This window comes from uncultured Alteromonas sp. (genome assembly GCF_963976965.1).
GTDB lineage: Bacteria > Pseudomonadota > Gammaproteobacteria > Enterobacterales > Alteromonadaceae > Alteromonas > Alteromonas naphthalenivorans.
This window is the reverse complement of the sequence record NZ_CAXBMP010000020.1, coordinates 1-57671: the sequence shown is the minus strand read 5'-3', so window position 1 is coordinate 57671 and position 57671 is coordinate 1. Positions and strand designations below refer to the sequence as shown.

Here is a 57671-nt window from a genome sequence, read left to right as displayed (position 1 = left end):
ATACGCCAAGTAAAAACGGAGTTAGCAACCGGTGAAACTAAACGGTTATATGTTTCCGATGCGGCTTTAAAATCGGCTTGCGATACTGCTAATCATTACTTCAAAACCGGTGATAACACCGTAGTCCAAGAGCGAGTTGGTGAGAGACGGAACGCCGAAATAGAGTTTCGTATTCCTGAAGACGCAATGACAGCCAACCTTGTGATCACGTCACCCTACGGTGGAAAATCTCCCACGATAAATACCATTAAGTCTTTAGCCTTAAAAAACAACATTCATCGAGGCCTTGGCACACGCGTTATCGAAGCCATGTTAATGGAAGCACGAAAGTCACCTCCAGGCACCATCATCGAGCGTACAGTAGCAAAAGGCCTACCTGCTAGAAATGGCCGTTCATCGCGATTTATTCCGTTAGTACCCAATGCGCTTGAACGTATATTAAAACCGCAAACCAACGAAGGTGAGCGGGTAGATATGCGCAATCTAGGTGAGGTTATCTGCGTAAAAGTAGACACCCCTGTGCTTCGCAGAACAGAGCCTACCCTAGGCAGAAGTGGTTTTGATGTGCGCGGTAGCAAGCTACCCCCCATTCCTGGTGAGTGGGTAGAATTTCGCAAAGGTACCGGTACCGTTCAGGCTGATAACGATCAAAATTTATTAATGTCATCCATTGCGGGTATGCCGAAATACCAAGACCAAACCATGAATATCGACGATACCTATATTTGTAACGGGGTTAATGTGGGTACGGGTCACGTAAATTATGAAGGTGCAGTGCTGGTTAATGGCGACGTAACAGAAAAAATGCAAATAAAAGCAGAAGGTGACGTTACCATAAATGGTTTCGTCGAGTCTGCTCACATTGAGTCTGGTGGCGATATTATTATCACCGAAGGTGCGATGGGGAAATTAAATGACAGCGCAGGTGAATTCAACTGCCACCTCATAGCGAAAGGCAGTATTCATGTTCAGCATGGTCAAGGTATCGAAATTCACTGTTCAGGCAACATTACCGTTGGCCGTCAATTAGCTTATAGTAAGCTTCACTGTGGTGGCGCCGTTATTGTGGGCCAAATAGACAAACCAATGGGTAACTTGTTTGCTTGCGATATTGTAAGTCAAGATAGAATAGAGGCCGGCACCCTTGGTGCAGTATCTGGTAGCATGCTTAAAGTCGATTTTAGCCCTGGCTTTGCTCAACTACTTGAACGTAAAGATGCGTTAGACGAACTTGTGCGCCAACTACGTGAAAACAATAGCAAGCACAAAGAAAAAATTGATATTTTGAAAAGTAAAAAAGTGCCCAAGGAGCTTAAAACAAAAGTGGCTGAGGCGCTTGAAATGTTCGACAACGAAAACGCGTTGCTTGATTGGATTGAGTCGAAAGTGCTAGAAATTAGCGATGCAAAAGTTCAGTACCAACAAGATATTAAGCTTATTGCCAATAAGAAACTGTACCCTGGTGTAACAGCTAAACTGAACAATCGTAATTGGCGCTCAGAGCGTGAGTATGAGCGCGCCCATATTCATTACGACTCGCACCAATGGCATTACGAACCTATTATTTAAAGCGCTAGCGTTTGCATCGCTAATCTAAACCGCCACGCAGTGTTTAAAAATGTTTACTGCAGCAGGCTAGGCGTCACTTTATCCCACGCTAGTCTGCTATTGATACCTTCGCTATACCCAATCTTTTAGCGTGATACAGCGCCTTCGTTGTGCGCTCAAACCAATCGGTGAAGTTTTCACTCTCTTTTAGTTCAGCTAAGCCCGCACTGACTTGCATTTTAGTATTTTTGGTAAGTACGTCTTCGTCAATACATTCTACAAGTCGATCAGCGAGAACCCGTCCTGCGTCTAAGGTGGTTTGTGGGCACAAAATGATGAACTGTTCGCCTGTGAAGCGTGACACAATATCTACTTCTCTTACGGTCGCAAGACATTGGGACGCAACCTGCTTTAAAATATTTTCTCTATCGAACTCGTTTAATTCACCCCGACAATCGCGCTTAACCTCAATCTCCACAACAATTAACGATGCGGTAGTATGAAAGCGGTGGAAGCGAGAAATTTCTTCTTCTGCTTTTTGAATCATGTGATTGCGGTTATATAACCCAGTCAAAGTATCGTGGGCTGACAAAAATTCTAGGGTACGATTTCTGTCTAACAAGGTCGTTTGCAACGATTCTATTTCATCATTCTTCTGCTTTGTTAAACGTTTAAATTGTGACACTGTTCTATTGCGCCACACTAAGCAAACAATGGCCAACAATACAAAGCACGTGGTTACCACCAGTTTAAAATAATCCCGTTCATAACGAACCTGAACGTTATTCCACTGCTTATAAATATCAACCTTTCGGTTCTCTGGAATAGTGGCAATTGCAGTGTTTAAGATAGGAATAATGTCGCGAGAAGATTTATTCACAGCAAACGCAAGTGAATCGAACGGCTCCGCGTAACCCACAATGCTCACGTTATCTATCTTTTGATTATTGATATGCGTGTTTACGCTTAATAACGAGCCCACCATAACGTCGATGTCTCCTCTTGCTAATTCAGCAAGCCCTTCACTTTCGGTTTGTACTAATTTAAGCCTTAACTCAGGATAATGCCTGGAAATGTACTCTACCTGCCTGTAGCCCTTCACTACCCCAACAGTCCTGTGACCAATGCCTGCGTAACCTTGTAAAATAGGTGTGCCTGAACGGGCAACTAAAATATTGGGTGCTTCAAAATAAGGCGCGGAAAAATAAAGAAACTGTTTTCTAAAGTCAGAAACGTTCAGCATGGAGATGACTTGGCAGGTACCTTCCTGTACGAATGCCAAACTTTGTTCCCATGATTCAGTTGGCACAAGCTTGAAGGTTAAGCCAGAGAGCTCCGAAATAGTATTAATATAATCAGCAGAAATACCAACATGGTTATTATTTCGTATGGCTTCGTAAGGTGCCCAATCGGGATCGACACAATACGTCACCTCACGAGGAGCCGTGTTGTTTGCCGATTGCGGTTGAGAAACGTTCTGTTGAAGCGCTTGTGCTGCTATTTCCACTGAGTAAGAAAGCGTAAGCACAATTACGGAGAAGACAAGGCGTAAACACCTGAAAGAAATCAAAAAGACCACCTAAATACAAATACGTAAAATGCGAAAAATCGCATACCAGAGTATCTAACTTAGCGCCTGCAAATGCAACATCGGTCTAAACTAAAAAATCACGATACCAACACATTCAGCCAAAATTTAGGCAATTTACCCGCCATTTCGTTTCATAGTTGCTACATACTGAAAAACTCGTTTAATTATTCGACACTCGTCAATAATAAATCGAATCTATGCAGCGACGGATAATGAACGCTTTATTAGGATAATTAAAACACAAATGGCACCGGATTGTGGTGCCATTTACTTCAAAGTCATGCTTTTTTGACATCAATCAAGCATGCTGCTTATAGCATTTCAACCGCTAGTGCTACGCCTTCCCCACCCCCAATACATAAAGAGGCAATGCCTTTTGTCGCTTTCTTTTGATTAAGCGCGTGCAGCAAGGTGACCAAGATTCGTGCACCCGATGCGCCAATCGGATGACCAAGCGCACACGCGCCGCCTTTTATATTCACTTTTCGCTCGTCTAATCCCAGCTTTTGAACTGCCAACATAGTAACCATGGCAAAGGCTTCATTAATTTCGAACAAGTCGACTTCATCTTTAGACCAGCCTGATTTAGAAAGCACATTTTCCATTGCTCCAACAGGTGCTACTGTGAAATTCTCTGGCTCTATAGAATGTGTAGCATGGGCTACCACTTTAGCAAGTGGGGCTAATCCCAGCGCGTGCGCTTTGGATTCACTCATAACGAGTAACGCCGCCGCACCATCTGAAATAGAGCTGGAATTTGCTGCGGTTACCGTGCCGTCTTTTTTAAATGCAGGGCGAAGGGATGGGATCTTTTCTGGTCGCGCAGAACCTGGGCCTTCGTCAGTATCAACGACTACATCGCCTTTGCGGCCTGAGATAGTCACATTTACGATTTCATCTTTAAAACTACCACTGTTAATCGCTTCATGGGCTTTTGAAAGCGAACTAAGCGCGAATTCATCCATTTGAGTTCGCGTAATGTTTTCAGCATCCGCTGTATCTTGCGCAAAACATCCCATCGCCTTACCATCGTAAGCATTCTCAAGACCATCTAACATCATATGGTCGAGTACTTGTCCGTGCCCCATCCGATAGCCTGTTCTTGCCTTTGGCAACATATACGGCGCATTGCTCATACTTTCGAACCCACCAGCTACAACCACTTCAGCGCTACCGGCCTTGATTAAATCGTGAGCCAGCATTACCGCTTTTAAACCAGAACCACACACTTTGTTAATGGTGGTTACGCCTGCGCTAAGAGGAAGGCCTGCGCCTAACGATGCCTGACGAGCGGGCGCTTGACCTAAGCCAGCAGGTAAAACGCACCCCATAATAACTTCATCAACGTGGCTTACATCGAATGTATCGCACACCGACTTAATGGCAGTGGCACCTAGTTCGGTGGCGGCTACCCCAGACAGACTTCCATTGAAGCCACCCATTGGTGTGCGCTTCGCTGCTACGATCACTACTGTTTCACTACTCATCACTTGAACTCCTAACCATTTGTAATTTATGGAATAATATTCAACTAACTTTACTTTCGTATAAAAATGTAGACACCCATGTTTAGATAAGCGAACTATCTCACATATGAAAAATTGACGTTAGCAAAATGTTACTTTACCTTAACGTAAAAGGTAATTAACGTTAACGTAAACCTCAATATATTTAGTGTCAAGAATCCCCTTTCATTCAGGGAAAGTCTTTTTGTAAACAGCACAAGACAACGACATAAGACCAAAGGTACGTGTTATGAATAACAACGAGAAAGAGTCGGTATTCGCGATAGGTGAACTGGCAAAAGAGTTCGATATAACTCACCGATCCATTCGCTTTTATGAAGAGCAAGGGCTACTTAGCCCAAAGCGTACCGGGCAAAACCGTGTGTATGACAACAAAGATAGAGTGAGATTAATGCTCATTCTTAGAGGGAAACGATTAGGGTTTTCCTTAGCAGAAGTTAAAACCTTATTCGAAATGTACGACACCAATGGCAATTCCGCCGTTCAGCTAGGCACCATGTTGGAAATGACCGCACAAAAACGGGCTGTACTTCATCAGCAACTTGAGGATATTCAAAGCCTGATGCAAGAACTCGATGAAGTAGAAGCGCGATGCCGTGAAGAGCTAGCGGAATTAGAACAAGGAAAAATTGCATGAATACCTCCTACCCTACATTAAACTTTGATCTTGGCGAAGATATCGATTTATTGCGCGATCAAGTCTTCCAGTTTGCACAAAATGAAATTGCTCCGTTAGCAGAAGAAGCCGACGCTAATAACCAATTCCCCAATGCATTATGGCCCAAGCTGGGTGAAATGGGTTTGTTGGGGGTTACGGTATCAGAGCAATATGGCGGCGCCGATATGGGTTATTTAGCCCATACCATCGCAATGGAAGAAGTGAGCCGCGCATCAGCAGGTATTGGCCTGAGTTATGGTGCGCATTCTAACTTATGCGTAAACCAGATTTTTAGAAACGGCAACGACGAACAGCGAGAGAAGTATCTGCCTAAATTAGTGTCTGGTGAGCACATTGGCGCGTTGGCCATGAGTGAGCCTAATGCGGGTTCAGATGTGGTGAGTATGAAGCTGCGTGCACAAAAGCGCGGCGATAAGTATATCTTGAACGGCAACAAGATGTGGATCACCAATGGTCCAGACGCCCATACCTTTGTCATTTACGCAAAAACAGACCCACAAGCCGGACCCAAAGGGATCACCGCATTCATTGTAGAACGTGATTTCCCAGGCTTTACCCGCGCACAAAAGCTAGACAAATTAGGCATGCGCTCTTCAAACACCTGTGAACTTGTATTCCAAGACTGTGAAGTACCTGCAGCAAATATTCTGGGTAAAGAAGGCGAAGGCGTTAGGGTGCTCATGAGCGGGCTAGATTACGAGCGGTTGGTACTGTCTGGTGGCCCCTTGGGCATTATGCAAGCCTGTATGGATGTGGTTGTACCCTATATTCATGACAGAGAGCAATTCGGTCAATCTATTGGTCAATTTCAACTTGTTCAGGGCAAAGTGGCCGATATGTATACCCAAATGAATGCCGCCAGAGCCTACGTGTACACCGTTGCAAAATCTTGCGATCGCGGTGATACCACCCGAAAAGACGCCGCTGGCGCCATTTTATATTCTGCAGAATTAGCCACCAAGATGGCCTTAGACGCCATTCAGCTTTTAGGTGGAAACGGTTATATCAATGAATATTCCACGGGCAGATTATTAAGAGATGCCAAGTTGTATGAAATTGGTGCGGGTACCTCAGAAATTCGCCGAATGCTTATTGGCCGCGAATTGTTTAACGAATCAAAATAATAATTATAACGTGTCAGTTCAGCTTTTTGCTCTTAACGACAGACTGTGCGGCTTATAAGGTCGCACTGAACAAACAGGAGGGGGTATGTCCGTTCTACGTTCAAAGATAAATACAAAATCAGACACCTTTGTTGCCAATGCGCAGCACATGCAAGCACAAGTAAATGACTTGGTTGCAAAAATAGAACAAGTTTCATTAGGCGGCGGGGCACAAGCTGCCCAACGCCATCAATCACGCGGAAAATTACTTCCTCGAGACAGAATTAACGCCTTAATTGACGACAACACGCCCTTTTTAGAAATAGGCCAATTGGCGGCGTGGGATGTGTACGACGATTATGTACCCTGCGCGGGCGTAGTAGCCGGTATAGGTTGCGTGGAAGGTATTGAGTGCATGATAGTGGCTAACGATGCCACGGTAAAAGGCGGCAGTTATTACCCGCTTACCGTGAAAAAACACTTACGCGCACAAACCATTGCAGAAGAAAATAACCTGCCGTGTATTTACTTGGTAGATTCAGGCGGTGCGAACCTACCCTATCAAGATGAAGTGTTTCCCGACAAAGAACACTTTGGCCGTATTTTCTTTAACCAAGCCAACATGTCGGCAAAGAATATTCCACAAATTGCGGTGGTAATGGGGTCATGCACAGCTGGCGGTGCCTACGTGCCCGCCATGGCAGATGAGAGCATAATTGTAAAAGAGCAAGCCACCATCTTTTTAGGTGGACCACCACTAGTGAAAGCAGCGACAGGTGAAGTGGTAACTGCCGAAGAGCTTGGCGGCGGTGACGTGCATACCCGAATTTCAGGGGTAGCAGACCAATTAGCCAATAACGACCATCACGCACTATCTCTTGCAAGAAATGCAGTTTCTAGGCTTAACCGTACCAAACATGTCGCATTGGATGTGGCAGAGCCGAAGCCCCCGCGCTTCGATGCTAAAGAGATTTACGGCATCGTGCCTGCCGACTCAAAACAAACTTACGATGTGCGAGAAATTATCGCACGGGTAGTAGATGATTCAGACTTTGATGAATTTAAACCCTTATACGGCACTACGTTAGTGTGCGGATTTGCGCGCATCTTCGGCTATCCGGTGGGCATCATCGGCAATAATGGCATTTTATTCGGCGAAAGTGCACTAAAAGGCGCACACTTTGTTGAGTTGTGTGCAATGCGTAAGATTCCCCTCGTATTTTTACAAAACATCACTGGTTTCATGGTGGGTAAACAGTACGAACATGGCGGGATAGCTAAACACGGCGCCAAGATGGTTACTGCCGTTGCGTGTGCCCAAGTGCCTAAAATTACCGTATTAATTGGCGGTAGTTTTGGTGCAGGAAACTACGGGATGTGCGGCCGTGGGTACGACCCCAGATTTCTATTCATGTGGCCAAATGCTCGCATATCGGTAATGGGCGGCGAACAAGCCGCTGGCGTACTCGCTCAAGTGAAGCGGGATCAAAAAGAACGTGCAGGTGAAGCCTGGACCGACGAACAAGAGCACGCCATCAAACAACCGGTTATCGACACCTACGAGAAACAAGGACATCCATATTATGCCTCAGCCAGATTATGGGACGACGGCGTTATCGACCCTGCTGATACCCGCACAGTGTTAGGCCTATCGTTATCTGCGGCATTAAATCAACCTATACCCGACACCCGCTTCGGTGTCTTTCGCATGTAGTTGAGGGGAATTTATTATGGAACAAGCAGTTACTTATCACGTAGACGAAAGAAACGTTGCCCTTATTACGTTAAACCGCGCTGACAAACACAATGCATTTAACGATGACATGATAGCTACGTTAACCGAGCTATTTACGCGCGCTGGCAACGACAGCAGCGTTCGCGCCGTAGTTTTACAAGGCGAAGGAAAGAGCTTTAGTGCCGGTGCCGACTTAGAGTGGATGAAGCGCATGGCGCAGTACGATGAAGCCAAAAATCATATCGACGCTATGGCGCTGGCTACTATGTTACACACCTTATACACCCTGCCTAAGCCCACTATTGCCCGCGTGCAAGGGGCGGCATTTGGCGGCGCAGTTGGTCTTATTGCTTGCTGCGATATTGCCATTGGAAGCAAATTGAGCAAGTTCTGTTTAAGCGAAGTAAAAATAGGCTTAATCCCCGCCACTATTAGCCCTTACGTGATAGAAGCTATGGGCGCACGGGTGTGTAGACGCTATTTTCAAACCGCAGAAGTCTTCTCTGCCCGCCGAGCTCGGAGGCTAGGGCTGCTTAGCGAGGCTGTGACCGAAGATGAACTTGATAGCACTATAGACGATATTGTCACCCAAATTTTAAAAAACGGACCCGTGGCGGTATCGCAAGCCAAAGCCTTAGTGCAGCAAGTTGCCAATGCGCCTATTAATGCTGAATTGCTTGATGATACAAGCAAACAAATTGCCAAAATAAGAACCTCGAAAGAAGGGCAAGAAGGTTTGGGGGCGTTCATCGAAAAGCGCGCCCCAGCGTGGCAGGAGAAACAAGCATGATTAAAAAATTACTGATTGCTAATCGCGGCGAAATTGCATGCCGAGTGATGCGCACAGCGAAAGCCATGGGTATTCAAACGGTGGCGGTTTATTCAGACGCTGATGCAAATGCCTTACACGTTTTACAGGCGGATGAAGCGGTTTATTTAGGCCCTGCCCCCTCGAAAGATAGCTATTTGCGCGGAACTGCAATTATTGAATACGCCAAAAAGCTTGGTGTAGATGCCATTCATCCTGGATATGGTTTTTTATCTGAGAATGCCGAATTTGCTAAATCATGTGCCGCGCACGATATTATATTTGTGGGCCCACCTGCGTCTGCCATAGAAGCCATGGGATCTAAATCTGCGGCCAAGAAAATTATGGAAGATGCCGGCGTGCCTTTGGTGCCAGGTTATCACGGAGATGATCAAGATGAGGCTACCTTAAAGCAAGCCAGCGATGCAATGGGCTATCCTGTGTTGCTTAAAGCTGCTGCCGGCGGCGGCGGTAAAGGCATGCGTCAGGTTTGGAAAGAAAGCGAGTTTTCGGCGGCGCTAAGTGCAGCAAAAAGAGAGTCGATGGCAAGCTTTGGCGATGAACATATGTTGGTTGAAAAATACCTCACCCGGCCGCGCCATGTTGAGATACAAGTTTTCTGTGACACCCATGGTAATGGCGTGTATCTATTTGAACGTGACTGTTCAGTGCAGCGTCGTCATCAAAAAGTGATAGAAGAAGCACCTGCCCCTAATTTTCCTGCCAATATTCGGCAGCAAATGGGCGAAGCGGCCCTTCAAGCAGCAAAAGCGATTAATTATGTAGGTGCGGGAACCGTTGAGTTTTTGTATGACGAAGACGGCTCGTTCTATTTCATGGAAATGAATACCCGCTTGCAAGTAGAGCACCCTGTTACGGAAATGATTACCGGTGAAGACTTGGTTCGCTGGCAGCTAGATGTAGCAGAAGGAAAAACCCTGCCCAAGACCCAATCAGAATTAACGCTAACGGGACACGCATTCGAAGCGCGTATTTACGCCGAAGATCCCAACAATGATTTTCTGCCCGCCAGCGGCACGCTCTCGCTTATCAAGACACCCATGCTATCAAGCCCGACTTCCTATCAAAATAGCCAGTCGCTAAACAAGACACCCACGTTATTTAGCCAAGGATCAACAAGTAAAGTACGCATTGATACCGGCGTACAGCAAGGTGACGACATTAGCGTTTATTACGACCCGATGATATCTAAACTCGTTGTATGGGGTGAGAACAGAGAAGCTGCTTTAAAACAATTAGTTAGTGCACTTAAGCAATATCACATTGACGGCGTAACCACGAATATTGATTTTCTTATCGACGTGGCTTCAAGTGCGCCTTTCATTAGCGCTGAATTAACCACAACTTTTATTGATAAACATACTGACACCCTGTTCAACAATCAGAGTCAATCAGTTGATGCTGAGCTTCCCGCAATAGCACTTTTGTCTGTACTTTCACGTAATCAAAGTACAGCGAAGAGTAATTCACTGCCCTCACCTTGGGGGATTGTTGGCTCGTGGCGCCCCAACATGGGATATCAAGAATCCCTTTCGATTATGATGGGTGATGAAGTTCATTCACTCACAATAAAACATATCGCCCAATCAGGTAATAGCCTGAATCAAAAAGGTATTTCCCTTGAGGTAATCACGGATACGGAAAGCATTGAAGCAACTGGTCATCTTGCTGGTGATGAATTAATTGCCTCTGTAGATGGAGTAAGACGGACATACCATTTCTCGAACAACGAAGGTCAATTTGGCTTATTTAGTCAAGACTCAACCTGCCATTTTAAGGTCTTAGCACCTGATATGGGGGATGACGACAACCACAGTGGTGCAAGCTTAGATGCACCAATGAATGGTACCGTGGTGGCTCACTTAGTTGAGGTTGGTAGTAGCGTCAAAAAAGGTGCACCGCTACTTATTATGGAGGCCATGAAGATGGAACATAGTATTACAGCGCCTTGCGACGGTGTGGTGCAAGGCTATTATTATCAACCTGGTGAGTTGGTAGATGGAGGCTCAGTGCTAATTGATTTCGATTCTGAGTCAGAAGTTGAATGAGTGTGGAAACCGCTATGAAGACACCCATCGTAAATTCACCCTCTAACCCTGCGACTCACTTTCCCTCTAAAGTGAGGATCGTGGAAGTTGGTGCTCGTGACGGGTTGCAAAATGAAAAGGCGATTCTTAGCGCTAAAGACAAAATACATCTCATCAATTTGCTTAGCGCAAGTGGTTTAAAGCGTATTGAAGCTGGCAGCTTTGTTTCTCCCAAGTGGGTTCCTCAGATGGCAGATTCTGACGCAGTTTTCAATGGAATTAGCCGTTCCAATGATGTTATCTATTCAGCCCTGACCCCTAACCTAAAAGGGTTTGAAGCTGCGCTGTCTGTTGGCGTTGATGAAGTTGCTATATTTGGCGCGGCTTCTGAATCTTTTTCTCAAAAAAATATTAACTGCTCAATCAGTGAAAGCCTAAAAAGATTCGAGCCCGTTATTGCGGCCGCAAACACGCATAATATCCCAGTTAGGGGCTACGTATCTTGTGTGATGGGCTGCCCTTATGAAGGAGAAATATCTAGCGACTCGGTAGCGCAGGTTTCCAAGGGTCTACATGATATGGGCTGCTATGAAATTTCACTTGGCGACACCATTGGAACCGGCACTCCAGCATCTACTGCTCGTTTGCTCGAAAACGTTTGCCACCACGTACCAGTTGCCGACTTAGCTGTCCACTTTCATGACACCTATGGCCAAGCATTAGTCAATATCTACACCGCGCTACAATTTGGTATATCGAGCATAGATAGCGCTGTCGCAGGCCTTGGGGGCTGCCCATATGCTAAAGGCGCCAGCGGAAACGTGGCGACAGAAGACGTTCTGTATATGCTAAATGGACTTGGAATTGAAAGTGGCGTAAGTATGGATAAGTTGCTTGTTGCCACTGAATTTATCTCTTCTGTATTAAACAGAAAACCAGTGTCTAAGGTAGCTAATGCATTGCTTGCCAAGGTAAATTAGATTCACTTCCTTCGGCATTTAGCGCAACCAAGACATCCATTGTAAAATAAAGGGTCAATTCAATAGTACTATCAAGACACCCTTAGTAAAGGTCAGCTAACCGGACACCCACGATAATACAAAGAATCAATTCGATTAATTCACACCTAAGATACAGGTTCATCAATTGCAATTGATTGCTAGCATGGACGTATATGAATTTACTGGATGTTAGCCGTGCCGCAATCAAGACGCAGCCAAATCAGCCTTGCTGATACTCCTTATTATCACTGCGTTTCACGCTGCGTTAGGCAATGCTACCTATGCGGTGTTGATCAGAATTCGGGAAAAAGCTTCGAACATCGAAGAGGCTGGGTCGAGCGCCGCTTATTAGAGTTAGCTTCGGTGTACTCCATTAATATTTGTGCTTATGCGGTGATGAGCAATCACGTTCATGTAGTCCTGCATGTTGATAAACAAGGTGCCAATTCATGGAATCTAGAGCAAGTTCTAACCCAATGGCACCGTATCCATAAAGGCACTCTACTTACCCAAAGGTATCTTAAGGGTGAGCGCCTCTCGGAAGCCGAATTACAAACAGTAACCGATACTGCTGAAGTTTACCGCCAGCGCCTGTACGACATTAGTTGGTTTATGCGAAACCTTAATGAGTTCATCGCTAGGGCAGCTAATAAAGAGGATGAGTGTACAGGACGATTTTGGGAAGGAAGGTTTAAATCCCAAGCTTTATTAAATGAAAGCGCCCTACTTTCCTGTATGGCTTACGTGGACTTAAATCCGGTTAGAGCTAATATAGCGACAACGCCTGAAAATTCTAGGTACACCAGTATTCACTCACGAATACAGGCAATGAAGTGCAATTCGAATACTTCTGAATTACTACCGTTCACAGGAGAGTGTGAACAACACGACTCCAAACTATTATCCGTTGGCCTACCCGACTACCTTGAACTCGTCGATACAATGGGAAGAATCATTCGTGACGACAAACCAGGTTACATAAATAGCAATTACGCCCCGATATTGTCTAGATTAGGGATAAAACAGATGCATTGGCAGACGCTTACCACTAGCTTCGAAAAGTTATTTAGTTATGCGGCTGGGTGTGAAGTTACAATGAGAAAGTTTAAGCAAAATACCAATAGGCAGCGAGTAAGGGGAATAAAGAACGCAAAATTGCTTTCCCACGCAAGTTAGTTACTGTCTTCTGTTCGTAAATATGAGCTAAATTGATAAAAGTCTCCCTTTTTGACTCTCCAACCCATTAACGTTAAAGGTTAATTTGTAGCCCTACCTTAGTGGTAACACTACGTCCTTACTAACCTTTTTTAAACTGTCTAAATAAGCACATCACATCCATAAATAATCGCCGAGTCAAATACTTGGGCCTTTTTAAACTTCTGCTCGGCTAATAAAACTAACGAGACACCCACTGTATTTCCTTGAGCAGGAATGAGATTAAAAACCTTCATTAGGGTGGATGTCCTCATATCTTTTATATTTTCACCACAAATCCTAGTTAAATGTAAACTTGGGTGTCTTCGTAAAATTAAGTAGTCTTATAAGCTAAGGTTTCCCTGATAACCTTCTTAAGATGGGTGTCCTGTTAGCTCTCTGATAGCGTTATTAAGTTGGGTGTCTTGATAACTCTCTTGATAACTCTTATAACGTCTGAGAATTCTTAATCTAAGCAGGTTCTCGATTACCACTTAATGCCAACCAAGACTCATTAGCTTTCCAGGTCGTTAGCCATTGTGAAACTTGATTAGCTGGCATAGGCTTAGCAATGCCATAACCTTGCGCTAACACACATCCCAAGCGGATCAGCGCAACGCCGTGTTCAACTGACTCTACGCCTTCCGCAATCACTTCTCGTTTAAATGCTTTTGCTAATCCCACAACACCTTCAACAATCGCTAAGTCATCGGTGTCATCTAACATGTCTCGTACAAAGCTTTGGTCAATTTTGATTAAGTAAGCTGGCAAACGTTTAAGGTAAGTAAGTGATGAGTAACCAGTACCAAAGTCATCTAAAGCAAAGCTAACCCCTAAATCGTGACACGCATTCATTGTTGATGATACTTGAAAGGTATCTTGAAGCGCGCTGGTTTCCAAAATTTCCAGCTCTAAATAGCCTGGGTCTACGTCGGGGTGCGCCGCTAAAAGTGTTTGTAACCGAGAAGTAAAGTTGTCTTGCTGCAGTTGATGTGCACTAATATTCACACTTACGGGCAATGAAATACCGCGTCTCTGCCAATGCGAAATTTGTGTTAAAGCCGCATCAATAACCCACTCTCCTACTTTCAAGCTGATACCATGTCCTTCAATAACTGGCAAAAATTCGAGCGGTGGAATCAAGCCGCTTTCAGGGTGCTCCCAGCGGAGCAAAGCTTCTACACCAATCACTTCACCAGAGCGCATATTCACCTTAGGTTGGTAGTGTAAGACAAACTCTTTGCGATCCAACGCAACCCGAACATTATCAATGCTCTTGTTATAGGAATTAATCGCGTTATCTTGCTCTAAATCGAACTGATGATATCGGTTTTTCCCCCCCTGCTTTGCAACATACATGGCTTGGTCTGCGTGGCGTATCAACTGATCCGCATCTACGTTATCTTGAGGGAAAACAGTCACGCCAATACTGGCCGACACTTGCATAACCGCCTCAGCAATATTGACGGGGGCCGAGGCAGATTTAAGAAGTCGATTTAGAACATGCTCACAGTCACTAAACTCATCCAAATTAGCCATAATAATAATGAATTCGTCACCGCCAATACGTGCAATGGTATCTCCTGCTCTTAAGCTAGCTTTTAAGCCATTGGAGACTTCAACCAAAAACTGATCACCAATGTCGTGTCCGTAATTATCATTAATCGCTTTAAAACCATCTAAATCCATAAATGCGACGGCCAGTGAATTTTGTTGTAGCTGACTGTGCTTAATGGCTTGATTAAGTCGCTTGGCAAGCAAGACTCTGTTAGGTAAGTTGGTCAGCAGATCATAATGCGCTATTCGTTCTAACTTACCTTCATTGAACTTAATTTCGGATATGTCGGTTGAGAGTGATACATAATGTTGCACCTGCCCTTCCGCGTCTTTGACCGCACTTATTGTAACCATCTCAGGATAAACTTCACCATCCTTACGACAGTTCCAAATCTCACCTCTCCAGTGCCCATCGGTGTTCAGCGTATTCCACATGTTTTTATAAAACTGCGCGCTGTGTCGTCCAGACTGAAGAATTCTAGGGTTCTTCCCTAGCACTTCCGATTTGCTGTAACCGGTGATTCGGCACAACGTATCGTTCACTTCAATAATAGTCGCCGAGGCGTCGGTTATAATAATGCCTTCGTTCGCATGAGTGAAAACGCTGGCAGCACGCTTTAGTGTCTCTTCAGACCGATTCTTTTCGATAGCGATACTCGCTAAACTTGCAGTTTGCTCAATTAGCGCAAGATCAGTATCCGAGGGATTATTAATACTAGAGTGATAAATAGCAAAAGTACCGAGCACAGCGCCTTGCGTAGAACGAATTGGTTCAGACCAACAAGCCCCTAAATTAGCGCGTTCAGCTAACGCTTTGAAATTTTCCCAGTAAGGGTGTGTTTGAATATCTGCCACGATGACACGTTCGTTAGTAAACGCCGCTGTACCACAAGAACCCACGCCCATACCTATCTCTACACCATCAATAGCATCGGTATAAAATTTAGGAAGACTAGTTCCAGTTCCGTTGCGCAGATGCCCCCCTGAATCCTCAAGGATCAAGATGCTGCACATCATTTCTGGGTTATTAAGCTCGACCACGCTGACAATGGCGTCTAGCACCTTTTTTAGAGGTTCTCCGCTGGTAATGAGTTCTAATACCTCGCTACGCGTTGTTTCTCTTAACTCGTTCTGCCTGCGTTTAGTAACGTCTCGGATAACACCAACAATAAATCGTCTATTATTGCGGTCGATAAATCGGCTCAGTTTAGCAAGTACTACCCGTGCCTGGTTGCCCTTACCTTGCAGGGCTTGCTCTATGACTTTATCTTCTCCGGTATCTAAAACATACTGATCGCTGTGCGCTAACTTCACCCATTCTTGTGGGTAAATTTTATTTGAGAAGGTTTTTCCAATGAGTTTTTTTCGAGAAACGTTTACAAGCTCACAAAAGGCGTTGTTAGCAACTAAAAGTTTACCCTCCCCGTCTTTTATAAATACAGGGTCAGCTGATATATCCAAAAACGCATTAAGATAACCCTCTAATTCCTCGGGATCTTTTACTGGCAATGCTGCCGGACCATTGTTTTCTTGCTGTTTATAAGACATATGTGAAACCAAACTTGATTACTAAAGCCACGTTCGCCCAATATCGACTGATATATAAATTGGGTTTCAGAAATGCAATCACGGTAATTTGCACGGCGTTCGACCTCCTATTCCCTTATTTTTCCCTTGGTAACATAAGCGTAGTACAAATCGCCATAGTGAGCATTGCTACCATAATGTACACCACTGAAAAGTCGATAAAAGACGATAAAATCGCGTACAATCCACCAAAGCCAAGTAAAATAAGGCCTATAGCTGTATTTGAAAAACCGACTAATTCAGTCCTGTCTTGTCCATCTTTAATATCTAAACTGTAAGTTTTGCGCCCTGTTCGCACACCCGCATGAGCAATAGAAAGAATAAAAAACAACCCTGCAGACATCCACAAATTTTCAGGCTCCATAGCAAGTAAGCCAACACAGGCAATTATTGCCAAGGCACCTGACAATTGAAGGGTGAATCGAGCGCTTTTATCTGCAATTTTTCCCCAAAGAAAAGAAGAAAGCATAGAAGCTAAGGCTTGTGCAGCAAGATAAAACGGGAGCAAAGATTTAGCGCTTTGTGAACTTTCCAGCATAAAGTATGGCGCCACTAGCGCAGAGTGGACGAACAACCCCCTCACAAAAACGAACCGATATACCGTGTTGTCAAAACGCCAATTAAACAAAGACTTATTTTTAGATTCTTCTATTTCAACATGGGTTTTTATTGAAAACATTAAAAATAGCGTGACACAAAATGCAAGCGCTGATGACCCTAGCAAAATATAAAGTGAATAGCCTTCAAGCTCTTTTTCAAAATACACCAAAGGTACTGCGGCGCACAACGTCATCACACCAGACGCCGTGGAAGCTAACCCTACTAACTTCCCCCGTTCCCCTTTTTGACTGACATCGGCTTCCATGTCTTTTACGGTAAGTGAGCTTGCAGAGCGGCCTAAACTAAGAAATACAAGCGAAGCGAGTATAATTAGCCCAGCCACAAAACCTTCGGTGACAAGCGCGGCAGCTAACATGGTACATATGGCCGATACCTGTACAACCATACCCAATCGCCAAACGTGGTGTCTAGCGCTTTTCCTGCGTAAATACATACCAATTAGGGCTTGGGGTAATAGTGCGCCAGATTCGCGAATTGGCACCAACCACATCACCATCCAGCCAGGAGCCCCTAAAGAGATTAATAGTGCGGGTAATGTAGTTTTTGCAGACGCCAGTAAATCGGCCAATTTATTAAAAGCTAGGCCTACAATTAGACGACGTTTATTTCCCAGCATGTCCTTTCCTAAGGTAATTTCACGAAATCACAAATGCGACTACTCAGCAAGCGTACCAAAATCAATTTTAGCATTACTTAAAGAACTTTATACTAAAAACCCTTGATACTTGATCATGCTGCGTTTATGGGCACTATATCGTACTAACACACTGAACAATCTTAACAATTAGGCCAATTTAGAAATATAAGCTTATCGAGACACCCATCATAAACTGACTGACCCACTAATTTTTTCAAGTACGATCGCGCGGGTTCCATCAGAGTTTTATATCATATTTTAAACACTATCATGGGTGTCTCATTAACGCTTTTAAGACGACCAAAGCATGGGTGTCTCGTTAACGCTTTTAAGACGACCAAAGCATGGGTGTCTTCATAATGATGTATTGTTTCTAAACGTGGGTGTCTCGATAACGTCGATAACGCCAATAACACCAGCTAGCAGCACGAGAAAATCCATTTGAATTTCTACCGCCAAAAATGAAAAAAGCCGAGTTCGCTTTGGAAAATATCCATATAAGCGAACTCGGCTTAGTCTGTAGTGAAAACCATTTGGCGCTTTTGCGCTAAGGTAAAAGCTAGACTAAATTACTACCCTTTATTTTCTACAACCGTTTTCAAATTTTCTAATCCCATTTCGAAATCTGGGCCAATCATGCCATCCATCATAAATACGAAGTAGCGGCTGATAATATTGTTGCCTACGTCGCCGGAGTCAACCCACGTCACTTTGGTAGCCTCACCTGCGGGCGATATTACCAATGAACCTGTCGAACCCATTTCCCATTCAGGAAAAGCCAATGAGTAAACTACCTTTTTATTATGTTCTAAATCGGTAATTTTCATCTCCCCATTGCCTTCCGTCACGCTTTTCCAAGATGACATCATTCCAATAGCTCTATCTGGTCCGGAGTAATCGATTTCCATACTAGGGTCCCGTTGAAACCAAACGCCCCAGTTTTGCCATGCCCGTAAATCGACGACATCGGGATAAATTTCTTCAGGTTGCGCATTAATCAAAATACTTCTTTCAACTTTATATTGCTTTGGCAGGAACAGCCCAACCACAACCACCAAAGCAATCAGTAAGCCCACACCTAAAACTATCTTCTTTAAAACTGCCATCTAAAACTCCATGATAATCACATAGGATTAGAAATATATAACAATTATTTAACAAATGGCACTGGTGATTGACAAAAGTCTCCACTTAAATAATGAATTACCATTTCGCGAACATAATCGGCATCAACACTTGCCACCCAAGAGATTGAGCTCCCCGATTTGCCGCAGAGGTATGTATGTCCCGCATTCGGCGTGGTTGTGCTTACTGCAACCTGACCGGTTTCAATACGTAACTTGTCTTCTGGCAACGCTAAAATACAAGTAGAAAGAATATCCCATAAAAAATACGTAAATTCATAAGATGGAATAGACGTTACCGTAGACGCCCAGAATTGACCAGATAGGTCTGATACTGGCGTATTGTTTACAGCAAGCTGCCGCAAGAAATCCCAACTAACTGGCAAATCGTTGGTGGCATCTAAAGGCACCAATAGCAGGTCTACGCCACTATCTACCAATGCTTTGGTCGCCTTAGGATCCCAATATGCATTCCACTCTGCTGAACCGTCATGATCATGCATAGCCACATTGCCTTTAACCTTCACCGCACCACCCATCCACACTACCTTTTGTACGTTATCTACCAGGTCTGGATTTTGGGTTAACGCGGCGGCTAAGTTAGTTGCAGGGCCAGTCATTAACACGGTGACAGGCTCAGCAGCATCAGCTAATGCACTTTGCATCCATTCATGAGCGGCCTTGGTTTCTACTTTCACTTCATCATGAGACGTACGCAACATCAAAGGTGTAGCATGGCACATTTTAGGCTGAGCCCGCCATTCAGGCGGAAACGGATTTGGGCCGGTTAACTGCCCTACACTCACGGGAATATGAGTGTTCCCTGTCAATGTTAGAATTTTACGAGTGCTAAGCAAAGCATCATCAGGATAACAATCGGCTGGCGTAATAGTGACACCCACCACATCAATATTAGGCAAACGCAGTAAAAGTATTAACGATAATAAATCGTCAATACCACCATCGTGGTCAAAGATAACTGGGGTAGTAGAAGACATAAAAAATCCCTTAAGAAAAAAATAACGTTTTTTTTACATAGTTCAGTAAAACGCCGTGGCTTTATATTTATTCTTGTGTAATATGAAGTTAGGTTATCATAAAACCTAATTTTTAAGGGCAATATTCTACTTACTACGCCCTAGTGCTATCGGTATGAATTACGGTTTTTACACATTCATCGACACCGCAAAATTGTGTCTCAAAAAATGGAGAACGAGGACATGGCAGATCAGAGTTCACGCTATATTAGTAATCTGACTCGCGATACCTACGCACTTATATTAGCTGGAGGAAGGGGGTCACGTTTACACGAACTAACAACGTGGCGCGCAAAACCTGCACTCTATTTTGGCGGTAAGTTTAGAATTATCGATTTTCCGCTATCCAATTGTATTAATTCAGGCATTAGGCGTGTTGGCGTAGTAACCCAGTACAAGTCTCATTCATTAATAAGACATTTAGTACGCGGCTGGGGTCACTTCAAGAAGGAACTTGGCGAGTCAGTAGAAATACTACCTGCTTCTCAGCGATTTTCGGATAGCTGGTACGAAGGTACCGCCGATGCAGTATTCCAAAATATCGACATTATTCGAGACGAACTTCCCAAGTACGTAATGATTTTATCTGGCGACCATATCTATCGTATGGATTACGGTACTATGCTAGCTCGTCATGTTGAAAGTGGCGCAAAAATGACCGTGTCATGTATGTCGGTGCCTATCGAAGAAGCTGCCGGTTCATTTGGCGTGATGTCGGTTGACGAAAACTTCCGTATTAACGGTTTTGCAGAAAAACCTGAGCATCCGGCTCCCCTACCTGGCGATGATACCCGCTGCCTAGCATCAATGGGCAACTATGTTTTCGATACTGAATTTCTTTTCGAACAATTACGAAGAGACGCTGAAACCTCTGGCTCACAGCGTGATTTTGGTAAAGATATTATTCCGTCGATTATCAAAGATCATCCCGTGTATGCGTTTGAATTTGAAAGCACCGGCGGTGGCGATGCCTATTGGCGAGATGTAGGTACCATTGATTCATTTTGGGAAGCCAATATGGAGATGGTTGCGCCGGTTCCACAGCTTAATTTGTACGATCAGAAGTGGCCTATCTGGACCTACCAAGAACAATTACCGCCTGCAAAATTTGTGTGGGAAGATCACGACAGACGCGGTGAAGCGATTAATTCGGTTGTGTCTGGCGGTTGTATCATTTCTGGTTCAACCCTTCGCGGTACCATTTGCTTCTCTAACGTAAGAGTTCACTCGTACGGGCTTATAGAAGATGCGGTAATTTTGCCTGATGTAGAAATTATGCGTCATTGTAAACTAAGAAAAGTACTGCTAGATAGAGGCTGCGTTATTCCAGAAGGCACCGTTATCGGCTACAACCACGATGACGATAGAGCACGAGGATTCCGTGTTTCAGAAAAAGGCGTGGTGTTAGTTACAAGAGAAATGCTAGGCCAACCTGTTGGCGGCCTATCTCCTAACTAATAGCTAGTTATTCCATTTTGAAATAGTGGTTGATATGAGTTCAGCCACTGCTTCAGGATGTTCTAGCGGAAACATATGCCCACCTTTAAATTCAGTATGGTCAATGTTGTTATGCTGAATTAACCTTTCGTACATAGCCGGTCTGCACACGGCACCATCTTTAGCCGTTACCAGCAATGCCGGACACTTCAATTTACCTTTATACTTACCTAAATTGTGCGGTACATTGCGAAACAGCGACGCTTCTACCTCGGCTTTAAATGTTAGCGATGTCAGCTCACCTTTAGTGTGGGTTACATGCTTTACATAATCACGAATACACCGCTTATCCATATTACGAAACAACGCTTTTCCTTGAAAATACGCTTCCATATCAGTATGAGATGGCCATTGCGTATTTCGCGTTTCAGCTAGCTTTGCTGGGGTTAATTTATTAATTAACGGTGTCTTCTTTGCAAAGCGAAAAAAGTAACTCATGGGCCCCATCACTAATGGAGGATCAAGCATGATAAGCCCACGAAATAAGCTGGGCTCTTCGCAGGCTGCCATGTATGAAATCACCGCACCAAAAGAATGCCCTACCGCATAAACACCTCTACTGTCGGTGTTTTCGGCTTTTATGTGTTTAATAAGCTCATTAACTTGATTGCGCCAATTCGCATTTACTGGCAATTGAGGGTCGTGACCAAACCGGTCGACATGAAGACGATGAAAGTGCTCAGGTAATGAAGAAAAAAGCGCGTTATAACTACCTGCAGGAAATCCATTTGCATGGGCAAAGTGAAAACTTATATCGGTTTTCGACAATGAAATACTCCTTCACGAAAAGCGGTACCAAAGCTATAAGTACCAATAGCAAAGCGGGAAAAGTAAGGGCTGGTAAACCAGCCCTTAATTAAAACAACATGTTATTTATGAAGAAGATAGTACTACAGCCCTCTCGACTCTGCCATCTCCCAATCTTTAACAATTTTAGTACTGGTCCATAAGAACACGATAATAGAAAGCGCATAAGGCACAATCAAATACAGTAAAGATTGACGAAGCGCTTCAACTTCACCCAACGACGGCACTAACGCTTGGCTTACAATACCGGTAATCGTTGGCCCCCCGCCCAATGCAATTATATTCAGCACAAAGAAAAACAATGCAGTAGACATAGCGCGAACATTGATAGGTGCAAGGGTTTGCGCCATGGCAAAGCTTGGGCCTAAATAGGAACCACTGGTGAAGAGTAAGAACGTCATTAAGCCTACTGACAACCATAAGTCGTTAACTTGAAGCGAAAAATACAACGCTGGTACGCCAATGATTAGCGCAATAGCAGGTAGCAACGCATACGCTTTCTTATTTTGCTTACCCCATCTATCGGCAATATAACCACCCAGCCATACGCCTAACGCATAAGCAGAGCCATTGATAATACCGAACGCAATAAGCAACTGCGTTATATCTAGCCCTGCAAAGGCACGTACATAATAATCGATGATCCATGTTGAAATGGCGTAGTTACCGAACGAACCAAAAGAAATGCCTAACGCCATTCCCCACCACGTTGGAATCTTCAATAAAGTTTTGAGTGAAGCTGAAACACTGGGCTTTTCAGCGTCATCAGTTTGTACTGACTCGGTGCGTTTTGGCTCTTTTACCGTAAACTTGAGTAGTAGCGCTAGTATTACGCCTGGTAACCCCACACTAATCATTACGGTACGCCAATCAGCGGAACCGCCTTGTAAGAAGAATGCAGAAGCAAAGAATGCCAACATCACGCCAAACGGAATACCCAATGAGTACACCGCCAATGCGCCAGCACGTTTTTCTTTAGGAAATAGGTCGGAAATAATACTGTGTGAAGGTGGGCTGCCACCTGCTTCACCAATGCCCACACCAATTCTAGCCAGCGCCAGTTGGGTGTAGTTCATGGCAAGCCCCGAAGCAGCGGTAAACCCACTCCATAGGGTGAGCGAGATAGCAATGATATTCACGCGACTATAGCGATCGGCAAGCCACGCAATAGGAATGCCCACCACGGTATAAAGAATGGCAAAATAAACACCCTTTAATAAGCCTAACTGCGCGTCATCTAAACCCAAATCAGCTTTAATGAATGGAGAAAGGATGCCTATGATCTGTCTATCAATAAAATTAAATGCGTAAACCAGCGTTAGTATCACTAACACATAATTTCTGTAGGCGCGGGACGTATCCGCTTTCTCTACTGGTGCCGTTTGAACCTGACTATGGGCCATATCATTCCCTTTAAATTCAATGAAAACTCAGTCTACGCGGCAGGTTAAAAGATTGACAACTTATTGTTACTTATTTGTAAATATAAAAAGGAATGTTAGCCTAGGCTTTCTGTTAGCTTGAGCATAAGGTAGGATATCGGCACCCTTACTCATCAGACCAGACAAACACCATGACGGTAGACGAGCTTTTAACTCTTTCTTCATTAGAGGCACTTTCTGAAAATCAGTGGAAAGTAGATAACCTCATTATTCCCAGTAATTGGGCGCAAGGGCGTACAGCATTCGGCGGTATTTCAGCAGGCATGGCGTACAGCGCTATTCGTCAAAAAGTCAGTGAAGAACGCGTGCTGCGTTCATTTACCACTAACTTTGTAGGTCCACTTTCGCCAGATACGCCATTTTCAATTGAAGTAACTTTATTGCGTGAGGGCAAAAACGTATCTCAATATACCGCTCATGCAAAGCAAAATGGTAAAAGCTGCGTGTTCGTGCAAGCCTGCTTTGGTATTGGCAGAAAATCGGGCATTAAAGTAGAAAACCAAGACACCCATGACATGCCGGTGCCCACCAAAGGCAAATTCATCCCGCAAATTCCAAAGGTTACCCCTAAGTTTTTGCGTCATTTCGATTTAGCCATCGATAAGGGAGGCATTCCCTTCACCCGCAAAAAGACCAGCGTTTACCACGGGCACATGCGTTTTAAAAAGCCACCCGCGAAGATCACAGATGCACACATCATTACCATGATTGATGCTTGGCCGCCCACGCTGTTACAAATGATGAAGTTGCCTGCCCCAGCAAGTACTGTTAGTTGGAATTTAGAATTTATCCACCCGCATAAGCAGGTAGACCCTACAGACTGGTTTGCTTACCAAGCGCATACCCGTCAGGCAGAAGATGGCTATGGGCATACTGAAGCCACTATTTGGGATAAAGACAACGAAGTTGTTGCTATAAGTCGCCAGACCGTGGCAATTTTTGATTAGGTATTAGGTCGCGATGTTTGAAGAGCGACTTAGACTTAGCTAGAAAGGCACTAAAATTAGATACTAAAAAGGGCGTACTGCATAAATGAGTACGCCCTTTCTCGTTAATAAAGCATAAACGCGTTAGGGTTGAATAGGGAAATAACTGAGATACACTGCAAGTTGGTAATATCCAATGCATCTTCTAAATCGTCGCGATTAAGCGATAGGCTCTCGTGCAATTCAGGTTTTAAGTTATTGTAGCTAGGATAAATTTCTGAATTCACGTTATCTAAAGCCAAAACGTATGACAACTGCAAGATCTGCTCTTCAATATCAGATTGATTGCGTTTTTCGCCGTGTATATTTGCAATAGGCTTATAGATTGTTTCAGGGATACCCCACTCTTTGATGATCCCCGCAGACACATTCGTAAATGTGTAGCCCAAAACACCAGCCTGTAATTCAGCAGGACTAACTCTTGCGTTAAACGCCTGACAACGCTTCGCGCTATCTGGCAACATGTCCACGACAACCAACTCACCAATATTATGCAGTAAGCCCGCAACAAATAAGCGTTCCGGCTCTCTGATATTTCGCATTTCAGCAAAATACTTTGCTAACAGACCGCAAGAGACACTTTGCTCCCAAAATTTATCTAAGTCGATAACTTGGCCATCTATTTCTTTGAACGCTTGGCTAACACCAAATGCAAGTGCTAGATCGTACGTAGAGCGCGTACCCACTACTTGTAGCGCTTTAGTAATAGTATCTATTTTATTTGGAAAACGGTACAAGGCCGAATTCGCCACTCTTAATAGCTGTGTTGCTAACGAAGGGTCAAAAGAGATGATGTCTGCAATATCGTCAATATTAGATGCTCCATCATCCATGCACGCTTTTAAACGCGTTACCGAGTCGGGCAGCACAAACAACGTACTCGCGTTACTGATAATATCTTGTAGGGTCATTTAGGTGTACGCTCCTGATATAACCTACTCTATTTAGAAGAGGGTATCTCGCCATCAAGTCTTAATATAAAGCTGTAACTATAAAACATGATTAGCTTTTTCACTACTAGCTACATTATAGCGCGATTATTTAGCCTAGCTAATCAGAATTCATTATCTTTCGTATAGTTTGCGATAAATTGCCTTACATTCATTTCAGTCCCAATAGGGGTCCCCCTTAAAAGCAGGAGATTTTAAGCACTTTTATCGGCGATAGAGTTTCATTTTCTTTATTTCCTGCTGTGCTACTATTTCGCGCTTTACACATTTAAGCACAGGTAACTATGTCAGAGGGGATGTTACAAGGCATGTCACAAGGAATGTCAGAGGGAATGTCACAAGGCGTAATGCAGGTTGTAGTCATTGGCTATGTGTGGCCTGAACCCAATTCCTCAGCCGCGGGTCAAAATATGCTGGCCTTAATTAATCAGTTTCTAAGCTACGGCCATAACGTTACTTTTATGACCGCGGCAACAGACAGTATTCATAAAACAGACCTAGATAATATAGGTGTAAGTAGTGAAGCAGTTGCACTTAATTGCAGCAGCTTTAATGAACGAATTGAGAAACTGTCGCCTAACGTGGTTATTTTCGACAGATATATGACCGAAGAGCAATTTTCTTGGCGAGTAAAAGACGCCTGTCCTTCTGCTATCCGCATTTTAAACACCGAAGACCTGCACAGTTTACGACAAGCTAGGCACGATGCCGTTAAAGCACACGATAATGCACTGCGGGCATCCAAAGAAACTGCAGCCTCTCCTGTTGTGGCGCACATTGCCAACGCCGCGAAAGAAGCTGACTACAATACGCCTTTAGCTCAGCGGGAAATTGCCGCTATTTTACGCTGCGACCTTACGTTGGTCATTTCTCGTACCGAGTACGCACTGCTTACCGATTATTACCACGTTCCCGCAAAACAGCTTTATTACCATCCGCTTAATCTCGCGACAGTAACTGACAAGGCACCAGATTTTCAAAAACGCACCGACATTGTCACTATTGGCAATTTTCGACATGCGCCAAATTGGGATGCCGTCTTGCAGCTAAAGCAAACCGTTTGGCCCGCTATTAAAAAGGTGCTCCCCCAAGCAAATTTACATATTTATGGGGCCTACCCACCTAAAAAAGCAACGCAATTACATAACCCCAAAACTGGATTTTACGTAGATGGCTGGGCTGAAAATGCACACGATGTGATTGCTAACGCTAAACTTCTTATAGCGCCACTGCGCTTTGGTGCAGGTATTAAAGGCAAAATACTAGAAGCCATGCGATGTGGTACCCCTACCCTTACAACCTGGGTTGGCGCTGAAAGTATTGCTGAAGAAATGTCCCCCATAACGCCATTGGCGGCAAGTTCTTCGTTGAAGAGTACAGAAGCAACAGAGAATAGTGCTACGCAGCCTGCATGGGGAGGCGCAATTTGCGATACCCCAGAAGACTTCGCGAAACACGCCGCTAGGTTTTACAACAGCGAAGAGAGTTGGTCGTCAGCAAGTAAGTTAGGGTTAGCCTTGTATCACGCTTTTGAAAATGACAAAGAGAGTGAAACCTTGGCAGAACGAGTTGCCATTATAGCTTCAGATGTAAATGCCCATCGCAAGACCTTGTTTTTACAAGGGCTGCTATGGCATCAAACCTTGAATGCGAGTAAATACATGTCGCAGTGGATTGAAGCTAAAAACCAAAACTTATAGCGTATTTAAGCGGCGCAATACACTTAAAATACCATTGCCTCTAGATTGGCTTAAATGGCGCTGCAAATTACACGCGTTCATGTATTGCTCAAAATCGTACGCCTTTCTTTGTTCATCTGAAAGGCTATTTGCTTTTTCTAGTAGTACCGCCAGTACGCCTCGAATAATCTTACTGGGTGAATAGGCGGCAATAACAAGGTCGCCCGAGGGCTGTGAAGGTGTGCACGCTACCCACACTTTACTTTCACAACCCGGTACCAATGAGTCTTCAGTGCGTGCCGACTCAGGTAAAGTCAACAACTGCTTGCCAGCCAGCATTATGGCGCGAGTGGCGCCATCCCAGCCTTTTGCCGTAGCCACGGTTTGCCCCAAAGGCAACAATTGGGTAGATTCTGTCATCGTTATGAGGTTACAGCGTGGTTGTTCATATCAACGTTTTCAGAAAACTGAGCCCAACAGCTAGGCACTAGCATCTGCACTAAATTCTGCGCTTAACTCTTCTGCCGTCATCACTAAATTTTCAGCATCGGCAGAGGTAGGAAACATAACCAATTCCACCCCATTTTTAGTTAAACCAGGTAACCACGTTTCGGTAAACTCATCAAATGGTACTGCCACGCACGTACCCGTAATTTGGTTGTCGTCCAACCACGCCTGCGCTAAGCTATTGTGAGGGAAAACGGGTAGTCGAGTAATGTCGTTGTCTTCCAGCATGACAAAGCCTTCTGTACCTTGGATTAGCCAAATTTCTTTCGCTTTGGGTACGTAGCTGATCACTAGCATTTGTCGGTCTTCAGCAGACAAACTTTTAGCTTGCGCTAGCACAGTATCGTTCAGGGTGGCGGTTACAGTATCTGGAAACACAAAAATTACCTTATATTTAAGAGGCGCCGATAAGAGGCGCTAAGTATACCCTTTGCAGGCTTCTCCGCCAAATAGCAAAGCCTCTTTAATCTTGTAAATTCAAGTTGAAAACATTCCCTACGGCTAATATTATTACGAGCAGTTTTGTGTAGTGTTGCCTAAGTCTTAAGCTGAGGGTTCAAAACGCACTCCACATGCTTCTTGTATGTTAGCAATCTGCATTTCATGGTAGTACATTACATCTGCCTTTCTTTCAAAAAACGCAAAGCTTAAAACTTCATGCAGAACTTATTTAGCGACCTAAAAGCAAAAACTTACAACAAACATGACGAGCTAGAACAAAGCACGCCTTTTGCGCTTTTTCATAATATGGTGGGGTGTAACGACAGTGAAGCTCATGAAGCTCACCGGGGAAATTACCTTAACGTACTTTGCGTTATGCGAGAATTCCACCAGCATTGCAAGCTAGTCATTAACGATGCAACTGAGAAATACCCTACCCTTCAGGCTTTAGCAAATCAGTTTGAAACCCAAGCAGTGATAACGGCGCTTGATAACGACTTAGCAGAGCTAAATTCATTCAGCGCCCAGTGTACTAGTGAATTACAAAGCGTTGACTTACCTAATTTTCAAACACTGCTTTCGGCTACTATTTCAGCGATGTATGTGTGGCTAGGATCATCGATGGGCGCCAATATTATTAGCCGTAGGCTTGAAAAGTCAGACTACGGTTTCCCTACGCATTACTATCAATCCATGGCAAAACAGGCCAAAGCTTGGCCCGAATTTAAGCAAGAAGTAGTACGGTTACTACCCCTAATAATTGAAGGGGCGGATGTTGCGAGCCAGGCAGGAAGCCAGGTTGATAGACAGGTTGATAGTCGGGTTGAGAGCCAAAACAGTGAAACGTTAAGCGTTGCTATGATTAATGATGCCAACCTTTGGTTTGATCATCTTATTTTGCTAGGAAAAAGTACAAATTTGCCACCACAAACGTTAAGTTAAACCCAGCATTCTGTTAATATTCATTAATTCGTTTTTTTAAGAAGTTCTTATGAAAGTAATCTCATTTAATATCAATGGTATTCGTGCCCGCCTTCACCAACTTCAAGCATTAATAGATGCACATCAGCCTGACATTATTGGCCTACAGGAAATAAAAGTTCATAACGAACAGTTTCCTGTTGAAGCAGTTGAAGCGATGGGTTATCACGTTTATTTTCATGGTCAAAAGAGTCACTACGGTGTGGCTTTTTTAGCGAAAAAAGAGCCTGAGTCTGTGCTTATGGGTTTCCCTACTGATGAAGAAGATGCGCAGCGTCGCATGATCATATTGAAAACCACTGACAACGACGGCCAGCCAGTAACCGTATTAAATGGTTACTTCCCACAAGGCGAAAACGAAAAGCACGAAACTAAATACCCAGCAAAACGTAAGTTCTATAAAGATCTAATGACTTATCTAGACACCCACCATACTCCTGATGAAAATGTCATTGTGATGGGCGATGTGAACATCTCACATACCGATTCAGATATTGGCATTGGCGAAGAGAATAAAAAACGTTGGTTGCGTACGGGCAAATGTAGCTTTTTACCCGAAGAAAGAGTGTGGTTGAACACACTGATGGATTGGGGCTTTGAAGACAGCTTTAGAACATTGAACCCAGACACTACCGACAGGTACTCGTGGTTCGATTATCGTTCAAAAGGTTTTAATGATAATCGTGGTCTTCGTATTGATCTTATTCTGGCTACCCCTTCTATGCATAAACGATTGAGTGATGCCGGAATAGACTATGAACTTCGCGGCATTGAAAAGCCGTCAGATCATGCGCCTATTTGGGCTACTTACAGTAAATAAGAAATCGACAGTAGATAAATAACGGAGAGTACGTGACAACGCTACAATGGCTTGGCCTGACTTTATATTGTTTAACCCTAGTTGGCGTTATTAAACAAATTTCTGTTGTAGGCCTAATGGGTGATAAACACCAACAGCACCTGTTGTTTGGTAGCGCTGCCGCATTGTTCGCTTTTTGGATCTTCAAAGTGGGAATTTTTGAAGGGCTAGATGTACATTTTGTAGGTTTGAGTGTGGTCACACTTATGCTCGGCTTTCGTTACGCCATTCTGGCAGGCACCCTCGCGTTATTGGGTGCTACCGCCGCTGGTTTTGCACAGTGGCACACCTTAGGTGTAAATGGCGTATTAGGGGTTATGCTGCCTGTCGCGGTAACCTACTTGGTATATTTAGTGTCTTTTCACCATTTACCCCGCCAGCTGTTCGTTTATATTTTTGTGTGCGCTTTCTTTCCAGGCGCACTCAGCATTGCTCTTAAAACCGGCGCACTTGCGGGTTATTATTTTGTTGATGGCATTTATACGTGGGATGTTATTTACGATAATTTTGTACTTCTCATTCCACTTTTGGTCTTTCCAGAAGCCTTACTCAACGGAATGGCCATCACCCTACTTGTTATCTATCAACCCACTTGGGTTTACACCTTCCACGATAAGTTTTATTTCGATAACTAAACAAGACACCCACCATTTGCACTCTACTAAATTACATGGACTCCCACCTTTATACCTTGATGAATTATCTGGACACCCACCCTAATTCATAAACTCCTTACGGAGACACCCATGTTTTTTCAAAATCAGATTTATGAAGACACCCACGTTTGCAACCTTAAATATAACCAAGAGCATCCACCTTATAGTGATAAGCATAAAGATGGGTGTCTCGATAAGAGAATGTCGAAATAACATGGGTGTCTTGATAAGTGAATGTCGAAATAACGTGGGTGTCTTGGTAAAAGAATGTCGAAATAACATGGGTGTCTTGATAAGAGAATATCGAAATAACGTGGGTGTCTTGATAAGAGAATGCCGAAATAACGTGGGTGTCTTGATAAATCTACTTGATAATTACAGGCACAAAAAAACCGCCTGGTTGGCGGTTTTAGAATGGGTGTCTTTGTAAAAGCTAGCGTGTTGCGCTTACTTTTTGTCGAATAAGATATCCATAACGTCGGCTAGTTCGCCTTTGCCTTCACGAATTTCTTCTTCGCTTAACCCAGCGATTTCGTGTGGGAACACTAACCACTCGTCACTTTCATTCACATAATAGTCAGGAACGATGTCAGTAGTGTTGTTCTGAGGCTTGTACCAAGGGCATGCAATACGAATATCTTTTGGCATATTCAAACGCATTAGTTTGCGAATTTGCTGAATAAGCGCATCAACACTGCGGCCCGAATCGAAAACATCATCAACAATAAGTAGCTTGTGTTCAGCGTCAGCGTTTTCCACTAAGTAGTGTAAACCGTGAACACGAATTTCTTTAGATTGCTTATTAATGCCATAGTAAGAAGAAGTACGCACCGCAATGTGGTCGGTAGAATAGTCTTTAAACTCAAAAAATTCTTGTACCGCTATGCCGATAGGTGCACCACCGCGCCAAATACCAATGATGAAATCGGGGCGAAACCCGTCATCATACACCTTTGCTGCTAAACGAAAGGAATCCTGAAGCAACGCTTGCGAGGTGATAAAATTCTTGTTCATGACGTCTCACTGGCCGAAATTTAAAGACCGCGATTATAGTGAATTTTGCCGCAATTTGCACGGCAATTTCACTAACTTATTCGTTTTGAAGTGCTTGCGAAGGTTGGGTTTTCATGGCACGCCTAGCAGGGTAAATACTCGCTACAATACAAAGCAACAATGAAAATAGGGTCACAAAAACTATTTGCAGCCAGTGCATATCAATTGGTAACCCCTGCCCATCTGACGACAACGCAATAGGCACATTCAGTAAACTCATGACGGGGTTTAGTAGTAAAGTAATCACCACACCAGCCACCAATCCAATACCCGCGCCTTTCACGCCATTAAACAGCCCGTTTAAAACAAATACCGTCATAATGGTGCCAGGCAGCATACCTTGGGTTTGCAGTACTGCAATGTCGCCTTGTTTTTCAGACACCACCATCACTAACGATGAAACCAAATTAAACGCTGCCACGGCTATAATTAATAGCAGCATTAAGAACATCATGTTCTTTTCCATTTTTACAGCATCGAACAAAGGGCCTTGGCGCTCGCGCCATGTACGAACAGGTAAATCAGCCTCAACAATAGGCTTTAGTGGGTCTAGATACAAAAAGGCATCATCTAAAAATAATCGAGTAGCTGTGTTCTTGCCTGAAACATCGCGCAATAATCGGTTCACATCATCAAGCTGCATATAAATAACTTTGTCATCCATTTGCGAGCCCATATCGAATACACCCGAAATAGTGACCAACCGTTGGCTTGGCATTCTACCGAATGGTGTGTAAACACTAGCGCCAGCCACCATCACCCGAAGTTTGTCGCCAGCCCGCACATTTAATTGAATAGAAAGGGCTCGGCCAATAATGGCGTTATAGCTACCTGCCGTTAGGCTTGCAAAATCGCCCTGCTGCATTTCGTGAGCAACCATGGTGTGCTGCACCATGCTGCCTGCTTGCACACCATGTAACTGTACACCACGTAAATCGGAACGAGATTGCACTACCGCTTCGGCTTCTCGAAATGGCATGCTTGCCACCACATTGGGCAAGCCCATTACAAAGCTTTCATCAACAGGGGCATTAATTTCAATATGCGGCACTATGCCCAAAATACGCTGCTTTAACTGGGCTTCAAAGCCGTTCATTACCGAAAGCACAATAATAAGCGCCGTTAGGCCAAGTGCAATACCGGCTACCGAAAAGCGATTGATAAAGGAAACAAAGCTATTTTGGCTAGACGACTGCGCCGGGCCAGATTTCGCATACCGATAAGCAATAAAAGCGGGAAGAGGAAAATACATAATGCGCGCTTAGTCCAAAGGTGTGATGACGGGGCAATCTCAAAATAGTAAAGTGCGTATACTACGTGTAAGCTACTGGCCGTACAAGATAAGTGGCGGGAGATATGATGGAAAACCTAAGCCTAGAAGAAAAAAAAGCCCAGTTCGATGAGTATTTCTCTATTCAGCACAACGTTAACATTAACGTGAAACCACTTGCTGAAGGTGAAACTGCGCCGTCTGAAGCGAGTTTAGAGCAAGCCATGCCCTACGCATTTCGCGTAGCTAGCGAAATGGCCAGCATTGAAGCTCAAGCACTTCGCCCGTTACGTCATTTAAGCGACCATGCTGAATCCTTAGCTGAATATTTAAATCACCAAGCTCGCAAGATAGATTTAATGATGTCATTTATTTTGCACCAGCAAGATGAACCAGATCATCGTTTTAGCACAATAAAGCTCGGTGGCGGTGGCGTTATTATTAAAAGCTCAACTGCCATGGAAATTGGCAGCCAAGCTGAACTCAAATTATTTCTTGATACTGAAGCGGCCGCTATATTTTGCTACGGGGAAGTTATTACTTGCGAGAACGTTGAGGATAGCTACCATATAGCTTTTGTTTTCAATAGCATCCGAGAGCAAGACCAAGAATTACTTGTTCGAGCCAGCTTGCATTTACAAACGCAGCAACTTAAAAAACGCGCGCAAGACAAGGCTTCCGGAGCCTGACGCTATAATAAAAGTCAGAAAATAAAAGCCGGAAAACCAAAGCCAGTATACAAAAGCCCAGCAACACACTTAAACCGAATAAGTAGTTTATAGGACGACATGACAGCAACTCTTTTATCTTTGCCTTTGCCGACCCAGAAAAAATCCGCCTCTGTGCAAGACCACAAGCAATGGGGTCAGTTACAAGGCAGCAGCGCCGCACTGTGCATCACTCAAGCACAAGCCCAATACAACGGCCCTATTGTGCTAGTAACAGCCGACACACCTTCGGCGCTAAAACTAGAAAAAGAGCTGGCGTTCTTTATGCCTGGCGGCGCCTCTGGTGATAAAAGCGGTGAAAGCAACGTACCTATTACGGTGTTCCCCGATTGGGAAACCCTGCCCTACGATTCGTTTTCGCCGCATCAAGATATTGTCTCGCAACGTTTAGAAACCTTATACCGCTTCACCCAGCAGGTAAATGGCATTTTCATTGTGCCGGTGAACACGTTAATGCAACGTTTGGCACCTACCGACTACCTCGCTAAATATTTATTGATGCTGAACAAGGGAGACACCCTTGATAGAGACCAATTCAGACGCAACCTAGAACAAGCGGGCTATTTGCACGTTAGCCAGGTGATGAGCCACAGTGAATTTTCGGTGCGCGGTAGTATTATCGATTTATTCCCCATGGGCAGCGACAAGCCGTTTCGTATTGATTTGTTTGATGACGAAGTAGACTCTATACGCTTTTTCGATACCGAAACCCAGCGCTCTGGCGATGCGGTTGAAAAAATAAAGCTGCTACCAGCACGGGAATTTCCTACCGATAAAGAATCTATCACCCGTTTCCGTCAGCGTTTTTTAGAAAAGTTCGATGCCAACAACGCCTCAGAATCGGTGTTTTCTCAGGTTACTAAAGGCACCATGCCTAGTGGTGTTGAATATTACTTGCCGTTGTTTTTTGATAAAACCGCTACGCTCTTCGATTACCTACACCCTAAAAGTGTGTTGTTGTTACACGGCGATGTACAAGATGCCAGCGAGTTTTTCTGGGCAGACATTCAAGAGCGTTATGAACAGCACAGATACAACCCAGCAAGGCCATTGTTGCCCCCTGAAGATTTATTCTTACCAATCAATACCTTATTTGGTGAAATTAAACAGTGGCCGCGGGTAACCCTAACCAAAGACGTGATTGAAGAGAAACCCGGTAGCGTGAATTTAGGCTGCGACAAGCTTGACGACATTGCTATTAACACCCAAAAGAAAGTACCGGCAGAACAATTGATTGCCACGGTGAACAATGCCAAAAAGCGCGGTGCCAAGGTACTGTTTTGCGCTGAAACCCAAGGCCGCCGTGAAGGGCTACTTACCGTTTTACAAAAGGCGGGCATTAAGCCTAAAGCGGCGGAATCGTTCAATACGTTTGTTAGTGGCAGCGACAATATCGGTATTACCGTGGGCATGGTTGAAAATAGCTTTAACTGGCGAAGTGACAGTGGCGAACTGCTATTTATCACCGAAACCGAGCTATTAGGTCACAAAGTTAGCCAACGTAGACGCCGAGACAAACGCTCAGCCACTGACGAAAGTGCCATTATTCGTAACTTGGCCGAGCTTACCACCGGCCAACCCGTGGTACATTTAGATCATGGTGTAGGCCGTTATATTGGCATGCAAACTCTAGACGCTGGCGGCGTTACCACCGAATACTTATGCATTGAATACGCTAAACAGGCCAAGCTGTATGTACCTGTAGCGTCGTTACACTTTATTTCTCGTTATACCGGCGGCGATGCCGATCATGCACCGCTTAACTCGTTAGGTTCAGATGCATGGAGCAAAGCAAAACAAAAAGCCGCTGAAAAAGTACGCGACGTTGCCGCAGAACTGCTTGATGTATACGCACGTCGTGCCGCTAAACCTGGCTTTGCGTACAATATTGAGTGGGATGAATATCAAAAATTTGCCGACAGCTTCCCGTTTGAAGAAACGCCAGACCAAGCCCAAGCCATCGCTGCCGTTATTCACGACATGGGCAGCCCTCACGCCATGGACAGACTGGTGTGCGGTGACGTAGGCTTCGGTAAAACCGAAGTGGCCATGCGCGCGGCGTTTTTAGCTGCAAACCAAGGCAAACAAGTCGCTATTTTGGTGCCCACCACCCTACTTGCCCAACAGCATCACGAAAACTTTAAAGATCGCTTTGCCGCATGGCCGTTTGAAATTGAAGTGATGAGCCGATTTATTAGCGCCAAGGGCCAGAAAGAAACCATGCAGCGCCTTAGCGAAGGCAAGGTAGACATTGTAGTAGGTACGCACAAGCTATTGTCGAACGACATTAAATTCAAAGATTTAGGCTTGCTGATCATCGATGAAGAGCACCGTTTCGGGGTTCGCCAAAAAGAGAAGCTAAAATCGCTGCGTGCCGACGTCGATATTCTTACCCTTACTGCAACGCCAATTCCTCGTACCTTGAATATGGCCATGTCGGGCATGCGTGATTTATCGATAATTGCAACCGCACCAGCAAGGCGTTTATCAATTAAAACCTTTGTGCAGCAGCGTAATAAGGCCACTATTCGCGAAGCGATAATGCGGGAAATTCTACGTGGTGGTCAAGTGTACTTCCTTCATAACGAAGTAGATACCATTGCCAGAACCGCTGAAGAAATTGCCGAAATTGTACCTGAAGCGCGAATTGCCATGGGCCACGGCCAAATGCGCGAGCGTGAACTAGAAGGTGTGATGAGCGACTTCTACCACCAGCGCTACAACGTGTTGGTATGTACCACCATTATTGAAACCGGCATTGATGTGCCAAGCGCCAATACCATTATTATGGACAGAGCCGATCATTTAGGCCTTGCCCAATTGCACCAATTGCGTGGCCGTGTGGGTCGCTCGCACCACCAAGCTTACGCGTACTTGCTTACTCCGCACCCTAAACGCATGACCAAAGATGCGGCGAAGCGATTAGACGCCATATCGAAATTGGAAGATTTAGGTGCTGGCTTTGCGCTAGCCACCCACGACCTTGAAATTCGTGGTGCAGGTGAATTGTTGGGCGACGACCAATCTGGCCAAATTGCCAGCATTGGCTTTAGCCTTTACATGGACATGCTAGATAGAGCGGTAACATCACTGAAAGAAGGTAAAGAGCCTTCGCTAGACGATGCCATGGCAGGCCACACCGAAGTAGAGCTTCGCATTCCTGCCCTACTGCCAGATGACTATATTGCCGATGTAAACACCAGGCTTTCGCTATACAAGCGTTTAGCCAGCTGTAAAAACCAAGACGACATAGACGAATTCCAAGTAGAATGTATCGACCGCTTTGGTTTATTACCAGAACCGGCGAAAAACTTAGTAGAAGTAGCGGAAATAAAAATAAAAGCAGAAGCCATAGGCGTGCTTAAAGTAGACTTGTCATCACAAGGCGGTACCATAGAATTTAAAGATACCACCAAGGTTGACCCTGGCTATATTATTAAGCTGGTACAAACCAAGCCAAACACCTTCAAATTTGAAGGCAGCCAGAAACTACGATTAGTAAAACAGACTGATACTGCAAAAGCGCGTATTGCGTTTATTAGCGATATCATTGCCGACCTTGCAAAGGAGTCGCGATAACATGAGGTTTTTTCGTTGGAGCCCACTACTTGCTGTATTGGCTTCTACCCCGTTGTTGGCAAATGACGACTGGTGGTTCGATGTTGAAGTTATTGTTTTTGAAAGAAAGGTGGCAATGTCTGCCCTTGAAGAACAGTTCGATTTAGCTGATTCATTAGCCGTTCCGGCTACCGATGCCGATGTAATAGGCGCGGTTATTACCCCCGACATTAGCATGCTAAAACAAGGCATTGCGGTTTGTGGTGAAAACAATGCGCTTGAGTGGCCAGAATTCGATTATTTTGCCAGTGCGTCAAGTGAGACGGATGCGCAAGCAACAAATCAGACATCAAAAGTAATATCTGAAGAAACCAATTCATATCAACTTCAGTCTACTCAAACCAACTTTGCCAATGAGCTGGGCTCCCAATCATTAATGGGCACCCAGGCTTTAACCGACACGTTATCAAATGACGATTTATCAGATAACGGCTTATCGGCAGAAGAAATAGCCGGTTATTGGATAGAGTTTCTAGGTTTAGATGAAACAGAAACCGTTACGGTACCTAACCAGCCGTATTGCGTAGTACAAAAGCCTTGGTTAAGCTATTACGACAGTAAGTGGCATATTCATCGCCCTGATAACCGCCTACCGGCTCCTAAAGAATTGCCCATTACCCCAGAAGGTAGCGATTGGCCATTGGCTAGCCACGCCCATTTATTAACGAAGAACGCACAAGAAATGACGTCGTTGTCGCGTCAAATTAGGCAGAATCGCGATCTCACTCGCTTGTTACATGTAACGTGGCGACAACCTGTAAAATTCGGTAAAGACGAAGCTTTCAACGTTCGCCTTTTTGCTGGCAACAACTTTTCAGATGAGTTTGACCAAGACGGTGTTCAGCGCCCGCCGCAGCCACCACTTCGCTTTGGCAGCACTGCGTCAATCTCTGGCAGTTCTGGTTCAAATAGCCCTGGTTCAAACGGCTTTGATGAAAACAGCTATCAAAATTTAGAAGATAAAATCCAAAGTCTAGACGCTAACACCAGTGGCACCAGTGGCGTTAGCGGCATTAGTGCCACTAACGGTTTAAATGATTACCAAGGTAATAGCCAGCCACTTGGACTGAATGCCACCAGCACCGAAACCATAACAAGCGACTTCTTTTACGATTTAGATGCCCGGCTTGCTAGCCCTGCGCCCATCTTATTTAAAGATTTACTAGCGTTAGATAACGCCGATGTTATCGACGACGCTGACGAAAGTAATATAAGTGCAGCATTTCGTGCGCCTATTTGGAAAGTAGACGGCAACATGAAAGTATTTTTGAAATACATAAACCGTGTGCCTTATTTGCATATCGATAGTGAGCTTTTCTATCGCCAGCCTATTCCTGTTGAAGGGCAAGCAGCAGCCAGCTCATCAAGCTCTATTAGTAGCGAAAGCAGCAATGTTTCCGCCAACGCTACGCCAGAATATCAATTAGTGTCGTTGCCCTTTAGCGAACAGCGCCGGGTAATCAGCAACCAGCTTCATTACTTTGATCACCCCTTGTTTGGCATGGTGGTACAAATTCGTCGTTACAAACGCCCAAGCGCACCTGAAGAGTAAGAACAAGGATTAATACCAGCATGAAAATTTATACCCGCTCGGGCGACAAAGGCAGTACGCAAATATATGCCGATAAGCCAGTAAGAGTAGAAAAAGATGATGCGGTAGTACAAAGCTACGGTGATATCGATGAACTTAACAGCCACTTGGGCCTATTGGCTTCAATGGTAGCCGTACATTTGAAAGAAGACATTTACACCATTCAGCGAAACTTGTTTCAGGCTGGCTTTGCTATTTCTGCCAGCTCTACCCTTACGCAAGATGATGTGGTTAAGCTGGAAAGCGATATTGATAAAATGACAGCCACTTTGGGCCCGCAAACCACGTTTGTACTGCCTGGTGGCAGTAAAGCGGCTGCCCAAAGCCATGTATGCCGTGCCGTATGCCGACGTGCAGAACGAGCCGTTATAGTGCTAACCAAGCACTACGATGTACCCGCCGTAGTGCCTGCGTACTTAAATAGGCTGTCTGATTACTTATTTACCTTTGCCCGCTTTTTAAATGCCGAAGCAGGGTTCGATGAAGTCGCCGTTTAGTTGCGGCTGAATTGCGATTTAAGCGCTGCAAACTAAGTTCGCGTTAACAGCACACCAGCGGTTACCACAAACGCCACAATAATATTTAGTACTACGCCCTCGCGCACCATGGTTTTCACCGTAAGTTCACCACTGCTATACACAATGGCGTTTACGGGTGTTGCCACCGGCATCATAAATGCGCAGCTGGCACTAATGGCTGCGGGCATCATGAGAATAAGCGGGTCTACATCTATAGCCACCGCCGCGCTGGCTAAAATGGGCATTAATAAGGTAGCAGTAGCCGTATTCGATGTAATTTCTGTTACAAAGCTTACCGCCAAGCACAGCACTAACACCAACAAAAACAACGGTAACACGGCTAAGCCCGTTAAGCCCTGCCCTAACAATTCACTTAAGCCCGACGCAGTAAACGCTTGGGCCAAACAAATGCCCCCAGCAAACACCAACAGCATTCCCCATGGAATTTGCTGCGCGGTATTCCAGTCAAGTAAGTAACCTTGTTTGCTGCCAGAAGAAGTAACTTCACGCTCGCCATTGGGAATAACACACATTAGTACCACACCCGCTAAGGCTATGGTGCTGTCGCCCACGAAGTCCATACCGAACCACGCTGTCCAATAAGGCCTAAATACCCACGCCATCGCCACTAAAGTAAAGACTAACAGCACCCGTGCTTCTGCGCTTCGCCAAGGGCCAACATCGGGAAGCCCACCGGTTTTCATTCCCTTTAAATGCCGAGTTAACCACAATGCCATTAAGGGCAATGCTACCAATACAATAGGTACTCCGGTTTTCATCCAGTCAATAAAACTAATTTCTTTGCCCGTAGTTTGCTGATACACACTCATAAAAATAATATTGGGTGGCGTACCAATAGGCGTACCTACACCGCCCACACTAGCAGCGTAGGCAATACCCAGTAACACGGCGACACCCAGCTTAGGCGAATTAGATGCATGAATAATGGCAAGGGCAATAGGAAGCAGCATAAGTGTGGTAGCGGTGTTTGAAATCCACATGCTTAATATGGCAGAGGTAAACATAAAGCCAAATACCAGCCTGCGGGCACTGTTTGCACCGGTTAGCTGAATAAGGTACACCGCTAAACGTTTATGTACGCCAGATTTTTCTAGCGACTTAGACAACATAAACGCCCCCATCAGCAACAAGATAACGTGGTTACCTAATGCCGATGCGGCTTCTTGATAGCTAATAACCCCCGCCATAGGAAAGGCGAAGAAAGGGATGAGTGCGGGCAGCGCTATATGCAGCGCTTCGGTTACCCACAACATGGCCACCAGCACAGTAATGGCCGCACTAATGGCCATAATATGTGACAAGCCTGAAAACAACAGCACTCCATACAGAGCAACTGCGCTAACCAAGGATATTATTATTAGTTTCGGTTTAACCGGTTCCATAGCGCGACAACACCTTTAATGCGTTTTTATAAGCTGCACTGGCATGCACAGCTGGTTTGCGCCCGTAAAGTGAGGTTAAAGCCTCGAAAGAATCTGTTGAATGAGGCAGCGCATCTAAAATAGATTCTGCCCCTTTCGGGTTATTACATGCCAATACCATATGGCAACCTGCCGATAATGCAGCCATAGCACGATCGACATAATTGCCGGCAACACTGGCACCGTGCATAGACAGGTCATCAGAGAACACTGCACCGTTAAAACCCAAGTCTTGCTTTAATATTTTTTGTAACCAGTGCTCGGAAAAACCGGCTGGCTTGCTATCAACTTGAGAATAAATAACGTGCGCTGGCATTACGCCATCTAGCAACTGTTTAGAAATTAATCTTTCAAAAACAACCATATCAGTTTGTTTAATTTCTTCAAGCGGTCTTTCGTCTACAGGTAATGCCACATGAGAATCCGGGGCCACACTGCCATGCCCAGGAAAGTGCTTTCCAATGGCTGGCATATTGGCAACCTGTAAACCTTCTATAAGTGCTGTGGCTAAGGGGATCACCTTTTCTGCGGTTTCAGCAAAGGCTCTGTCGCCAATCACTTTCGATACCCCGTTGATATCAAGCACAGGGGCAAAACTAAAATCGATGTCTATCTGTTTTAGCTCATGGGCCATAATTGTGCCGCAGGCTTTAGCTAGTTCTAGCGTGGCGTCGTTGACTATTGTCTCTTCTACTTCTGGCTCTATTTCCGGTAAATCAGCCCAGTGAATTTCTTTTCCTGCAGCTTTCGCCTGTACCAACCCCGATAACTTACCCATAGCAGGTAACTTGGTAAAACCTTCACGAAAGCGTTGAACCCTGCCCCCTTCGTGATCGACCGCTATTAATAAAGGCTTTTTGGCACTTTCTCGAATTTCTTTTACTAACTGAGTAAGTTGCTCGCAATCGTAATAATTACGGCTAAATAGTATGACGCCGCCCACCACAGGATGTGCTAATTTTTCTCTCTCTTCAGGCAATAAACGCTCTGCCTGACAATCAAGCATTAACGGGCCCATAGTGTTTCTCGCAAACGTGTCATAAAACATCACTTCAAATTTGTAGATAGTGTGGTTAGGATAGAGAAAAAAATGGAGTAATACACGTGTTAAATTGGATTAAGTGGTTGGTTTTAGGTGCAATTGCCTTAGTCGTTTTAGCACTAGGTGGCGTGTATATGGCGTTGCACCTAAGTTTACCCACATTAGACGGCAATCATGCCACGTCTCGTATTACCGCGCCCGCTACACTCGCCCGCGACAATATGGGCCATGCGGTAATAAATGCACAAGACAAATTCGATGCCGCATATGCCCTAGGCTTTGCCCACGGCCAAGACCGCTTCTTTCAGATGGACTTACAACGAAGAAGTGCATCGGGCCGCTTATCAGAATGGGTAGGCGATGTGGCGCTAGAGATAGATAAAAACGCCCGCTTTCACCAGTTTTCCAAACGCGCTGTAAAAGTTTTCGACAGCCTACCATTAACGCAAAAGCAGTTGCTGGTAAGTTACTCGCATGGCGTAAATGCTGCGCTAGACGAATATACCGTGCCCCCCTTCGAATACATTGCAGCCGGGTTAACGCTATCACCTTGGCAACCCACCGACAGTATTTTGGTGGCCTACAGCATGTATTTAGATTTACAAGGCGGGCAAATTGAAATTGATTTGGCGCGCACCGCACTAAAAGAAACCTACGGCACGCCGTTATATAACTTCATTACCCAGCCCAGCCGCTATCAAGCCGCTTTGGATGGCAGCGAGCTGGCGCTTTATCACGCCGACGTACCGCCTTATCCTTTATTACCAGAGCCTGTATTACCAGAGCCTGTATTACCAGAGCCAGCTTCTTCTGATTCTATCCCGTCTGACTCTAACCCTTCTGACTCTAACCCTTCTGAGTCTAGCCCTTCTGAGCAGGCCCCAAAACCTAGTGACGGCATTGATGATTCGGTCCCCCCAATTACCGCTGAAACTGCACTACAGTCATACAACGCTGAAGAGCTGCCCGATATAGGCAGCAATAACTGGGCGGTTACCGGAAACCTTACGGCAACAGGAAGCGGTTTACTGGCTAACGACATGCACCTAGGTTTGCGTGTACCTATTATTTGGTATCGCACACAGCTGAATTATAAAGACACGCCCCGAGCCCCCGTAAGCGAAGGGTATGATAGCCTTGCTGTATCAGGCATAAACTCATCAGTGGCTAACGTGTCGGTAACAGGGGTGTCACTGCCTGGATTACCTGGCGTAATAGTTGGTACGAACAACAAGGTAGCGTGGGGCTTCACGAATGCCAACCTAGATAACCTTGATTGGATAGCCCTTGCCGACGACACGCCTACCCATATGGTAGATGAAGTCATAGTAAGCAAAGAGGTATCGCAGACCTATACTCTAGCGCTTAGCGAGTACGGCCCTGTAAAACTCGTTAATGGTAAGCGTTACGCATTAAACTGGGTGGCACATCATCCTTTTGCAGTAAACCTTACCATTGTTGATATGGGCACCGCGAATACCGTAGACGATGCTATTGCCGTAGGCAAAGAGATTGCCATTCCTACCCAAAACATGGTGATAGTCGATGATGCTGGCAGCGCAGCATGGTTACCCGGCGGCGCAGTAATGAACAGAGAGCAAGCTTCGTTTACTGCCGTTGACGAAAGTACCGTTGCGCCTATAGCCCCCCCACGCACGACTAACCTTCCGGTAGTAAAAAACCCCAGCAGCAATAGAATATGGACCGCCAATGCGCGGGTAATTTCCGCCAATGATGTACCAAGACTGGGCGATGGTGGTTATGCCCTTGGTGCCAGAGGCCAGCAAATAAGAGATCGCTTATTTGAAAAAGACACCTTTAACGAAAACGACTTTTACGCCATTCAATTAGACAATCACGCGCAGTTTTTGCTTCCGTGGCAGCAGCTGTTATCGGGCTTGTTATTAAACGATAATATTGAATTTAAAGCCGACCTTGCCTATTTACGTAAATGGGGTGAATGCGCGTGTGAAGACTCTGTAGGTTACACTTTAGTAAAGCATTTTCGTAAAGAGGTGGTAAGCCAACTGTTTGGTAAAATACTGTCTAGCATTGATGACCAAGGCGTACAAAGCCGTTCGTTACTTCGCGGCATCGAGCCTGCGGTATGGCAACTCATTCACACTCAGCCCGATAGCTGGCTACCCGAAGGTACTGAATCTTTCGATGATCTACTGGTTGATGCCTATCGCCGCGCCAAACACACGCTATTAGATGAGCACTCCCCTATTGAAGCCAATATGGAAGACTTACGCTGGGGCAGTGTAAATGCACTTACGGTAAAGCATCCGTTTGCGGCGCAAATTCCTTTTGTAGGGCATAAGCTGAATATGGATACTGTTGAAGGCTTTGGAGATACTTATATGCCAGCCGTTCAATCATCGACGTTCGGCGCATCAGAACGCTTTTTTGTTAGCCCAGGGCATTTAGATGACGCCATTCTAACGCTGCCTGGGGCTCAATCAGGCCACCCGCTATCACCCTTTTTTAAAGCGGGCTTTAGCGACTACGCCACACAAGCCGCTACCCCGTTACTGCCAAGTGAACTTATTCACTTACGACAATGGTACCCAAAGGACGAAGGATAAAGGCCAAAGGAAGAAGGAAAAAGGATAACGCGATGACTCCTGCTATTACTCTGTTAAAAAAAAAGCGTATTGCGCATACTATTTTAAAGTACGACCACGACAGTAAGGCGCCCTCTTATGGATTAGAAGCCGCCGATAAGCTAAGTCTTAACCCAGGTGCAGTATTCAAAACCTTGGTGGTGTGCGATGAAACTAATAAATTAGCTGTAGCCCTGGTGCCCGTAAACACCACACTAAGCGAAAAAAAGCTGGCAAAGGTACTTGGGGTTAAAAAAATCACCATGGCACCTAGCGACACCGTGGTTGCCAGTACTGGCTATTTGTTAGGTGGAGTAAGCCCATTAGGGCAGAAAAAACGCCTAGCAACCGTGTTGCATAAAAGCGCTCTAACACACGAAATGATTTACGTAAGTGCAGGTAAGCGGGGTTTAGAACTAGAAATACCCCCGCAATGCATCATTAACTTAACGCAAGCTAAGACTGCCCAGATTGCCGCCGACTAGCAAAGTAAAACAATAAGCTTATTGTTATACGCAATTGGTCAGAATAATTTTTTAACATCGCGGTAAAAGTTTTTCATGAGAGCCAAGTGCTATCAATTCAAGTATTACAGTGCCATCCTCGTAGCTGTAACCAAGTAAGGTTAACTGTTTAACCATCTTGAACTTGTACACGCGAAGAAAGGCTAGGTCGCCTTTTTTTTGCTCTCCTAGTAGAGGATCGTCCATCAGTTCCTTTACAGCTTTATCCAAGTCTTTTTTCTGGTTCTGATGTAACTTCTTTACTGCTCTCTTGAAATTAGCTGTCTGTAAAACACTGGTAATCTTAGCCAAAATCGTAAGGCTCCAACTTTCCTGCCTCTTTTTCCGCTTTGGAAATAATTGCCTGTTTTACGAATTCGTATGGTAAATCAGGATTATCTTCCATCATTTCGCCTATCTTTGCCCAATGCTCAATCTGTTTTGGCATAGTTCGGTTTAATGCTTTTCCCATAATGGTCGCTTTCTCAACTAAATTCTGGTCTAGTCTTACGCTCGCTGTTGCCATAACATGTCTCCTAATAGTTCACCATCACATTGTAGCAATGCGCTACAATTGTAGCAAATTGCGCATAACAAACGCATTAACACTCACTGCGCTCGCTAGGGACAAAAACACGTAGGCTCCCTGCGCTTCGCTTGGTATTTTAGCCTACGTATTTTTGCCCGTTATGCGGGTGTTAATGACATTACGCTTATCGTTTATTTTTTAGGTCTACTTGCTTTGGGTTCAATTTCTTTGGCTTTACTTTTTATTTGATTGGGGCTCATCTATGGTCAGCGACAGCGAATCACCTTCGGCACGTGCCAGCCAGCGCTGTTTAGCTTCGTTCAACGCTGCGTCACTTGGCGGGTTAGTGCCCGACAAAGCTTGTGCCATTTGAACAATAATCGCATCGCGTTTTTCAAGCAACGCTTCGGTACGTTCGAACAAGTCGTACGCCTCTGGGTATTCGTCTTTTAAATTACCCATATCTTCCAGCGCATAATAACGCGCTTCAAATGCTTCGTTAAACAACTGACGCTTAGCGTTAAACACTACATAATCATAGGCTTGCTGCGAATCTAAATATTCAATGTGAGTTTGCGCTAAATGGCCGGCTTCAGCCACTACTTGCGCTTGTTCCATCCACTGATTAATGGCGTCTTTATCGCCGTTTTTAACCGCTTCTTTTACCCCAACTTGCAAATCACTGGCGTGCAGAATTTCCATTAGGGTAATAACCGGAACTTGCGCCGACGCTTGATCGCGCTGATTAGTATCTTCCGCCAAATAAACAAACCAACCCGCAATGGCAAAAACGATACACGTGATAACAGCAACAATAATCAGAAGCGCTTTAGCCACACTTTCCTCCAGACAAAATGAAATGAAACGCAGCAACAAGGTTACTGGTTTTTAATAGGCAATACAAAAAAGAGCGAGTTACCCCGCTCTTTTATCAGTATTGTAACGACCGGTAGATTACTGGTCGATAGGCGAAGAGTTTTCTACGCGACTCTTCAATTTCTGACCCGGGCGGAACGTTACCACTCGGCGCGCTTTAATAGGAATGTCTTCACCGGTTTTAGGGTTCCGGCCCGGACGTTCGTTTTTATCACGCAAGTCGAAGTTGCCAAAACCTGACAGTTTTACTTGCTCACCAGCTTCTAAAGCGCCTTTTATCTCTTCGAAAAAAAGCTCTACCAGATCTTTAGCATCACGCTTGTTAATGCCTAACTTTTCGAATAGGTGTTCAGCCATCTCGGCTTTGGTCAATGCCATAGTTTACTCTCTTAACGCGGCCTCAAACTCAGATTCCAGACCTTTAACCACAGTATCTACAGCCTGCTGAATTTCAGCTTCTTCCAAGGTTTTTTCCGGATCTTGTAAGTGAAGTGACAAAGCAAGGCTCTTGTAACCAGGTTCAATTCCCTTGCCTTTGTACACGTCAAACAAGTTTAAGCCAACTAGTTGATTTACGCCAATTTCTTCTATGTAAGAAAGAATATTTCCTACACTCACTTCATCTTTCACCGTAATAGCGATATCACGGCGGTTCGATGGGAAGCGCGATACAGGCGCGGCAGACGGTAATTTACGTGCGACAACAGCTTCCACTTCAAGCTCGAACACAAATACCCGACCATTAACACCCAACAATTTTGTAAACTGTGGATGTATAGCACCAATATAGCCAACTTCTTCATCATTAAGCAAAATTTTTGCAGTCATACCCGGATGCAACGCACTATGCTTGGCACTTACAAAACTAAACTCACCGGTTTTACCCGTTAAGGCCAGTAATGCCTCTACATCTGCTTTTGCATCAAAGAAATCTACTGGGTTGTCGCCTAAGTCCCAGTGCTCTTCGTTACGACGCCCTGCTACTACACCACCAATAACCTGCTGTTGCAATACACCATTAGGCGTATCTTGTTGAGGAATAAAGCGTAATCCAGTTTCAAACAAACGTACTCTGCCCTGCTGACGCTTTTGGTTGTAAGCCGTTGCACCTAGTAACCCAGGCCACAAGCTAACACGCATCACAGACATGTCTGACGAAATAGGATGCGGCAATACCATGCTTTTCGCATCAGGAAATAGTGCACTTTGAATTTTAGGGTCGACAAACGAATATGTAATCGCTTCATTATAGCCACGGCTCAATAATAACGACTTCATGGTGTTAATCGGCAACACCGCTTCTTGAGAAGGCAACATAGACAATGCAGCGGTTGGCGCAACATGTGGAATGTTGTTATAGCCATACACACGCGCTACTTCTTCTATTAAGTCTTCTTCAATAGCAATGTCGAAACGATAGCTTGGCGCCTTCGCTTCCCAACCTTCATTGGTTTGGACAACGTCTAAACCAAGACGTTCAAGCATTTCAAGCACTTGAGCATCATCAATGGTTATACCCAACACGCGGGCTAAACGATCACGTCGTAATAAAACACTGGCCTGCTTAGGCAATTTGTCTTCTTCACAGGCTTCAACAACCGGCCCTGCTTCACCACCACAAATTTCTAGAATAAGGGCTGTAGCACGCTCCATAGCGTTACGTTGAAGCTGTGAGTCTACGCCACGCTCGTAGCGGTGCGACGCATCGGTATGTAAACCATACTGACGTGCACGGCCCATAATGGCATCGCGGCTGAAGAACGCACTTTCTAGCAAAATATCTTTAGTTTCTGTGTTTACACCTGAATGTAAACCACCAAAAATACCCGCCATAGCAAGGGCTTTGTTGTCGTCGGCAATAACCAAAGTATCGTCGTTAAGCTTAGCTTCGGTTTCATCTAGCAACGTAAGGGTTTCACCCTTATTCGCCATACGCACGTTTACGCTACCTTCAATAGCAGCAAGGTTGAACGCGTGCATAGGTTGGCCAAGCTCTAACAAAATAAAGTTGGTGACATCTACAATAGGGTCGATGCTACGAATACCACAGCGGCGAAGCTTTTCGCTTAACCATAGCGGCGTAGCGGCTGCTACATTAACGTTACGCAGCACACGACCTACATAACGTGGGCACGCTTCGGGCGCGCTTAAGCTAATAGCAATGCTATCGTCAATAGTGGCTGCCACAGGGCTAATAGCCGGCTCGCATACATCTAAGTTATTCAACACGCCTACTTCGCGGGCAATACCACGAATACCCAAGCAGTCTGCTCGGTTAGGGGTTAAATCTACTTCAATAGAGGTATCGTCTAGGTCTAGGTATTCACGAATGTTCGTGCCTACTGGGGCATCGGCTGGCAATTCAATAATGCCATCGTGATCGTCGCTAATGCCTAGCTCAGAAAAACTACACAACATACCCATAGAAGGTTCGCCGCGTAGTTTTGCTTTTTTAATTTTAAAGTTACCAGGCAGTACCGCGCCTACAACAGCAACGGCTACTTTAATGCCTTCACGGCAATTCGGGGCACCGCAAACAATGTCGCGAAGCTCACCGTCACCTACGTTTACTTTAGTAACACGTAATTTATCGGCATTCGGGTGCTGGCCACATTCAACCACCTCACCTACTAATACGCCGCTAAATTCGCCTGCAACAGGTTCAACACCATCAACTTCAAGGCCAGCCATGCTTAACTGTTCAGACAGTTCGTTAGCCGACAAAGCAGGGTTAACCCATTCTCTTAACCACTTTTCACTGAATTTCATGCTTACTCTCTGCCTTAGTTGAACTGTTTAAGGAAACGAAGATCGTTTTCAAAAAACGAACGCAAATCATTCACGCCATAGCGCAACATGGTTAAACGCTCTACGCCCATACCAAAGGCAAAGCCAGTGTATTCTTCAGGGTCGATGTTTACGGCCTTAAGTACATTTGGGTGCACCATTCCGCAACCTAATACTTCTAACCACTGACCGTTTTTACCCATTACATCTACTTCTGCTGAAGGCTCAGTAAACGGGAAGTAAGACGGACGAAAACGCACTTCAAGCGACTCTTCAAAGAAGTGATGCAAGAAGTCGTGCAATATACCTTTAAGGTCGGTAAAGCTAACGTTTTTGTCTACCATCAAGCCTTCAACCTGATGGAACATAGGCGTGTGGGTTTGATCGTAATCGTTACGATAAACGCGCCCAGGTGAAATAATACGTAGCGGCGGCTGTTCAGCTTCCATAGTACGAATTTGAACACCCGATGTTTGGGTACGCAGCATCATGTCTGGATTAAAATAGAAGGTGTCGTGATCGGCACGCGCTGGGTGATTAGCCGGAATGTTCAAGGCATCGAAGTTATGAAAACCATCTTCAATTTCAGGGCCGGTTTTAACCGCAAAACCCAACTCGCCAAAGAACGATTCAATACGCGCAATGGTACGGCTAACCGGATGCAGGTTGCCCGGCGCTTCAGTACGGCCAGGTAACGTTACATCAATGGCTTCTTCAGCAAGCTTCTTGTTTAGCTCTTCACTGCGCAGGGCTTCGCCTTTTGCAGAAATAGCTTGTTGAATTTGCTGTTTGGCCACGTTAATTTTTTGACCAGCCGCTGGGCGCTCTTCGTTAGAAAGCTTCCCAAGCCCTTTAAGTAAGTCGGTAAGTTTACCTTTCTTACCCATGAATTCGACCCTAACTTGGTCTAGTGTGGCTGCATCTTGTGCAGCGTCAATCAGTTCTTTTGCCTGATTGATAATAGCGTCAAGCTCCATGTTTTCCTCAATTGACATGATGACTGGATAACCACGATGCGCTATGCATTGCCCTGTAGTTAGGCTAAATCTTGTAAAAGATTAAATCCGTAAAGGCTAAATATAGTGCGTTAAATTGCGGCTTGCCTGAATAAAGGCGACAGTTTACACGACTGATAGACATAACCGCTACCCTATATGGCTGATATTGGCAGATTTTTGTACCAAGCTAGAATAAAAGTTGTTGAATGCGGGGTTACTTTGGTGGCAAACAAGACTTTAGGTAGTTTTTAGATTGGTTAAATAAAACTAGCTACGTGTTTTAAACGGAGAATAGTGAAGATGGTTCTTTGATACTCTTCTTCACGGAAAAATCAACACCAAATAAAAAGGTTAGTTTCATTGATTCACACTTTAGCTTCGATATTCAACACAGTTAGATTATTTGTGGCGTCTAAGTAAGGCAATCAGGGTTTGTTGTGTTGGCTCACCCTTTCCATCAATTCCTTGTTCAATTTGAAATTTAACCAACGCTTTTTTTATGTCTTCTAGACTTGGTAAAGGATCCTCAATAAAACCCTTGCTCTTTAATTCACCCGCAATCCAATCGATTGTTTCCTCATAAAGCTTTAACTTAGATTGCCCGGGAAACGTTATCATTTTTGAATTTTGTTTAACTCGATTATCACTAAAAGACTTTAATATTGCCTTCACAGCAAACAGAAAACGATGACTCGGATAGGCTCTACAATATTTTGTTACGTACACAAGCAACGTATCGGGTTCTTCGAAACTGACTAAGTCAAAAGTATCTTGCTGGAATTCATTTGAGGCTGAAATATACCCATTCATCCACCCACCAAACTGAAACACGGCTTCAGATTCACCAGCTTGCATTAAGTCCAGATATCTAGAACAAGTACTTGAACCAATTCCCTTAATTGCAAAGCTACCATCTTCATTTGCGGCATTAACATTGAAAATTAAACCAAGATAGAAAATTGACAATACAAAAAACTTAATAATCAATCCCATAAAATTATTAATCACTTGAAATATCTCCGTGTAAATCTATGAGCAAGTCTTTGCCACCAATGCCTAAAAGAACCTCATTTGCCGTGATAAATTTAGGTTCGGTAGATATCCACCCTCCGAAACGCGAGGATTTAAGTGCTTCATCTCTCGCCGCGCCAGCCATGTCGAAAACTGCACCCAGTGTAGTCGACTTTACTTTCCCTAATTGATCAATAATCATTAGTGCATAGTCAGTCTGACGCTTTCGAATCCATTCATCCACAAAAAGGACGACACCGTCATCAGCAACCAAAATGTATCTCGGACCGACATGAATTGGCAGATCTAAGGACCAAACAATTTCCTTTTTACCTTCGACATACCTAAATAACGTTGCAATGGGAAAGATATCTGGCGCAATTTTTTCCGGACGCTGCACTAACACCTTAAAGTTTCTATCCTTAGACCAAACACACCGCTGCTTATCTGGAAGCAGAATGCTATCAGAGGAATACGCCATATTATTAATGCCTGTTAAAAAGAATACAAAAAGAACATTAACTAATATGGCACGAAACATATATATCATACTGAGCAAGCTAAACTTTAGACTTTCGAGAAAAAGCGAGCATTATTCCGAAAACAAAGAGTGTTAGAGTTCCAGGGGTAGGAACGCTTGTTAGTACTGGTGTTCCAGCTACTAAATTTGTACTCCCAGGCGGAAGTTGTCCAGCAGAAACTTGAGGGCCAAATGATATAGGGCTACCAAAAAATGAGTTTAATTGTGAAGGGTCAAGAGAACCGGTGACGAGATCGCTGTCTAGAACCGTTTCCAACGAAAGGCCGATATCGAATTCAAAGCCAAATTTAATACCAACTAATTCTGAAGGGGTTGCACCATATCGATCGATTGCGCTGAAAAGATCTATATCGGAACCGAACGCAAACGAATCGCCAACCGTAAATTTACCCGGCGCAATATCTATTGACATAGACTGACTGCCATTGGTCATGCCGTTAAATACCATATCAGCCAAAGAGACGCCCGTAAAACCACTTGTTCTTAACCCGCTACCAGAGTTTCCAGGCGCATCATTCGTTGTGTCAAAAAAAGCATTAGCGGGAGCTAAATCAATTGTGAATTTAGTTAAGCTAATTCCAGCTGGACCTGTATCAAAACTAATGTCGAAAAAATCATCAGTATTGAAGGGTGTAGAACCTCTTAAATCTACCGTTACTTCTGGTGCATCATTTGTAAACCTGCTAGCTCGAATTTGGTCAATTTGGGCCTGCGTTAGTTGATCTGCCGGAGCATCACGGTTAGAGCCAGTTGTAAGTACATTATCAGCATCACCGGCACCAAAATTGGAATGACCAAGCCCTAAATTATGGCCAATCTCGTGTGCTACAGTATCCGACCTACCTGTGGCCGTAACAGCATCTGAATTGATGACAGCTCCATTCCCATTAATATAAGCTTGTCCAAACAAAGTAGTATTAGGAGCGGAATTGAGTGAGTCGACAAACCAGACATTTAATGTGTTCGCATTACTCGACTGGCCATTCCCCAATAAATTTACGTCAGTTATGCCATTTACAGTAAGGAGGCTAGAATCATTGATTGACTGCGTTGGTAAAAATATTGACGCTACACCAGCTTGCTCATAAATTTCTTGTGTTTTTTGGATAGACAAAGGTGAACTTGCACAGTTCGCACCATTATCATCACATATCTGTATAGGATTGATTAACATAAACTGGTCAATCGGCACACCGTAAACATAATTAGTTGCAGCCCAGAGTACACTGCAAAAAATCAATTTTCTTCCGGTAAAAATTTTAAAGCTAGCCATTAGTCGTCCTTAACTTATTTGATTTAATTTAAAATTTGCAACAGGAATTATCAGCTAGAGCCAACACGTTCTTACTGCAACTTGTCAAAAATCTTGCAAGCTTCGAACCAAAAACCAAACACACTTAATTTTCAATAGCTTATGAAAAAATAGAATTCAAATTGAAAAGATATGTAAATATACTTGACATCTTAATCGCTGCATTGGTTAGTAACATTCTGGTAATTTTCAATAATGTAAATTATAGCCTTCCGTTTTCAAAGCTAACTATCTACTTTATTAAGGCTTTACATTCAGACCGTTATGTCAAAATACGACAACACATGTATTTAAAGAGATGCCAATGCCGTTTTATCCCTTGCCCAGCAGCTAAAAAATACTTATCTGGGTAGTTACCCAAAATTTTAATAGACAATAAAACAAATCAACTGTGCACTTTATATACAGTTCATGCTATCAATATAGACGTACCTAAGCAGTTACAAAATCTTCTTTCATTTTGCGTAAAAAGGAGCTTTTATGCACACCAAGATATTAGCTGTACTCTTATTATTTATTTCCTACAACGCGCATTCTGCGTTCATGCAATTCAATTTCACAGGCTTTGTTTCTAGTGTTGAAAATTATGAAGCCACGTTTTTCGACGAAGCTACTTTACTTGGCCAGCCTGTAAGCGGTTCGTTCACATTAGATCTTTCTAACGAAGTACGAGGCAGACTGGAAACTGGCTGGTACTGGTGGGGGCAAGTGGAAACTGGCTTACCCGTACTAACTTCCCAATTAAACCTGGGGAGTGAAACATACAGCCTTGCCAATCAAGGTATTTACAACGCCTTTGAAGATGACTTCTTTCCTGAAGAGCACATTGAAATGTATAACGGGCCGTATTATGACGGCGGCCCCATTGGTGACGGCGAATATTTTAGCGATTTTGCTAGGTTTACAGAAACAACACCCCAGGGTGAAACAAACTTAACCTACGATTTAAGCATTTATTTTTTCGATTTAATTAATGACTTTCTGGTATTCAGCGAAGAAACTGAACTGTTCGACAAACAGCCCGACTTCTCGCAATCGTTTTTCTGGGAAGATACAGATTTTACTGATGACAACCAACAAGGTTCAGGAACGTTTGACGTATACGAGAGCTTTTATCCTGATGTTGGCGGTTTTGAACGTAATATTGATTCAACGCTAGAATTTACGCTGGCTAGTGTTAGTGCGGTAAGGGTGGATTCGCCAAGTACTTGGGTGTTCTTTAGTGTTATAGCAATCGCATCATGTACAAGAAAGTATTAACTTACTCGAATTAAAAGGCCAATTCTTGAGCCATACTCTCTCGACTATCGGTGATTTCTACAAGTCGATAGCGAGAATATATAGATACGCTGTGCTCAACCTTCTAAAACTACTCAAACTACTCAAACTATAAGAAGTAAAAAAATATGAAATAAAGGGAAGGTATTTATGCGCTACGAGCAACTCCTGTGACTTGTGTCGCTTTATTTCATTTCAACCATGATTGTTTACCTGAGGTTTCGCAGGAGTGGACGTCTTTTTCGTTATTTCCGGCTTTAGCGGGGTATGTTAACGGACTTTTTGTCTGGGAAAATAGTCCATTTAGCTAAACCTATAAAAGAATAATGCTGTTTCACTATTAGACTTAAGTAGATATTAGTTTGATATTTGTATTACTATTTAACTGTGGTTTACCGCAAACTTGGAGAAAATAATGAAGGAATTATGGTTTTGAGAAAAAAAATAAAAAAAGCTATTAAGAATGCCAAGTTGCGATTTGTTGATTTTGATAAACTTAATAAGATGTCAAAACCCAAGTTTCACAATAGCATCACGGATATGTTTACAAAAACAGGGTATTGTTTTGTACATATCCCTAAAAATGGGGGGACATCAGTAGAGTCAATATTATATGACGATAAACGAGTAGGTCATCGTACATCGAAGGAATGGAGCGAGCTGGACCCTAGTGGTTTCAAAGAATGGAAGAAATTCTGTATAATCAGGGACCCTATCGACCGATTTCTTTCGGCTTTCGATTACTTAACAAGTGGTGGAAGAAACCTGATCGACGCAGAAGTGGCCAGACGTTACGTAAGATCTTGTCATAACGTCAACGATTTTATCGAGTCAATGCGCGAAGAAATTGTGCTTGACAACCTACTTAAGTATTTTCATTTTCAACCACAATCGGAGTATATATTATCGGAAGATAACCTGTGTATGGTTGACCGCTTATTATCATTCACGAACTACAATGCTGATCTTGCAGACTTTTTAAATATAGACTCAACCCAAGTAGAGCATAAAAATAAGACAATAGGGGAACGAACCAAACGTGAAGAAATAAATCAACGTAATCTAGATTTCTTGAGTCAGATTTATCAAAAAGATATCAAAATTTTCACGTACAGCGAAACTAAAAGTGACGATGTTTTTGGTGATTTAATAATGTAGAGGGTGTTCTAAAAAACTTTAAAAGTTTTACTAATGATGGTATGGGGATAATGATGTTTGGCTTCTATAGAACGTTTCTAGCTTTAGACGTTATACTTCATCACTTATTGAATATTCCAGTTATAGGGCATAATGCTGTAAACTTCTATTAAAGAGTCAATCGAGCAAAATTCGCACTAAAAACATTAGCGATATAGAATTTAAAACTCAACTTATCACCAATAAGGTGCATTTAACGCAGCTCTCTGGCTTCAAGCACTACTCGAGTTAATAAAAGATTCTTTGTTTCATGGGGATTACGGCTGAATTCATACTCAAATTTAAAGTTGGCAGCAAGCTTGCTTTATATAGTGTTTGTTAAATCGCTTGTAATACTATTTAGCAGTAAAAACGGCAAGTTGGATTTAATGTCGTTGAGACAAACTTGCAAGCAGAGTAAGCTGTGCGAATAATTTATTAAAAGTATCGATTTAGAATCTTCAAGTTTCCAAAAAAACTGACTCAAGGGTAAAATAATCGGCGCACATAAATCTATTAAATTATTTGACCGCATCATCTCTGAGTTAATCAAAAAATAGAAAACACATTAGCTGTACTAGTATATAAGGATATAAAATTGGCTCTTTATTTAGCGATAATAATGCTTTTTTCTTTAGTGTTGATTGCGATAGCCTCTTCTAACTCAAAAATTAGAAGCTCTATTAGCGGTTGCTACGCATCGACGAAATTAGTAGATACTTATAATATAAAAACCAAAAGTGACTATAAGTACCTGTTATTTTTAACGCTTACTTTTCTATTAAGTATTTCTTTAGTCCTTTCTAACTTAAAAGGTTTTTTTATCGACTATGACTCGATGTCGGTTCAGCTAAACTTTTTAATAAAAAATAATATCAGCTTACAGATATGGGAGGGCAGGTTTTTCCCTCTTTCGCACGTAGACAACGCTGTAATTCTTAAGATTTTTGGAAATTTCAACGCGTTAAAAATTTATTTAGTTGCTCATTTGTTAGTTGTAACTGTATTAGCTTTCGTGGCTTTTAATTTTTTAACAGTAAAGCAAAGGGTATTCTTACTTTGCTTATTTTTACTTTGCCCACCAATTGTCAATATTTACTCCTCCCCTATTTATTCAGAAAGAAATATACTGTTGCTATTTTTACTTTCTTTTTATTGGTTGAGAAAAGCAGTTAAATCTGAAAACCGTTATAAAGAAACTCTTTTTATTTTCTTAAGCGTATCGGCAGTTTACCTAACAATATTTTTTAAAGAAACAACCGTACTATTTATCGCGAGCTTTGCAGCATCCAGCCTCTTGTTTAAAGCTATCAAAGTTTATTCAGATAAGCCGGACTGGAAGTTAACGCTATTTAAGAGTATTCATAGCTTAGAAACGCTATATATATTTTCTTGCTTCCTATGGTTTATCGCATTTATTCTTCTTGGGGGAGACGTGAACCCTGACTACGTAGCCAAAAGGGCAGATTATTCTTCATTGGAGCTTATCTTAAATAATATAGCTGAAATTACACTTTTTGTACTCATGTCTATAGTTTTTATCTATCGTAGAAAACCTGACTTTTATAGCTCGTTATACATCGCTACAATACCAATGATGCTGTATAGCGTTTTCTTATATAAAGCTCCTGGCGCTTTCAACATTTATCCTTACTATAATTATCTTTTCTATATATCCATGATAATTTTTGCAAACTCTTTGGTCAGAAAAAAGTTTAGTTTCTACTTTCTAAGTGTGCTTACTATTTTTATAGCTTTAACGGTCAACGGCTTTATTAAATTTTCTTCACAAGTAGATGATAGACAGCATGTCATAGACAGATTAATCGAACTTTCACATGCTCCCGATTTCGCTTTGACTATTGACCTTGAGAGTGAGTGGAAAGAGAAAAACTTAGCAAGGTTTTTAATTTATAAAATTGAAAACATCAAGCTTTATCATTTACATCAAAGTAGTCTATTTTGTAATGATTCTTTACTATATTCAGCTAATAAAACATGTACAGCTGTACCTATTAAGAATACAGACTACTTCTTGACGGATATAGAACAAGATTTACCTGACCGGGAGTTAATTTCAACTAATGAACTTAAATTGTACAGTGGAAGATAATAAAACTTATCCGACTGTAGCCAGCAGGGCAACCGCATGAGTGCTCACTAATTAATCATGCCACTAAAACCCGCAGTT

48 protein-coding genes (1 of these 48 running past the window's edge) are annotated in these 57671 nt (G+C 43.8%); 23 read left to right on the top strand and 25 right to left on the bottom strand.

Translation table 11 applies throughout. From position 1 onward, the window contains the following. A protein-coding gene (locus tag AAC006_RS14890; protein ID WP_126872155.1) for a FapA family protein crosses the window boundary here: on the top strand, nucleotides 1-1569 show its 3' portion. Its footprint begins 87 nt before the window's first position; 1569 of the gene's 1656 nt are visible here — the last part of the coding sequence; the start codon falls outside the window, past its left edge; its stop codon occupies nucleotides 1567-1569. 88 nt (nucleotides 1570-1657) lie between these two features. On the opposite strand, the gene AAC006_RS14885 is transcribed toward AAC006_RS14890, so the two are convergent. Together AAC006_RS14885 and AAC006_RS14880 are read right to left on the bottom strand one after the other, a co-directional pair. Then, a complete protein-coding gene (locus AAC006_RS14885; protein WP_339891802.1) occupies nucleotides 1658-3127 on the bottom strand; it encodes a transporter substrate-binding domain-containing protein in 1470 nt (489 codons plus the stop codon). Nucleotides 3128-3450: 323 nt separating this feature from the next. Continuing rightward, nucleotides 3451-4626, bottom strand: a complete 1176-nt coding sequence (locus tag AAC006_RS14880) for an acetyl-CoA C-acyltransferase (protein WP_208805037.1) — start codon at nucleotides 4624-4626, stop codon at nucleotides 3451-3453. A gap of 268 nt (nucleotides 4627-4894) precedes the next feature. Here AAC006_RS14880 and AAC006_RS14875 point away from each other — a divergent pair, with 268 nt between their 5' ends. From AAC006_RS14875 to AAC006_RS14845, 7 genes are all read left to right on the top strand, one after another. Next, nucleotides 4895-5302 (top strand): MerR family DNA-binding transcriptional regulator, encoded by a 408-nt coding sequence (locus AAC006_RS14875; RefSeq protein WP_013784514.1) that lies wholly within the window; start codon nucleotides 4895-4897, stop codon nucleotides 5300-5302. Next, nucleotides 5299-6468 (top strand): isovaleryl-CoA dehydrogenase, encoded by a 1170-nt coding sequence (locus tag AAC006_RS14870; protein ID WP_126872152.1) that lies wholly within the window; start codon nucleotides 5299-5301, stop codon nucleotides 6466-6468. The genes AAC006_RS14875 and AAC006_RS14870 overlap by 4 nt, the downstream gene beginning before the upstream one ends. Nucleotides 6469-6553: 85 nt before the next feature. Then, nucleotides 6554-8161: a carboxyl transferase domain-containing protein gene (locus AAC006_RS14865; protein ID WP_288389373.1), complete on the top strand. Its 1608-nt coding sequence runs from the start codon at nucleotides 6554-6556 to the stop codon at nucleotides 8159-8161. 16 nt (nucleotides 8162-8177) lie between these two features. Then, a complete protein-coding gene (locus AAC006_RS14860) occupies nucleotides 8178-8972 on the top strand; it encodes an enoyl-CoA hydratase/isomerase family protein (protein ID WP_338455293.1) in 795 nt (264 codons plus the stop codon). Continuing rightward, complete coding sequence (locus AAC006_RS14855) at nucleotides 8969-11059, top strand: acetyl/propionyl/methylcrotonyl-CoA carboxylase subunit alpha (protein ID WP_338455291.1); 2091 nt, start codon at nucleotides 8969-8971, stop codon at nucleotides 11057-11059. The genes AAC006_RS14860 and AAC006_RS14855 overlap by 4 nt, the downstream gene beginning before the upstream one ends. 14 nt (nucleotides 11060-11073) lie before the next feature. Beyond that, nucleotides 11074-12018 (top strand): hydroxymethylglutaryl-CoA lyase, encoded by a 945-nt coding sequence (locus AAC006_RS14850; protein ID WP_049791817.1) that lies wholly within the window; start codon nucleotides 11074-11076, stop codon nucleotides 12016-12018. 216 nt (nucleotides 12019-12234) lie between these two features. Beyond that, entirely contained in the window at nucleotides 12235-13215 is a 981-nt protein-coding gene (locus tag AAC006_RS14845) for a transposase (protein ID WP_041452917.1), read from the top strand. 140 nt (nucleotides 13216-13355) lie between these two features. On the opposite strand, the gene AAC006_RS14840 is transcribed toward AAC006_RS14845, so the two are convergent. The 5 genes from AAC006_RS14840 to AAC006_RS14820 form a co-directional block, all read right to left on the bottom strand. Further along, nucleotides 13356-13490, bottom strand: coding sequence for a hypothetical protein (locus AAC006_RS14840; RefSeq protein WP_013784521.1), 135 nt, complete (start codon nucleotides 13488-13490; stop codon nucleotides 13356-13358). A 214-nt stretch (nucleotides 13491-13704) separates the two neighbouring features. Further along, nucleotides 13705-16338 carry an EAL domain-containing protein gene (locus AAC006_RS14835; protein ID WP_126873693.1) on the bottom strand — a complete coding sequence of 878 codons (2634 nt, stop codon included), beginning with the start codon at nucleotides 16336-16338 and terminating at the stop codon, nucleotides 13705-13707. Between the two features lie 115 nt (nucleotides 16339-16453). After that, nucleotides 16454-17614 carry an MFS transporter gene (locus AAC006_RS14830; RefSeq protein ID WP_013784523.1) on the bottom strand — a complete coding sequence of 387 codons (1161 nt, stop codon included), beginning with the start codon at nucleotides 17612-17614 and terminating at the stop codon, nucleotides 16454-16456. A gap of 593 nt (nucleotides 17615-18207) precedes the next feature. Beyond that, the gene (locus AAC006_RS14825) at nucleotides 18208-18741 is read right to left on the bottom strand and encodes an SRPBCC family protein (RefSeq protein ID WP_339891799.1); all 534 of its coding nucleotides are present in this window, start codon (nucleotides 18739-18741) and stop codon (nucleotides 18208-18210) included. Between the two features lie 44 nt (nucleotides 18742-18785). After that, entirely contained in the window at nucleotides 18786-19757 is a 972-nt protein-coding gene (locus tag AAC006_RS14820; RefSeq protein ID WP_339891797.1) for a nucleoside hydrolase, read from the bottom strand. Between the two features lie 222 nt (nucleotides 19758-19979). Between AAC006_RS14820 and glgC the strand changes: the two genes are divergently transcribed. Beyond that, the gene (glgC, locus tag AAC006_RS14815) at nucleotides 19980-21254 is read left to right on the top strand and encodes a glucose-1-phosphate adenylyltransferase (RefSeq protein WP_129737766.1); all 1275 of its coding nucleotides are present in this window, start codon (nucleotides 19980-19982) and stop codon (nucleotides 21252-21254) included. Between the two features lie 3 nt (nucleotides 21255-21257). Here the strand turns inward: glgC and AAC006_RS14810 are convergent, their stop codons facing one another. Together AAC006_RS14810 and AAC006_RS14805 are read right to left on the bottom strand one after the other, a co-directional pair. Further along, nucleotides 21258-22061: an alpha/beta hydrolase gene (locus AAC006_RS14810; protein WP_129737764.1), complete on the bottom strand. Its 804-nt coding sequence runs from the start codon at nucleotides 22059-22061 to the stop codon at nucleotides 21258-21260. 122 nt (nucleotides 22062-22183) lie between these two features. Beyond that, nucleotides 22184-23503 carry an MFS transporter gene (locus tag AAC006_RS14805; RefSeq protein WP_339891794.1) on the bottom strand — a complete coding sequence of 440 codons (1320 nt, stop codon included), beginning with the start codon at nucleotides 23501-23503 and terminating at the stop codon, nucleotides 22184-22186. A gap of 170 nt (nucleotides 23504-23673) precedes the next feature. Here AAC006_RS14805 and AAC006_RS14800 point away from each other — a divergent pair, with 170 nt between their 5' ends. Beyond that, nucleotides 23674-24489: a thioesterase family protein gene (locus AAC006_RS14800; protein WP_013784529.1), complete on the top strand. Its 816-nt coding sequence runs from the start codon at nucleotides 23674-23676 to the stop codon at nucleotides 24487-24489. A gap of 104 nt (nucleotides 24490-24593) precedes the next feature. On the opposite strand, the gene AAC006_RS14795 is transcribed toward AAC006_RS14800, so the two are convergent. Continuing rightward, entirely contained in the window at nucleotides 24594-25439 is an 846-nt protein-coding gene (locus AAC006_RS14795) for an HDOD domain-containing protein (protein WP_339891792.1), read from the bottom strand. Nucleotides 25440-25762: 323 nt separating this feature from the next. On the opposite strand from AAC006_RS14795, the gene AAC006_RS14790 reads away from it, so the two are divergent. Further along, on the top strand, nucleotides 25763-27178 hold the full coding sequence (locus AAC006_RS14790; RefSeq protein ID WP_339891791.1) for a glycosyltransferase: 1416 nt from the start codon (nucleotides 25763-25765) through the stop codon (nucleotides 27176-27178). Here AAC006_RS14790 and AAC006_RS14785 read toward each other — a convergent pair. Continuing rightward, entirely contained in the window at nucleotides 27173-27577 is a 405-nt protein-coding gene (locus AAC006_RS14785) for a SufE family protein (protein ID WP_126873700.1), read from the bottom strand. The genes AAC006_RS14790 and AAC006_RS14785 overlap by 6 nt on opposite strands. A gap of 60 nt (nucleotides 27578-27637) precedes the next feature. Continuing rightward, complete coding sequence (locus tag AAC006_RS14780) at nucleotides 27638-28042, bottom strand: DUF2750 domain-containing protein (protein ID WP_339891790.1); 405 nt, start codon at nucleotides 28040-28042, stop codon at nucleotides 27638-27640. Between the two features lie 279 nt (nucleotides 28043-28321). Between AAC006_RS14780 and AAC006_RS14775 the strand changes: the two genes are divergently transcribed. From AAC006_RS14775 to AAC006_RS14765, 3 genes are read left to right on the top strand one after another with little or no spacing between them, the layout of a single operon-like run. Further along, the gene (locus AAC006_RS14775; protein ID WP_339891788.1) at nucleotides 28322-29047 is read left to right on the top strand and encodes a hypothetical protein; all 726 of its coding nucleotides are present in this window, start codon (nucleotides 28322-28324) and stop codon (nucleotides 29045-29047) included. A gap of 49 nt (nucleotides 29048-29096) precedes the next feature. Then, the gene (gene xthA, locus AAC006_RS14770; RefSeq protein ID WP_126873703.1) at nucleotides 29097-29906 is read left to right on the top strand and encodes an exodeoxyribonuclease III; all 810 of its coding nucleotides are present in this window, start codon (nucleotides 29097-29099) and stop codon (nucleotides 29904-29906) included. Between the two features lie 32 nt (nucleotides 29907-29938). Continuing rightward, the gene (locus tag AAC006_RS14765) at nucleotides 29939-30580 is read left to right on the top strand and encodes an energy-coupling factor ABC transporter permease (RefSeq protein WP_339891786.1); all 642 of its coding nucleotides are present in this window, start codon (nucleotides 29939-29941) and stop codon (nucleotides 30578-30580) included. Between the two features lie 468 nt (nucleotides 30581-31048). Here AAC006_RS14765 and AAC006_RS14760 read toward each other — a convergent pair whose 3' ends face one another. Both AAC006_RS14760 and AAC006_RS14755 read right to left on the bottom strand, forming a co-directional pair. Then, complete coding sequence (locus tag AAC006_RS14760; protein WP_013784537.1) at nucleotides 31049-31615, bottom strand: phosphoribosyltransferase family protein; 567 nt, start codon at nucleotides 31613-31615, stop codon at nucleotides 31049-31051. Between the two features lie 76 nt (nucleotides 31616-31691). Then, complete coding sequence (locus AAC006_RS14755; protein ID WP_339891785.1) at nucleotides 31692-32906, bottom strand: lipoprotein-releasing ABC transporter permease subunit; 1215 nt, start codon at nucleotides 32904-32906, stop codon at nucleotides 31692-31694. A gap of 107 nt (nucleotides 32907-33013) precedes the next feature. On the opposite strand from AAC006_RS14755, the gene AAC006_RS14750 reads away from it, so the two are divergent. From AAC006_RS14750 to AAC006_RS14735, 4 genes are all read left to right on the top strand, one after another. After that, complete coding sequence (locus tag AAC006_RS14750) at nucleotides 33014-33613, top strand: PilZ domain-containing protein (RefSeq protein ID WP_288389389.1); 600 nt, start codon at nucleotides 33014-33016, stop codon at nucleotides 33611-33613. Nucleotides 33614-33712: 99 nt separating this feature from the next. Next, nucleotides 33713-37231 carry a transcription-repair coupling factor gene (mfd, locus tag AAC006_RS14745; RefSeq protein ID WP_339891782.1) on the top strand — a complete coding sequence of 1173 codons (3519 nt, stop codon included), beginning with the start codon at nucleotides 33713-33715 and terminating at the stop codon, nucleotides 37229-37231. A 1-nt stretch (nucleotide 37232) separates the two neighbouring features. Beyond that, nucleotides 37233-38822: a CsiV family protein gene (locus AAC006_RS14740; RefSeq protein ID WP_339891781.1), complete on the top strand. Its 1590-nt coding sequence runs from the start codon at nucleotides 37233-37235 to the stop codon at nucleotides 38820-38822. A gap of 20 nt (nucleotides 38823-38842) precedes the next feature. Further along, complete coding sequence (locus AAC006_RS14735) at nucleotides 38843-39358, top strand: cob(I)yrinic acid a,c-diamide adenosyltransferase (RefSeq protein ID WP_013784542.1); 516 nt, start codon at nucleotides 38843-38845, stop codon at nucleotides 39356-39358. A 32-nt stretch (nucleotides 39359-39390) separates the two neighbouring features. Here AAC006_RS14735 and AAC006_RS14730 read toward each other — a convergent pair whose 3' ends face one another. Both AAC006_RS14730 and nagZ read right to left on the bottom strand, forming a co-directional pair. Next, nucleotides 39391-40782, bottom strand: coding sequence for an SLC13 family permease (locus AAC006_RS14730; RefSeq protein ID WP_339891780.1), 1392 nt, complete (start codon nucleotides 40780-40782; stop codon nucleotides 39391-39393). Beyond that, on the bottom strand, nucleotides 40769-41827 hold the full coding sequence (gene nagZ, locus AAC006_RS14725; RefSeq protein WP_339891809.1) for a beta-N-acetylhexosaminidase: 1059 nt from the start codon (nucleotides 41825-41827) through the stop codon (nucleotides 40769-40771). Before nagZ ends, AAC006_RS14730 begins: the two co-directional genes overlap by 14 nt. Before the next feature lie 98 nt (nucleotides 41828-41925). Here nagZ and AAC006_RS14720 point away from each other — a divergent pair, with 98 nt between their 5' ends. Both AAC006_RS14720 and ybaK read left to right on the top strand, forming a co-directional pair. Beyond that, nucleotides 41926-44451 carry a penicillin acylase family protein gene (locus tag AAC006_RS14720; protein ID WP_339891779.1) on the top strand — a complete coding sequence of 842 codons (2526 nt, stop codon included), beginning with the start codon at nucleotides 41926-41928 and terminating at the stop codon, nucleotides 44449-44451. A gap of 32 nt (nucleotides 44452-44483) precedes the next feature. Beyond that, nucleotides 44484-44954, top strand: a complete 471-nt coding sequence (gene ybaK, locus AAC006_RS14715) for a Cys-tRNA(Pro) deacylase (RefSeq protein WP_339891777.1) — start codon at nucleotides 44484-44486, stop codon at nucleotides 44952-44954. Between the two features lie 51 nt (nucleotides 44955-45005). On the opposite strand, the gene AAC006_RS14710 is transcribed toward ybaK, so the two are convergent. The 9 genes from AAC006_RS14710 to AAC006_RS14670 all read right to left on the bottom strand — a co-directional run bounded on the left by AAC006_RS14710 (nucleotide 45006) and on the right by AAC006_RS14670 (nucleotide 52987). Further along, nucleotides 45006-45284, bottom strand: coding sequence for a type II toxin-antitoxin system RelE/ParE family toxin (locus AAC006_RS14710; protein WP_339891775.1), 279 nt, complete (start codon nucleotides 45282-45284; stop codon nucleotides 45006-45008). Further along, entirely contained in the window at nucleotides 45277-45498 is a 222-nt protein-coding gene (locus AAC006_RS14705) for a hypothetical protein (protein ID WP_013784548.1), read from the bottom strand. Before AAC006_RS14705 ends, AAC006_RS14710 begins: the two co-directional genes overlap by 8 nt. 237 nt (nucleotides 45499-45735) lie before the next feature. Beyond that, nucleotides 45736-46338 (bottom strand): hypothetical protein, encoded by a 603-nt coding sequence (locus AAC006_RS14700; RefSeq protein WP_339350157.1) that lies wholly within the window; start codon nucleotides 46336-46338, stop codon nucleotides 45736-45738. A 117-nt stretch (nucleotides 46339-46455) separates the two neighbouring features. Then, a complete protein-coding gene (gene ihfA / locus AAC006_RS14695) occupies nucleotides 46456-46755 on the bottom strand; it encodes an integration host factor subunit alpha (protein WP_013784550.1) in 300 nt (99 codons plus the stop codon). 3 nt (nucleotides 46756-46758) lie between these two features. Next, complete coding sequence (gene pheT / locus AAC006_RS14690) at nucleotides 46759-49146, bottom strand: phenylalanine--tRNA ligase subunit beta (protein ID WP_339891773.1); 2388 nt, start codon at nucleotides 49144-49146, stop codon at nucleotides 46759-46761. 14 nt (nucleotides 49147-49160) lie between these two features. After that, a complete protein-coding gene (pheS, locus tag AAC006_RS14685; protein WP_013784552.1) occupies nucleotides 49161-50141 on the bottom strand; it encodes a phenylalanine--tRNA ligase subunit alpha in 981 nt (326 codons plus the stop codon). 420 nt (nucleotides 50142-50561) lie between these two features. Then, on the bottom strand, nucleotides 50562-51170 hold the full coding sequence (locus tag AAC006_RS14680) for a hypothetical protein (protein WP_013784553.1): 609 nt from the start codon (nucleotides 51168-51170) through the stop codon (nucleotides 50562-50564). Further along, the gene (locus AAC006_RS14675; RefSeq protein WP_208804994.1) at nucleotides 51163-51714 is read right to left on the bottom strand and encodes a hypothetical protein; all 552 of its coding nucleotides are present in this window, start codon (nucleotides 51712-51714) and stop codon (nucleotides 51163-51165) included. The genes AAC006_RS14680 and AAC006_RS14675 overlap by 8 nt, the downstream gene beginning before the upstream one ends. Before the next feature lie 19 nt (nucleotides 51715-51733). Beyond that, nucleotides 51734-52987 (bottom strand): zinc-dependent metalloprotease family protein, encoded by a 1254-nt coding sequence (locus tag AAC006_RS14670; RefSeq protein WP_208804993.1) that lies wholly within the window; start codon nucleotides 52985-52987, stop codon nucleotides 51734-51736. A gap of 519 nt (nucleotides 52988-53506) precedes the next feature. Between AAC006_RS14670 and AAC006_RS14665 the strand changes: the two genes are divergently transcribed. From AAC006_RS14665 to AAC006_RS14655, 3 genes are all read left to right on the top strand, one after another. Next, on the top strand, nucleotides 53507-54286 hold the full coding sequence (locus AAC006_RS14665) for a hypothetical protein (protein ID WP_339891771.1): 780 nt from the start codon (nucleotides 53507-53509) through the stop codon (nucleotides 54284-54286). A gap of 450 nt (nucleotides 54287-54736) precedes the next feature. Continuing rightward, complete coding sequence (locus AAC006_RS14660; RefSeq protein ID WP_339891769.1) at nucleotides 54737-55462, top strand: sulfotransferase family 2 domain-containing protein; 726 nt, start codon at nucleotides 54737-54739, stop codon at nucleotides 55460-55462. A gap of 616 nt (nucleotides 55463-56078) precedes the next feature. Continuing rightward, nucleotides 56079-57593, top strand: a complete 1515-nt coding sequence (locus AAC006_RS14655) for a hypothetical protein (protein ID WP_339891768.1) — start codon at nucleotides 56079-56081, stop codon at nucleotides 57591-57593. Nucleotides 57594-57671: the final 78 nt, after the last annotated feature.

What these genes read in the sequence shown, in the direction of transcription:
- AAC006_RS14795 (WP_339891792.1), bottom strand. Translation starts at nt 25,439, where the DNA reads ATGACCCTACAAGATATTATCAGTAACGCGAGTACGTTGTTTGTGCTG.
- mfd (WP_339891782.1), top strand. Translation starts at nt 33,713, where the DNA reads ATGACAGCAACTCTTTTATCTTTGCCTTTGCCGACCCAGAAAAAATCC.
- ihfA (WP_013784550.1), bottom strand. Translation starts at nt 46,755, where the DNA reads ATGGCATTGACCAAAGCCGAGATGGCTGAACACCTATTCGAAAAGTTA.
- pheS (WP_013784552.1), bottom strand. Translation starts at nt 50,141, where the DNA reads ATGGAGCTTGACGCTATTATCAATCAGGCAAAAGAACTGATTGACGCT.
- AAC006_RS14820 (WP_339891797.1), bottom strand. Translation starts at nt 19,757, where the DNA reads ATGTCTTCTACTACCCCAGTTATCTTTGACCACGATGGTGGTATTGAC.
- AAC006_RS14850 (WP_049791817.1), top strand. Translation starts at nt 11,074, where the DNA reads ATGAAGACACCCATCGTAAATTCACCCTCTAACCCTGCGACTCACTTT.
- AAC006_RS14835 (WP_126873693.1), bottom strand. Translation starts at nt 16,338, where the DNA reads ATGTCTTATAAACAGCAAGAAAACAATGGTCCGGCAGCATTGCCAGTA.
- AAC006_RS14760 (WP_013784537.1), bottom strand. Translation starts at nt 31,615, where the DNA reads ATGAACAAGAATTTTATCACCTCGCAAGCGTTGCTTCAGGATTCCTTT.
- AAC006_RS14705 (WP_013784548.1), bottom strand. Translation starts at nt 45,498, where the DNA reads ATGGCAACAGCGAGCGTAAGACTAGACCAGAATTTAGTTGAGAAAGCG.
- AAC006_RS14870 (WP_126872152.1), top strand. Translation starts at nt 5,299, where the DNA reads ATGAATACCTCCTACCCTACATTAAACTTTGATCTTGGCGAAGATATC.
- AAC006_RS14800 (WP_013784529.1), top strand. Translation starts at nt 23,674, where the DNA reads ATGACGGTAGACGAGCTTTTAACTCTTTCTTCATTAGAGGCACTTTCT.
- AAC006_RS14790 (WP_339891791.1), top strand. Translation starts at nt 25,763, where the DNA reads ATGTCAGAGGGGATGTTACAAGGCATGTCACAAGGAATGTCAGAGGGA.
- AAC006_RS14785 (WP_126873700.1), bottom strand. Translation starts at nt 27,577, where the DNA reads ATGACAGAATCTACCCAATTGTTGCCTTTGGGGCAAACCGTGGCTACG.
- AAC006_RS14750 (WP_288389389.1), top strand. Translation starts at nt 33,014, where the DNA reads ATGGAAAACCTAAGCCTAGAAGAAAAAAAAGCCCAGTTCGATGAGTAT.
- ybaK (WP_339891777.1), top strand. Translation starts at nt 44,484, where the DNA reads ATGACTCCTGCTATTACTCTGTTAAAAAAAAAGCGTATTGCGCATACT.
- AAC006_RS14860 (WP_338455293.1), top strand. Translation starts at nt 8,178, where the DNA reads ATGGAACAAGCAGTTACTTATCACGTAGACGAAAGAAACGTTGCCCTT.
- nagZ (WP_339891809.1), bottom strand. Translation starts at nt 41,827, where the DNA reads ATGCTTGATTGTCAGGCAGAGCGTTTATTGCCTGAAGAGAGAGAAAAA.
- AAC006_RS14735 (WP_013784542.1), top strand. Translation starts at nt 38,843, where the DNA reads ATGAAAATTTATACCCGCTCGGGCGACAAAGGCAGTACGCAAATATAT.
- glgC (WP_129737766.1), top strand. Translation starts at nt 19,980, where the DNA reads ATGGCAGATCAGAGTTCACGCTATATTAGTAATCTGACTCGCGATACC.
- AAC006_RS14875 (WP_013784514.1), top strand. Translation starts at nt 4,895, where the DNA reads ATGAATAACAACGAGAAAGAGTCGGTATTCGCGATAGGTGAACTGGCA.
- AAC006_RS14755 (WP_339891785.1), bottom strand. Translation starts at nt 32,906, where the DNA reads ATGTATTTTCCTCTTCCCGCTTTTATTGCTTATCGGTATGCGAAATCT.
- AAC006_RS14730 (WP_339891780.1), bottom strand. Translation starts at nt 40,782, where the DNA reads ATGGAACCGGTTAAACCGAAACTAATAATAATATCCTTGGTTAGCGCA.
- AAC006_RS14740 (WP_339891781.1), top strand. Translation starts at nt 37,233, where the DNA reads ATGAGGTTTTTTCGTTGGAGCCCACTACTTGCTGTATTGGCTTCTACC.
- AAC006_RS14665 (WP_339891771.1), top strand. Translation starts at nt 53,507, where the DNA reads ATGCACACCAAGATATTAGCTGTACTCTTATTATTTATTTCCTACAAC.
- xthA (WP_126873703.1), top strand. Translation starts at nt 29,097, where the DNA reads ATGAAAGTAATCTCATTTAATATCAATGGTATTCGTGCCCGCCTTCAC.
- AAC006_RS14670 (WP_208804993.1), bottom strand. Translation starts at nt 52,987, where the DNA reads ATGGCTAGCTTTAAAATTTTTACCGGAAGAAAATTGATTTTTTGCAGT.
- AAC006_RS14855 (WP_338455291.1), top strand. Translation starts at nt 8,969, where the DNA reads ATGATTAAAAAATTACTGATTGCTAATCGCGGCGAAATTGCATGCCGA.
- AAC006_RS14880 (WP_208805037.1), bottom strand. Translation starts at nt 4,626, where the DNA reads ATGAGTAGTGAAACAGTAGTGATCGTAGCAGCGAAGCGCACACCAATG.
- AAC006_RS14825 (WP_339891799.1), bottom strand. Translation starts at nt 18,741, where the DNA reads ATGGCAGTTTTAAAGAAGATAGTTTTAGGTGTGGGCTTACTGATTGCT.
- pheT (WP_339891773.1), bottom strand. Translation starts at nt 49,146, where the DNA reads ATGAAATTCAGTGAAAAGTGGTTAAGAGAATGGGTTAACCCTGCTTTG.
- AAC006_RS14830 (WP_013784523.1), bottom strand. Translation starts at nt 17,614, where the DNA reads ATGCTGGGAAATAAACGTCGTCTAATTGTAGGCCTAGCTTTTAATAAA.
- AAC006_RS14675 (WP_208804994.1), bottom strand. Translation starts at nt 51,714, where the DNA reads ATGTTTCGTGCCATATTAGTTAATGTTCTTTTTGTATTCTTTTTAACA.
- AAC006_RS14775 (WP_339891788.1), top strand. Translation starts at nt 28,322, where the DNA reads ATGCAGAACTTATTTAGCGACCTAAAAGCAAAAACTTACAACAAACAT.
- AAC006_RS14840 (WP_013784521.1), bottom strand. Translation starts at nt 13,490, where the DNA reads ATGAAGGTTTTTAATCTCATTCCTGCTCAAGGAAATACAGTGGGTGTC.
- AAC006_RS14805 (WP_339891794.1), bottom strand. Translation starts at nt 23,503, where the DNA reads ATGGCCCATAGTCAGGTTCAAACGGCACCAGTAGAGAAAGCGGATACG.
- AAC006_RS14865 (WP_288389373.1), top strand. Translation starts at nt 6,554, where the DNA reads ATGTCCGTTCTACGTTCAAAGATAAATACAAAATCAGACACCTTTGTT.